The sequence below is a fragment of the Pseudomonas sp. G(2018) genome, from assembly GCF_005502415.1.
Classification (GTDB): Bacteria; Pseudomonadota; Gammaproteobacteria; order Pseudomonadales; family Pseudomonadaceae; genus Aquipseudomonas.
On sequence record NZ_SCOO01000007.1, the window covers coordinates 1 to 57,671 of the forward strand.

Consider the following 57,671-nt stretch of genomic DNA (forward strand, 5'->3'; position numbering starts at 1 on the left):
GATGAAGTGGAACGGGCCAAGGCCTGGGCGTTCTGGGGCGGTTGTATGGGCGTGGCCATGACGGCGGCGCCGACCCTGGGCGGATTAATCACTGAATTCGTCGGCTGGCGCTGGATTTTCTACCTCAACCTGCCGGTAGGCCTGTTCCTCATGTACATGGTCTGGCGCGCAGTGCCGGAATCCCGTGATGCCCAGGCCGCCCGCCTCGACCCTTGGGGCAGCCTCGCCTTCAGCGCCAGCCTGTTGTGCCTGATCTGGGGCCTGATCGAAGCCAACCGGATCGGCTGGAACAACCCCGTGACTTATGCACGCCTGGTGGGCGGTGCCCTGCTGCTGGGTTTGTTCGTGGTGATCGAGCGCCTGCAACAGCGGCCGATGATCGACTTGCAACTGTTCAGGCATCCGCGATTCATCGGTGCCCTGCTCGGCATGTTCTCCTACGCCGCCTGCGCCCAGGTGATGATGACCATGCTGCCGTTCTACTTGCAGAACGGCCTGGGCTTTACCGCCATTTCCGCCGGACTGGGCATGCTGCCGTTTGCCGTGACCATGCTGATCTTCCCGCGCATCGGCGCACGGCTGGCGGGACGCGTTCACCCGGCAAACATGATGGCGATCGGGCTGACACTGGTAGGTTGCGGCAACCTGCTCAGCGCCTGGGCGGTCAACAGCGGCGGCTACCTGCCCTTCGCCCTGGCGATCGCCGTGACCGGTGCCGGCGCCGGGCTGCTCAATGGCGACACGCAGAAAAACATCATGGCCTGCGTACCCCGGGAACGTACCGGCATGGCGTCGGGCATGAGCACCACCATGCGTTTCAGTGCGGTGATGCTGGCGATCGGGGTCTATGGCGCCTTGCTGTCGGGCCATAGCGAACAGTTGCTGCACGACAACCTGTCGGCACAAGGCGGGCAGTGGCTGGAACACACTCAAGGCGTCGCCTCACGGGTGGTGGCCGGTGACATGCCGGCGGCCATGAGTCTGTTGCCGCAGGCCGCACAGTCGGTGGTCGAGCCGCTGGCACGCCAGGCGTTTGTCGGCGGCTTCAGCCTGTTGCTGTGGGTCGCTGGACTGGCAGGATTACTGGCTGCGCTGGTGGTCGGCACGCTGATGCGCAATCCGATTCCAAAGCCCCGGACAGTGCTGGTGCTTGAATGACGCGTACCTGGCGATTTCATCTTTGAATGTGCAGCCCTCATCGCCAGCAGGCTGGCTCCCACAGGGGAAAACGGCGTTTATGAATTCTGTGTCTCACCCGAATCACTGTGGGAGCCAGCCTGCTGGCGATTAGGCCAGCACAGGCAACAAAGAACTCAGCCTGGTATCAGCTCATCGATATGCCGATATTCGGACTGCAATTGCGCCGCCAATACCCTGCTACGCCCGAGGCGAATCGGTCCACGTTCAATGTCGATCACCAGCCCCGGACAATTGAGCGCGGGCAATGCCGGCCATTCCTTCAACCGACCATCAGTCACCACCAGCAACCGCTGCTGCTCCGCCGGGAACCGCTTTTGCCGTGCAGCCAGCCAGCACCCCGCCTCCCCCAGCGCCGCCAGCAACGGCGTGCCGCCACCCGCGCCAAGCCCATCGAGCCAGTGGCACAAACCGCTGGAGGCTTTCAACCCTTGCACCTGCCACTTCGGCAACGCACCACTGGCCGTCAGCAAAGCCAGGCGCGCGCGTTGACGGTAGGCGTCGTCGAACAGTTGCGCCAACAAACCCTTGGCATCACTCAATGCCTGATGACGACGGGTCGAAGCCGACGCGTCGACGATCACAAGCCACAGTTCATGGGGCGAACGGGTGCGCAGTTGAAAAAGCAGATCCGTGCGCTGACGGGGCCGGCCGTTGAGCAAGGTGCCGGGCCAATTGACCGAACCGCTTCGAGCAGCGTGATGCTTACCCTGCTTGCCGTTGTCCAGGCGTCCGGCGCGGGGTCTGGCATTCGCCCCCGCATCAGATCGAGGGCGAATGCCTAGGGCTTTTTTGGCCAGCTCGGCACTTCACGTCGGGCGCCGGTCGGCAGTGCCTGGGCGGGCATCTCACCCCATTGACCCTGGCCTTCGCTCGGGTTGGCCCTTTGCCTTGATCGATCGTGGCTGGATGGAGACTGGTTGGGTTGTGATGCCGCAGGCGTGTGCTCGCGACGGCGATGGCGCAAGGCAAACTCGGCGACGGCGTCGATATCTTCCTCGGCAATGGCACTCGCCCCACGCCAGGCGGCGTGCGCGCGCGCCGCACGCAACCAGACCAGGTCGGCGCGCAGGCCATCGACACCGGCGGCAAAGCAGCGCTCGGTAATCTGCTCCAGCGCTGCATCGTCGAGGGGAATGTTGGTCAATGCACTACGCGCCTTCTGGCAGCGCTCGCGCAAGTCTTGCTGCTGGCTTTCCCACTCGGCGCAAAAACCTTGGGGGTCGCTGTCGAAATCCAGACGCCGACGGATGATCTGGCCGCGCTCAGTCGGTGCGGTGTGACCGCTGAGGGCGACGTTCAAACCAAAGCGGTCGAGCAGTTGCGGACGCAGCTCGCCCTCTTCCGCGTTCATGGTGCCGATCAGCACGAACTTCGCTGAATGCCGGTGGGAGATGCCGTCGCGCTCGACCAGGTTGGTACCGCTGGCGGCGACGTCGAGCAGCAGGTCGACCAGGTGATCGGGCAGCAGATTGACTTCATCGACGTAGAGTACGCCGCCATCAGCCTTGGCCAACACGCCGGGGGAAAATTGTGCGCGGCCTTCGCTCAGGGCAGCATCCAGGTCGAGGGTGCCGACCAGACGCTCTTCAGTGGCACCCAACGGCAAGGTGACGAACTGACCGCTGGCGAGCAGGTCCGCCAGGCCTCGGGCCAGGGTCGATTTGGCCATGCCGCGCGGGCCTTCGATCAGCACGCCGCCGATCTTCGGGTCAATGGCGGTCAGGTACAGCGCAAGTTTCAAGTCATCGGCGCCGACCACGGCGGAGAGGGGGAAATGCGGGGTGTCGGTCATCTTCAATACTCGTTCCTGGTCGGTAATTTCACAGCCACCTTGGTCTCCCACAGGGGATTGTGGTGTATCAGGTATCTTCTTCTATATCGAGCAACAAGTTTTCCAGCGCCTCGCGATACTCACCCGGCTCCTTCCACATCCCCCGCTGCTGTGCTTCGAGCATGCGTTCGGTCATGTCGCGCAAGGCATGGGGGTTGTGCTCGCGCACGAAATCCCGGGTGCCTGGATCGAGCAGATAGGCATCGGCCAGCAACGCATACTGATGATCGTCAATCAATCGGGTGGTGGCGTCGAAGGCGAACAGGTTGTCGACCGTCGCCGCCATTTCGAACGCACCTTTATAGCCGTGACGTTTGACGCCCTCCAGCCACTTCGGATTGGCCGCACGGGAGCGGATGACTCGGTTCAGTTCTTCCTTCAGCGTGCGGATCTTCGGCAGGTCCGGCTGGCTGTGATCACCGTGATAACTGGCCGCCACTTCTCCGCCGAGGCTTTCCACGGCGGCCAGCATGCCGCCCTGGAACTGGTAATAATCATTGGAGTCGAGCAAGTCGTGTTCACGATTGTCCTGGTTTTGCAGTACCGCTTGCACCTGGCTCAGACGCTGGGCGAACTGATCTCGGGCCGCGGTGCCTTCGTCTGAACCGCCGTAGGCATAACCGCCCCAGTTCAAATACACCTCGGCCAGGTCCTCGCGGCTCTGCCACAGACGACCATCGATGGCGCCCTGTACCCCTGCCCCATAGGCACCGGGTTTGGCACCGAAAATACGCCAGCCGGCCTGACGCCGCGCGGCGTCTTCATCGAGACCCGCTTGCAGCAGTGCTTCACGTTCGGCGCGTACCTTGGCCGCCAGTGGGTTGAGATCGTCCGGCTCATCCAGCGCGGCGACGGCCTGCACTGCGGCGTCGAACAGGCGGATGAGGTTGGCGAAGGCGTCGCGAAAGAAACCGGACACGCGCAAGGTCACGTCCACCCGTGGGCGGTCGAGCAGGCTCAGCGGCAGAATCTCGAAGTCATCGACTCGCTGACTGCCGGTGGCCCAGACCGGACGCACGCCCATCAGCGCCATGGCCTGGGCGATGTCATCGCCGCCGGTGCGCATGGTCGCGGTGCCCCACACCGACAGGCCGAGCTGGCGCAAATGATCGCCGTGGTCCTGCAGGTGGCGTTCCAGAATCAGGTTGGCCGACTGGAAACCGATGCGCCATGCGGTGGTGGTCGGCAGGTTGCGCACATCTACCGAGTAAAAATTGCGTCCGGTCGGTAGCACATCCAGGCGCCCGCGACTCGGTGCGCCGCTGGGGCCGGCGGGCACGAAACGACCGCTGAGGGCATCGAGCAGACCGCGCATTTCTGCCGGGCCGCAGGCGTCCAGGCGTGGTGCGACCACTTCGCGCAGGTTGTCGAGGATGGCTTGCACCTCAGACCAACCCGCTTCCTGTGGGTGCCAGCCTGCTGGCGATGGAGTGTCAGTCGACATCAATGTGGCTGACACTCCATCGCCAGCAGGCTGGCTCCCACAGGGGGCATTCACCACCTGCGAGATCAATTTTGTGGCGAACAGCTCGAGACGTTCGCGGGTATCGCCTGCCGTACGCCAGACTTCATTGTTGAGCGTCAGCAATTCCACTGGACGCGGTCCACTCCAAGGCTCGGCCAACGCACAGTCCAACGGATCGAACCCAAGTTCAAAGGCCTTGGCCAACGCCCGCAGCAGACTCGACTGCGCCCCGCGCCCATCGCCCCGGGGAATACGCAGCAGCGCAAGCAAGGTGTCAATGCGCAGACGCCCGGCCGGTGATTCGCCGAAAACGTGCAAACCATCGCGGATCTGCGACTCTTTCAAGTCGCACAGGTAAGTGTCCAGGCGCGGTAGCCAGATCGCTGCATCCGCGTCGCTGTCCAGCTGCTCTTCAAGCTGCAGTTCGCGGTCGATGTGGGTGTCGCGCACCAGTTGCAGGATGTCCCGTTGCAACTCACGGGCGCGGCGCGGATCGAGCAGTTGCGCTTCATAATACTCGTCGGCCAGCAGCTCCAGGTTGCGCAGCGGTCCGTAGGTTTCGGCGCGGGTCAGCGGCGGCATCAAGTGGTCGATGATCACCGCCTGGGTGCGGCGCTTGGCCTGGGCGCCCTCGCCCGGATCGTTGACGATGAATGGATAGATGTTCGGCAACGGCCCGAGCAGCGCATCCGGCCAGCAGCTTTGCGAAAGACCGACGCCTTTGCCCGGCAACCATTCGAGGTTGCCGTGCTTGCCGACGTGGATCACGCCATGGGCGCCGTAGGTGTTGCGCAACCAGAAATAGAACGCGAGATAGCCGTGAGGCGGCACCAGGTCCGGGTCGTGATACACCGCACTCGGATCGACCTGATAACCCCGCGCCGGTTGAATACCGACGAAGGTCAGGCCGAAACGCAACCCGGCGATCATCATTCGACCGCCCCGGCACATCGGATCGTTTTCCGGCGATCCCCAACGCTCTTGTACCGCCGCGCGATTGGCTTCGGGCAGTGCGTTGAACATCGTCAGGTAATCGTCCATGGCCAGGCTTTGCTGACACGGGCGTTGGTCGATGGTTTCCAGATCGTTGCTGACGCCGCCGAGCAATTGCTGGATCAGCGCAGTACCACTGTCCGGCAATTCGGCCGGCAGCGGATAACCTTCTTGATGAAGCGCTCGCAGGATGTTCAGCGCCGCAGCCGGAGTATCGAGACCCACACCATTGCCAATGCGACCATCACGGGTCGGGTAATTGGCGAGGATCAGCGCCACGCGTTTTTCCGCGTTGGGCAGGCGCGCCAGATCGATCCAGCGCCGCGCCAGTTCGGCGACAAAGTCCATGCGCTCGGGTTGTGGCCGATAGCAGACCACGTCGGACTGACTGCGCTCACTGCGCCAGGCCAGATCCTTGAAACTGATCGGTCGGCTGATGATGCGTCCGTCCAGTTCCGGCAGCGCGATGTGCATCGCCAGATCCCGGGGTCCGAGGCCCTGCTCGCTGGCGCGCCAGCCCGGCTCGTTGTCCTGGGCACAAATGGCCTGAATCACTGGGATGTTGCGGCGAAACGGACGCAGGTGCGGCGCTTCGGGGCTCGATTGCGCGAAACCGGTGGTGTTGAGAATCACCCCCGCCTCGACTTCATCCAGCCAGTCCTCGACCACTATCAGGCAACCGGGCTCTTTCAAACTGGCCAGCGCAATCGGCAACGGGTTCAGCCCCGCCGCTTGCAAACGCTGGCAGAAAATATCGATGAAAGCGGTGTTCGCCGCTTGCAGGTGCGAGCGATAGAACAGCACCGCCGCTACGGGCTGATCGGCCTGCCAGTCAGCTTGCCAATCCTGCAGCGTCGCGGGGCTTTTTTGCGGATGGTAAATCGCCGTGCGCGGTAGGGTTTTCGGCTCGGACCATGGGTAATCGCGACCCAGCCAGCGATTGCCCAGACAGCGAAACAAGTCCAGGGCATTGGCCATGCCACCCTGGCGCAGGAAGTGCCAGAGCCGGTCGCGGTCTTCAGGCGGCACGGTACTCAGGTCGCTGAGTTCCGGGTCCGGACGGTCATCGCCCGGGACCAGAATCAGTTGCACGCCACGTTGCGACAGCTCCACCAGGCGTTCAATGCCGTAACGCCAATAGGCGATTCCCCCGTGCAGCGAGATCAGAATGACCTTGGCATGGCGCAGCACTTCATCCACGTATAGATCAACCGAGGCGTGATTCTGCACCTGCATCGGATTGGCCAGGCGTACGCTCGGGTAATCGTCGGGCAACTGCTGCGCCGCTTCGGCGAGCAGCGCCAGGCTGGAGTCGCCGCTGCACAGGATCACCAGCTCGGCGGGGGTTTGTCCAAGGTCGGCAATGTTGTCATCCGACACAAATCCGCCGGGCTGGGTCCTGAGCAGGTGCATGGCTTACACGCTGAGCGCGGCGCGCAGTTGCGCTTCGAGCAAGGCGGCGTCCAGTTCCTGGCCGATCAGCACCAGCCGGGTGATACGCGTTTCTTCAGCGCCCCACTGACGGTCGAAGTGCTTGTCGAAACGGGTCCCCACGCCCTGGATCAGCAGGCGCATCGGTTTGTTCGGGATCGCGGCGAAGCCTTTGATCCGCAGTATGCCGTGCTGCACAACCAGTTGGGTCAGCGCATCCAGCAGCAGGCTTTCGTCAGCCTGTGGCAACTCGATGGAGATGGAATCGAAAGCATCGTGATCGTGATCGTCTTCTTCGCCTTCATGATGGTGGTCGTGATGGCTGTGGCGGCTGTCGATGTGTTCTTCGGAACCGGCACCGAGGCCGATCAACACGTCCAGCGGCAGACGACCGTTGCTCGCTTCGATGACTTTCACCGCCGGCGGCAGTTCCTCGGCAACTTCCAGGCGCACGCGGGCCAGGTCTTCCGGGTTGATCAGGTCGGCCTTGTTGAGGATCACCAGGTCGGCGCTGGACAACTGGTCGGCGAACAGTTCGTGCAGTGGCGATTCGTGGTCCAGGTTCGGGTCGAGTTTGCGCTGGGCGTCGACCTGATCGGGGAACGCAGCGAAGGTGCCGGCAGCGACGGCCGGGCTGTCGACCACGGTGATCACCGCGTCAACGGTGCAGGCGCTGCGGATTTCCGGCCACTGGAAAGCCTGGACCAGCGGTTTTGGCAGGGCCAGGCCCGAAGTTTCGATGAGGATGTGATCGAGATCGCCGCGACGGGCAACCAGTTCGCGCATGACCGGGAAGAATTCTTCCTGGACGGTGCAGCACAGGCAACCGTTGGCCAGTTCATAGACCCGGCCAACAGCTTCTTCTTCGGTGCAACCGATGGAGCATTGCTTGAGGATCTCGCCGTCGATGCCCAGCTCGCCGAACTCGTTGACGATCACCGCGATGCGGCGGCCCTGGGCATTGTCGAGCATGTGCCGCAGCAAAGTGGTTTTGCCCGAGCCGAGGAAGCCGGTAACGATGGTGACGGGGAGTTTGGCCAGTGTTTTCATCGGATGCCCTTTGGCAAGGTGGCGGGCATACGGGACGAGAACCGGCAACGCGCATGCGCACCGGAAGCGTTCGCCACCGGATCACCCCGCCCGGTTGTAGTGAGAATCTGTATCGAGGCAGGTCTCCTGGCTGACGGTGTGCCAGTTATTGGACTGGCATTCACTGCGCCTTCCCGCGGGCTCAGGATCTGAGCGTGCAGTGGCGTGGCAGCGAACATCACCGTTCACAGTTGCGGGGGCAGCCGCGGCATCGACCGCGTTCCCTTCTTAGCTTCGGCAAACGCCGAAGAACCTCGAAAGCGCAAGGCTACGCATGGTATGGGGGCGGGTCAATGTCTTGTGACACCCGCACAGGCCCCTTCGCGAGCAGGCTCGCTCCCACATTGGCATGCGGTCACCTGCTTGCGAGGAATTCACCTCGGTTTGAAGATGAGAACCCCTGCCAATTGACGCCCCACCCCCGCCCATGCTCTCCTACACGCCTTGTTACGGGTGCCCTTCACAGGGTGAAACGGGAAACCGGTGAATCATGTGCTTTACTCAAGGCCATGTCAGTCCGGTGCTGCCCCCGCAACGGTAAGCGAGCGAAGCGTCAGATCCACTGTGCCGATGTGGCATGGGAAGGTGATGCTTGCAGGTCAAGGCGAAAGCCTGCGCCCCTCGTGAGCCCGGAGACCGGCCCGCAACACAAAGTGACCAAAACATCACTGAAAGACAAACCCGCGGTGGGCGGGCGCTGTTCGAATCCCTGCGCGCCGGTTGTGCGCAGGGTCTTGCATGCGCTTTTGATTCCCCGCTGACAGAACAGAGGGAAACGCCATGTCGATCATCAGCAGCACCGGCCACAGCAGTACCGCCAGCAGCGCCACAACCCTGACCCAACGCCTGACCGCCGCCGTTTTCGCGTCGATCCTCGGCGCCAGCCTTGTGTACTTCGCCGGGTTCTCGCACATCGAAGCGGTCCACAATGCCGCCCACGATACCCGTCACAGCGCCGCGTTCCCGTGCCATTGAGACCTGCCGACATGATCAAGCGTATTGCGCAAACCGCAGGTTTCACCGGGTTGCTGGCCGCCCTGTTGCTGACGCTGCTGCAAAGCCTTTGGGTTTCTCCGCTGATTTTGCAGGCCGAGACCTACGAAAAATCCGAACCCGCAGCCGTTGAAGTGCATGAACACGCCGCCGGCGTCGCCGCCCACACCCATGATGGCGAAGCCTGGGAGCCGGAAGATGGCTGGCAGCGCGTGCTGTCGACCACAGGTGGCAATCTGGTGGTGGCGGTCGGTTTCGCCCTGATGCTCGCCGGTCTCTACACCCTGCGCGCGCCGACCAAAACGTCCCAGGGCCTGCTCTGGGGACTGGCGGGTTACGCCACCTTCGTGCTGGCGCCGACCCTCGGCCTGCCGCCTGAATTGCCGGGCACGGCTGCCGCCGATCTGGCACAACGGCAGCTATGGTGGATCCTCACCGCCGCCTCCACGGCTGTCGGCATCGCGCTGATCGCGTTCAGCCGCCACTGGCTGATGAAAGCCCTCGGCGTGGCGATCCTTGCCGTGCCCCATGTGATTGGCGCACCGCAACCGCAAGTGCACTCTATGCTCGCCCCGCAAGCACTGGAGACTCAGTTCAAAATCGCTTCGCAGCTGACCAACGTCGCGTTCTGGCTGGCCCTGGGCCTGATCAGCGCCTGGCTGTTCCGCCGCAAAAGCGATGGCCAATACCACGCATGATTGATACCGGCACTGCGCCGACCCTGGTGGTCGGCCTGGGCTGCCAGCGCGGCTGCCCCGTCAGTACGCTGCGGGCGCTGCTCGATCAGGCGCTGCAGGCCAACCAGATCGAACTTCATCAGATCAAGGCCCTGGCCAGCATCGACTTGAAGCGCGACGAACCGGCCCTGATCGAACTGGCCGAACAACTCGGCTTGCAGTTGATGTATTTCAGCAGCGAACAGTTGGCGGCTTATCAAACGCAGCTCAGCCACCATTCGGAGATCGCCTTCGAGCGCACCGGTTGCTACGGCGTGGCAGAAAGTGCCGCCCTGGCCATGGCCGAACAACTGGCCAATGCGCCGGCAAAACTGCTGATCCCGCGACAAAAATATGCCCAGGCGACACTGGCATTGGCCTACGCTGCTTAAAATCCCCGATAATCCGCGCCTTCGATCATGAGCAATCTTCATTTGAAGCCTTGCCCACCCCCTTTTTTCACAGGAACCGACGATGACCGTCTACTTTATTGGCGCAGGTCCCGGCGATCCGGAACTCATCACCGTCAAAGGCCAACGGCTGATTCGCAGCTGCCCGGTCATCATCTATGCGGGCTCGCTGGTACCCACAGCCGTCCTCGAAGGTCACCGAGCGGAACTGGTGGTCAACAGTGCCGAATTGCATCTGGAACAGATCATCGAATTGATCAGGGCTGCCCATGCCAATGGTCAGGACGTGGCCCGGGTACATTCCGGCGATCCGAGCCTGTATGGCGCCATCGGCGAACAGATTCGCCACCTGCGTGAACTCGACATTCCTTTTGAGATCATCCCCGGCGTCACCGCGACGGCGGCTTGCGCAGCGCTGCTGGGCGCAGAGCTGACGTTGCCGGACGTATCACAAAGCGTGATCCTGACCCGCTATGCCGACAAAACCGCCATGCCGGCGGGAGAGGAACTGGGCAACCTGGCGCAGCATGGGGCGACCATGGCGATCCATCTTGGGGTGAATCATCTGGAGAAAATCCTGGCCGAACTACTTCCGCACTACGGCGCGGATTGCCCGATCGCGGTGATTCACCGGGCGACCTGGCCGGATCAGGATTGGGTGGTGGGGACACTTGAGGATATTGCCAGGAAAGTGGCCGCCAAAGGGTTTCGGCGCACGGCGTTGATACTGGTGGGTCGGGTGTTGGGGAGTGATCACTTTAGTGAGTCGTCGCTGTACCGTGCAGGGCATGCACATTTGTATCGTCCATAGGCCCTCTTCGCGAGCAAGCCCGCTCCCACATTGGAATGCGATCAACTGTGGGAGCGGGCTTGTTCGCGAAGGCGTCAGTGAATTTCACCCATAAAAAAAACGGCGCTCACGGGGCGCCGTTTTTTAGTTCGCAGCGAACGCCTTAGTAGTAGGCGTTTTCTTTCTGCGTGTGGTCAGTGACGTCACGGACGCCCTTGAGCTCGGGGATGCGCTCGAGCAAGGTGCGCTCGATGCCTTCCTTCAAGGTTACGTCGGCCTGGCCGCAGCCCTGGCAACCGCCGCCGAACTGCAGAACGGCGATGCCGTCTTCGACCACATCGATCAGGCTGACCTGACCGCCGTGGCTGGCCAACCCCGGGTTGATCTCGGTTTGCAGGTAATAGTTGATACGCTCGTTGATCGGGCTGTCGGCGTTGACCATCGGTACTTTGGCGTTGGGCGCCTTGATGGTCAGCTGGCCGCCCATGCGGTCGGTGGCGTAGTCGACAACCGCGTCGTCCAGGAAGGCTTCGCTGAAGTGATCGATGTAAGCAGTGAAGCTTTTGAGCCCCAGTGCGGTGTCTTCAGGCTTTTCTTCGCCCGGCTTGCAGTAGGCAATGCAGGTTTCGGCGTACTGGGTGCCAGGCTGGGTGATGAAGACGCGGATGCCGATGCCCGGGGTGTTCTGCTTGGAGAGCAGATCAGCCAGGTAATCGTGGGCGGCGTCGGTGATGGTAATAGCGGTCATGGAAACTCCTCGCAGGCTTGGGCGCAGTTTACGCCAATCATCGCGCCGGACAAAGTCCTAGTATTTTTGTCGGGAAAGTTGGCGCTGATCCCTTGTCGGAGCGGGCTTGCTCGCTCCCACAGGGGGATCAGCGGTCTACTAGAGGTTTTCGTAGCGATTCATATCCAGCACGCCCTCTTCCACCGGCTCGGTCTCGTGGATGTAGCGGCTCAGGTCATGAAAGTACTGCCAGAACTGCGGATGGCTGCGGCGAATCCCCCAGCGCTCGACGATCTTCTCGAAACGATCGGCATCCTTGGCGTTTTCCATCGCATCCACAAACGCCGGGACTTCCCCGGCGGGAAGGTTGAACATGAAGTTCGGATAACTGCTTAGAACCCCCGGGAAGATGGTCAAGGTATCCAGCCCCGGCTGATAACGCAGCGACTCGCCGAGCAGAAACGCCACGTTACTGTGCGCGCGGTTGCGCAGCAGACTGTACACCACACGCTGGTCGTTCGCGGTTTCGACCCGCAGCATAGTCGCTTCCGGCAACTGATCGATGACCCTGAGCCCGGCCGCCGGGCGTGACGCCAGGCGACTCAAGGCCTGTTCGGCGCTCTGCAAGTCCGGGTCGATGTTCGGGCGCGAACAATAGGCGCCGTCGCAGCGGTTGATCGGATCCGGCTTGGCATCAAGTTCGCCATAGCGGGCCAGCAACTGCATGGCGAAGTCGCGTTTCGGGTCTTTTTCATCGAGCTTAAGCGCGGTCGGCTTGTCGTTGTCGATGGACTCGTAGTCCATCCACATCTTGAATTTGCCGCTGCTCTGATACCAGTCATCGAGGTAGCCATCGCGCGAATCGGCGGGCATCAGGCGCAGGAAATTCTGCTCGGCACCATTGCGGATCAGGTCGAAGTACAGGCGTGTCTGAGCTTGATGGGAGACGTTGCCGAACACATCGAAATTCACCGCCAACTGATAATAGGTGCGTTCCAGCAGTGGGAAGTCGAACAGCCACATCGTTTGCGGCACATCACCGATAAGGCCCTTGGTCACGGCGGCACTGTCGAAGTGCCGAAAGATACTCAGCAGCGCATTGTCGTTGCCGGCCCACAAGGTCGACCAACTGGGTGCCGGCAGGTCGGCGTAGCTGTCGCGACGCAAGGCCTCGTACTCATTGCGTTTGTCGCGGTAGTCGTGCCACAGGCTCAGGACACTGCCGACGTCGTCGTTCTGCCCCGGCATCGCCAGCAACGGCGTGGCCTGACCACGGTAATTCGGGTCGGTGATATAGAGGTCGTGTTCCGGCGCCTGGAACAGCGCCCAGAAGTTGTCGCGGATCACGTCCGTGGCGATTTGCCCCCGGCAAACCGGGCCGCGAATAAAGGTGCGCACGAAATACTCGGCGTTATCGAGCATGAATTGATAACGCGCCTGGGCCGGGATTGCCTCGAACGTGGCAAACGGATTGGCCCGACTTTCCGGCCCGTAGCCCGGCAAGGCGCTGACCTGCCAGTTGCCGTTGTAGAACAGGCTTTTGACCCGGGCCATTTTCGCCGCGCTCAGCGGATATGTGATGTGGGTCTTGTGCACGATCACGCCCTGCACCGGCCACAATCGGTAATAAAACTGCGTGCCCGGATCATCGTTCGGGCGACGGGTATTGATCAGGTCGATGGGCTGGCCGGTCGGCGTGCGTGAGCGCACCCACTGGAAAAAATGCCCCGGCTCGCCGTCCTTGAAGTAGAGGTGCGCGAGAAACCAGTGTTCGAACAACCAGCGCCCCACCAGACTTTGTCGGGCACCCGGTGCGTTGAGCAGGTTTTCCCATTGCACCACCTGCAACGCTTCCCGGGCGCTGGGCACCAGGCCCTGCTCATCGATCGGCGCGCCGGACGCGAGCCAGCGCTGCAAGGTCTGGTACTGCTGATCGGTCAGCCCGGTGACCGCCAGTGGCATGCCCTGATTCGGATGGGAACCGGCGTAAGCGTCGAACTCCGCCGGCATGGCACACATATTGTCGCGGTTGAGGCCGAGGGCAATGTCTTGTGGCAGTTTGGCATTGGGTTGCAGCGGCGTCCGGTGACCCAGCTCGAGCATGCGCGCCATCAGTGCCGCCTGACTGCCTTGAGCATCGAGTACCGAATAAAAGCCCTTTTGCTGCCAGGCACGCTTGCCGAAGGCGTCGTAGAACAACCGGGTCGGTGCTGCGGCCTGGCTGCGGTCGCCGTCGTAAACAGGGGTTTTGCTCGCGCCACGGGCCGCACCTTCGCCACTGCCCAGGTTGAGCTGACAGGCGGAGTCATAGCAGGCATGGCAGGCCACGCACTTTTCAGTAAAGATCGGTTGAATGTCGCGACTGTAGGAAATAGAAGGAGAAATAACCGGGTCTTGCGCCACGGCGCCCCAGCTTAAAAACAGCAACACACTGCTGATGACGACGCGATACGACATGTCCCTGATCCCGATCCTTGAAAAACGCCGCGATTCTACCGGTCTGACGCTCGCACCAACATGAGCGATATTCATGCAAAACCCGAGCATGCTCTAAAAGCGCACAGGTTTGCTATTATCCCGGCCCTTCGTCATGGTCTTTTCGAGTAGTCCCAATGTCCGATCGCAGTGTTCGCCTTCAAGCTCTCAAGCACGCCCTCAAAGAGCGCATTCTGATTCTCGATGGCGGCATGGGTACGATGATCCAGAGCTACAAGCTCGAGGAACAGGATTACCGTGGCAAACGCTTCGCCGATTGGCCGAGCGATGTCAAAGGCAATAACGACTTGTTGGTGCTGACGCGCCCGGACGTGATCGGTGGCATCGAAAAAGCCTACCTGGATGCCGGTGCTGACATCCTGGAAACCAACACCTTCAACGCCACCCGCATTTCCATGGCCGATTACGGCATGGAAGAACTGGCCTACGAACTGAACGTAGAAGGCGCTCGCCTGGCGCGCAAGGTCGCCGATGCCAAAACCCTCGAGAACCCGGACAAGCCACGCTTCGTCGCCGGCGTACTCGGCCCGACCAGCCGTACCTGCTCGCTGTCCCCGGACGTGAACAACCCGGGCTACCGCAACGTGACCTTCGATGAACTGGTGGAAAACTACACCGAGGCGACCAAAGGCCTGATCGAAGGCGGCGCCGACCTGATCCTGATCGAAACCATTTTCGACACCCTCAACGCCAAGGCTGCGATCTTTGCCGTGCAAGGTGTGTTCGAAGAACTGGGCATCGAGTTGCCGATCATGATCTCCGGCACTATCACCGACGCTTCCGGCCGCACCCTGTCCGGCCAGACCACCGAAGCCTTCTGGAACTCCGTGGCCCACGCCAAACCGATCTCGGTCGGTTTGAACTGCGCCTTGGGTGCCAGCGAATTGCGCCCGTACCTGGAAGAGTTGTCGAACAAAGCCAACACCCACGTTTCGGCGCACCCGAACGCGGGCCTGCCGAACGAATTCGGCGAGTACGACGAACTGCCATCGCAAACCGCCAAGGTCATCGAAGAATTCGCACAAAGCGGCTTCCTCAACATCGTCGGCGGTTGCTGCGGCACAACCCCGGGTCACATCGAAGCCATTGCCAAAGCCGTGGCCGGTTATGCACCGCGCCAGATTCCGGAAATCTCCAAGGCCTGCCGTCTCTCGGGCCTGGAGCCGTTCACCATTGATCGCAACTCGCTGTTCGTCAACGTCGGCGAGCGCACCAACATCACAGGTTCCGCCAAGTTTGCCCGCCTGATCCGTGAAGACAACTACACCGAAGCCCTGGAAGTCGCCCTGCAACAGGTCGAGGCCGGCGCCCAGGTGATCGACATCAACATGGACGAAGGGATGCTCGATTCGAAGAAGGCCATGGTGACCTTCCTCAATCTGATTGCCGGCGAACCGGACATCTCCCGTGTACCGATCATGATCGACTCCTCCAAATGGGAAGTGATCGAAGCCGGCCTCAAGTGCATCCAGGGCAAGGGCATCGTCAACTCGATCAGCATGAAGGAAGGCGTCGAGCAGTTCATCCATCACGCCAAGCTGTGCAAGCGCTACGGCGCCGCCGTGGTGGTGATGGCGTTCGACGAAGCCGGCCAGGCCGACACCGAAGCACGCAAGAAAGAGATCTGCAAACGCTCCTACGACATTCTGGTCAATGAAGTCGGCTTCCCGCCGGAAGACATCATCTTCGACCCGAACATCTTCGCCGTGGCCACCGGTATCGAAGAACACAACAACTATGCCGTGGACTTCATCAACGCCTGTGCCTACATCCGCGACGAGCTGCCGTATGCCCTGACCTCGGGTGGCGTGTCCAACGTGTCGTTCTCGTTCCGTGGCAACAACCCGGTGCGCGAGGCGATCCACTCGGTGTTCCTGCTGTACGCGATCCGCGCCGGCCTGACCATGGGTATCGTCAACGCCGGTCAACTGGAGATCTACGATCAGATCCCGGTGGAACTGCGCGACGCCGTGGAAGACGTGATCCTCAACCGCACCCCGGAAGGCACCGACGCCCTCCTCGCCATCGCCGACAAGTACAAGGGCGACGGCAGTGTCAAGGAAGCCGAGACCGAAGAGTGGCGCAACTGGGACGTCAACAAGCGCCTGGAGCACGCACTGGTCAAAGGCATCACCACCCACATTGTTGAAGATACCGAAGAATCCCGTCAGTCCTTCGCCCGTCCGATCGAAGTGATCGAAGGGCCGTTGATGTCCGGTATGAACATCGTCGGCGACCTGTTCGGCGCCGGTAAAATGTTCCTGCCGCAGGTGGTGAAATCCGCCCGTGTGATGAAACAGGCCGTGGCCCACCTGATCCCGTTCATCGAACTGGAAAAAGGCGACAAGCCGCAAGCCAAGGGCAAGATCCTGATGGCCACGGTCAAGGGCGACGTACACGACATCGGCAAGAACATCGTCGGCGTGGTGCTGGGCTGTAACGGCTACGACATCGTCGACCTTGGCGTGATGGTCCCGGCGGAGAAAATCCTCCAGGTCGCCAAGGAACAGAAGTGCGACATCATCGGCCTGTCCGGCCTGATCACCCCGTCGCTGGATGAAATGGTCCACGTCGCCCGCGAAATGCAGCGCCAGGATTTCCACCTGCCGTTGATGATCGGCGGCGCCACCACCTCCAAGGCGCACACGGCGGTGAAGATCGAACCCAAGTACAGCAACGATGCCGTGGTGTACGTCACCGACGCTTCCCGCGCGGTTGGCGTGGCCACGCAGCTGCTGTCCAAGGAGCTGAAGGCCGGTTTCGTCGAGAGAACCCGCGAGGAATACATCGAAGTCCGCGAGCGCACCGCCAACCGCAGCGCCCGCACCGAACGCCTGAGCTACGCCGCGTCGATTGCGAAAAAGCCGCAGTTCGACTGGAGCACCTACACCCCGGTCAAACCGACGTTCACCGGCACCAAGGTGCTGGACAACATCGACCTGAAGGTATTGGCCGAATACATCGACTGGACGCCGTTCTTTATCTCCTGGGACCTGGCCGGCAAGTTCCCGCGCATCCTCCAGGACGAAGTGGTCGGTGAAGCCGCCACCGCGCTGTACGCCGATGCCCAGGAAATGCTCGCCAAGCTGATCGACGAGAAACTGATCAGCGCCCGCGCGGTGTTCGGCTTCTGGCCGGCCAATCAGGTGCGCGACGATGATATCGAACTCTACGGCGATGACGGCAAGCCCTTGGCCAAACTGCATCACCTGCGCCAACAGACCATCAAGACCGACGGCAAGCCGAACTTCTCCCTGGCGGACTTTGTCGCACCGAAGGACAGCGAAGTCACCGACTACGTGGGTGGCTTCATCACCACCGCCGGCATCGGCGCCGAAGAAGTGGCCAAGGCTTATCAGGACGCTGGCGACGACTACAACTCGATCATGGTCAAAGCCCTGGCCGACCGCCTGGCCGAAGCCTGCGCCGAGTGGCTGCACCAGCAGGTGCGTAAGGAACACTGGGGTTACGCCAAGGACGAAACCCTCGACAACGAGGCGCTGATCAAAGAGCAATACACCGGTATCCGCCCTGCCCCGGGCTACCCGGCGTGCCCGGATCACACCGAGAAAGCCACCCTGTTCGCCCTCCTCGACCCCGAGGCGGCCGAAATGCGTGCCGGCCGCAGCGGTGTGTTCCTCACCGAGCACTACGCGATGTTCCCGGCGGCGGCAGTCAGCGGTTGGTACTTCGCTCACCCGCAGGCGCAATACTTTGCCGTGGGCAAGATCGACAAGGACCAGGTGCAGAGCTACACGTCGCGTAAAGGCCAGGAACTAAGCGTCACCGAGCGCTGGCTGGCGCCTAACCTCGGTTACGACGATTGATCAGCGACTGAAGGCAGATCATGCATGCCGCCGGGTTTCCAGCGGCATGCATTCAAGCTTTAAGACATAAAACTTGCGTAGTACATTATTGTTTCCAATCGGCCACCCCAACGATTGTTCGCTGTGTTGACCGCTTCGTAGGTCCTTCCCTGAGGTGGTTCGGGAGAGGCATTTCTGGTCCAATAAGAGACCGTATCATTGGTTTGTGGCCAGCCATACCGGCTCAGATCTCCCCATTCCGAACACAAACTCCCGACCCGCCGGTCCCCTGCGCCGCCTCGCGTACTCATAATATGCACATCCGGCAACGGCCCTTGCGCTGCTGCCTGCGTGTGAGTGTAAGTAACGTTTGAAGGCGTACTAAACCAATGCAAAGGATTGATCAAGTAATTAACCTTCACTCCTTGACTGTCTTCGATCACGACAATTACGCTGCCTTTTTTATGTAAAGTCACAACGTTCCCGTTCAGCGTTGCCACGGCACTGTCGCTGACAGTCAAATTATAAGGACGCTCTCCCCCTACGATATCAAACTCCAATTGCGCCCCCGGAAAACCGGTCCGTGGAAAAGTATCGGCAGCATCAAACGCAAATGCATCATGCCGAGGAGAAGCTATTACGCGGCGAACTGACAGCTCATCCAGGGTGCGATGAACAATCGATACAGGTGCCGAAAAATTACCTCTTTGGTCATAGGACGAAATGGCAAACTTATATTCAGTTCCAGAGGCCAGTCCCTCTACCGAAATTGTTGCCTGGTCGGTAGTTTCATAGAGGACGCCATCTACGTCGATCTCATACATCAGCCCGGGGCCACCGCTGGCCTGGTCCCACGCCAAGTCCACGCTGGTAGTGGTTTGTCTGGTCGTTGTCAGATTATCAGGCGTTGAAGGTAAATCCTCCAACGTGGTGAAACTTCCATAGACCCGAAGCGAACGCTGTCTCAACTCGTTTTCAAGTTGCAATGCAACACAATACGTTGTTCCAGGCTCCAGGTTCTCTACAAAAAACTGCGTGCCTTCCACCTCTGTTTCGGAGTTGCTTCCGCTCACCCAAATGTAACTTTTATAAATATTTTCATCGATTGGTTTTACCCAACTCAACTCCAAAGAATTATGAGCCGGAATTGCTTGAAAATTGGTTGGCATAGCGGGCCGAATGGCTCGCCTGTCGAAATTAATGATTTGCAATGGTAGTTTCCTTACAAGTAATGCAATTCTATTGCGATGCAAATCCAGTTAAATCGATTTCACTCAACCGATCTACTATCAGAAATAACAGGTAGACAGCGTTATTTGACTTCTGTGATCACGCCACTAAAGTTAATCGCAGGGTTGCACCAAAGAGGTGTTTATGGACGAGTCAAATAATAAACCACCGACCTTCTGGCAGATGCTGCACAGCGTCATGGCGGCGGCGTTCGGGGTGCAGAGCGGGAAGAATCGCGCACGGGATTTCACCCACGGCAAACCCAGTCATTTCGTGATTTTGGGGATCTTGTTCACCGCCGTGTTCGCACTGATGCTCTACGGCATCGTGCAACTGGTGGTGCATCTGGCAAAGATTTAGTGCATCAGGGTTTGCAGGCTGAACGGGTAGCGCCAGGACGTCGGGCGCCCCTTGGCCGAAAGCTTGTGAAAATCCACGCCGAAATCCTGCGAGGCGCCCATTGCCAGCAGACGCTTGGCTTGTGCCCGGTCAATCAACTGTAACAACGGAATCTGCCGGTCACGACCGCCGTACTGGCTGATGTCGATGCCCTCGTCGTAGTCATGCAACTGCACCAGCGCCCAGCCACCCAGACTGAAATGCCCGCCCAGCAACACGCTCAAGCGATTGTCGAGCAACGCGTGCAAGGCCGCGGGCGAGTTATTGATCGTACCGAACAGCGCGTCCTTGCCAGGCTTGCCGCCCGATTCTTCAAAGGCACGCATCACACCAAAAACCATTTCGTCATTCGCTGACCAGATCAGCGACGTCTGCGGGTAGCGCCTGAATAACACCTTGGCCTGTTCATAGGCTCGTTCCCGGGTCCAGCCACCGTACACCAGCTGGCGCAGACGCACCTCAGGGTGTTCGGCCAATGCCCGGCGCATGCCCTTTTCCCGCAATTGCGCCGAGGGTGTGATTTTCAGTCCGGAGAAGGCCAGCAGGTCCAAGTACTGACCGGGAGCAACCGGAGGATGCAAACGGATCAGTTCCTTGAGCATCAGGTAGCCACCCTCCTCGTCGTTGGGCACCAGGCTGCCCACCCAGTCGGGGTATTTGTCGGGCCGGGCGCCGAGCAGGCGCATCTGGTCCGGGGTCAGGGCGTTGTTGACGATAAACAGTTTTACCCCGCTGCCATGGGCCAGGCGCAGGATTTCGGGAGCGATATATTGCTCGTTGACGAACACCAGATAGTCGGGACGGTTTAGCCCTTGCAAGGCTTTACGCGCTTGAGCGAGGGTGATCTCGGCGTTGCGGTCGGAGTACTCGATGCGCAGATCCATGGCCAGATCCTTGGCGGCGGCCTGCATGAATTGCGAGTAACTGACCCAGAAAGCTTCCCTGGTCGTTCCCGGATTGAGGAACAGCACCGACGCCGCCTGAGCGCTCGGTCCCGCGACCATGGCCAGCGCCAGCAATGCGCCACACAGCAACTTCAACATTGGTCGTCCGAGCCCCCGGAAATTCGCCGCGCATTATAGCCAGCGAACGCCCGCAAAACGGCGTTTATTCCGGTTTTTGTCCGACAATCGTCGGAACGAGGCCCGGACGGGGTCGTTTATTGATGACTGACCCAAAATACAGCAGTGCCGACGACCAGAATGATCAGGAACAGAATCGCCCAGGCATCGACCGTGCTATCGCTTTTCCTTGCTTTGGTTGGGTTGCTCATTGCATCGCCTCTTGTCGGTTTTATCGGTGATTGCATAAAGACTCGACCACAGTTAAGACGATGATTGCCCGCACGACAAATGTGGGTTAAGTGGCAACCGTTCTCGTTAGGCGATTTGGTTCTTTACATATACTCAAACATCACTTTTGCGCATAACCGCAAACTGGTATCTTGCCCCAGCTCCGTAGGGAGTGCGCGGCCGTGCGCGCAGAATTGCAGAGGCTCTATCGGGTTCCGGCAAGCACAAAAACGCAGCTGTATCCGAGCGACCCAAGCCTGAGAACAGGACTTATATGTACGTATACGACGAGTACGATCAGCGGATCATCGAGGACCGCGTCAAGCAGTTCCGTGATCAGACCCGACGCTATCTGGCAGGCGAGCTGAGCGAAGAAGAATTCCGCCCCCTGCGCCTGCAGAACGGGCTTTATATCCAGCGCTTCGCACCCATGCTGCGTGTGGCGGTGCCTTACGGCCAATTGACTTCGCGCCAGATGCGAATGATGGCCAAAATCGCCCGCGACTACGACAAGGGCTATGCCCACATCAGCACCCGGCAGAACGTGCAGTTCAACTGGCCGGCGGTGGAAGACATCCCGGACATCCTGGCTGAACTGGCCACCGTGCAGATGCACGCGATCCAGACCAGCGGCAACTGCCTGCGCAACGTCACTACCGACCAGTTCGCCGGCGTCGCGGCCGATGAGCTGATCGATCCGCGCCCATGGTGCGAGATTGTTCGTCAATGGACGACTTTCCACCCGGAATTCGCTTACCTGCCGCGCAAGTTCAAGATCGCCGTCAATGGTTCGACCTCCGACCGTGCCGCCATCGAAGTCCATGACATTGGCCTGGAGCCAGTGCATAACGCCGCGGGCGAACTGGGTTTCCGCGTGCTGGTTGGCGGTGGCCTGGGCCGCACCCCGGTGGTGGGCGCATTCATCAATGAGTTCCTGCCGTGGCAAGACCTGTTGAGCTACCTCGACGCCATCCTGCGGGTGTACAACCGCTATGGTCGTCGTGACAACAAATACAAGGCACGGATCAAGATTCTGGTAAAAGCGCTGACCCCTGAAGTCTTCGCCCAGAAAGTCGATGCGGAAATGGAACACTTGCGCGGTGGCCAGACCACGTTGACCGACGCCGAAGTGCATCGCGTCGCCAAACACTTCGTCGACCCTGACTACAAGGCACTGGACAACCAGAGCGCCGCACTGGCTGAACTCGACAAGGAACACCCGGGCTTCGCCCGCTGGCGCGCCCGCAATACCCTGGCCCACAAGAAGCCGGGTTATGTGGCCGTGACTCTGTCCCTGAAGCCGACCGGCGTTGCGCCGGGTGACATCACCGACAAGCAGCTCGACGCCGTGGCCGATCTGGCCGACCGCTACAGCTTTGGTGAATTGCGCACCTCCCACGAGCAGAACATCATCCTGGCCGACGTCGAGCAGGACAAGCTGTTCACCCTGTGGGGCGAGTTGCGCGAGAACGGTTTCGCCACGCCGAATATCGGCCTGCTGACCGACATCATCTGCTGCCCGGGTGGCGATTTCTGTTCCCTGGCCAACGCCAAGTCGATCCCGATCGCCGAATCGATCCAGCGCCGTTTCGACGACCTGGACTACCTGTTCGACATCGGCGAGCTGGACCTGAACATTTCCGGTTGCATGAACGCCTGCGGTCACCACCACGTCGGCCACATCGGCATCCTCGGGGTGGACAAGAAAGGCGAAGAGTTCTACCAGGTGTCCCTCGGCGGCAGCGCCAGCCGTGACGCCAGCCTGGGCAAGATACTCGGCCCATCCTTCGCACAGGACGATATGCCTGACGTCATCGAGAAGCTGATCGACGTGTACATCGAACAACGTACCGAAGACGAGCGCTTCATCGACACCTATCAGCGTATTGGCATCGACCTCTTCAAGGAACGCGTCTATGCAGCGAATCATTAAGAACAACGAAGTCGTCGACGAAACCTGGCACCTGCTGCCCAAAGACTTCAACATCGACGAAATCACCAACTGCGACGATTACATCGTCCCGCTGCAACTGTGGCGCGAACACAGCCGTATGCTCCTGGCCCGCGATGGTGGCCTGGGTGTGTGGCTGGACGCCGATGAAGAAGCCGAGGAAATCGGTGAAGACGTGGCCAGCTTCCAGGTCATCGCCTTGAACTTCCCGGCCTTCACCGATGGCCGCAACTACTCCAACGCCCGCCTGCTGCGTGACCGTTATGGTTTCAAAGGCGAACTGCGGGCGATTGGCGATGTACTGCGCGACCAGCTGTTCTATATGCACCGCTGTGGCTTCGATGCCTTTGCCATTCGCGCCGATAAAGACCCGTACGAAGCCCTTGAAGGTCTCAAGGACTTCTCGGTGACCTATCAGGCCGCCACCGACGAACCGCTGCCGCTGTTCCGTCGTCGTTGAATCGTGATGCCTTGAGCCCCTTGCGGGCTCAAGGCTCGCGAGTTGTCACCTGGGTTCCCCTACAGGCGGAAATGGCCGCCCCAACGCCACCCAGTGGGCGTAAAGCCGAGCCCGGTCCTCCAATGTTGCGAATGCCGCTAACGGGTTGTCGAAAGCCCCCCCTGGCAACCGCACATCCTGGATCAATCGCCCCCACAATTCCTGCGACGCATCGGCTTCAGCCAACAATCGCCACACCCGCGCTTGAAGATCCAGATAGTTGACCTGGAAATCCGGGGTGAGCGTCAGTGTATTGATGGTCCCTAAAAACCGTCCGCCGCGATGCCTGAGCGCCAGTCGTTGCCATAACTGTAACCGGGCATCCCCTAGCGCTGGTTCAATGCCGTTCAACCAGACCGCCGGGTCCCCATAGTTATTGCCCGCCGTGTTCAACCACAAGTTGATGCCCGTCTGCTCCCGATGCGAAACCAATCGTTGCAGGGTGTCCTCGTCGTTGATCGGGTTGCGCCACAGCAGGACTCGATCCCTAGCGATAGCCTGATTCAGCACCGACTGTGGAACTCGTTGGATCTGGTTATCCTGTAAGTCCAGGGTTGTGAGATAGGGCTGATCCATAATCCCGACGGGGCAAGTCTTGATGTCCGTATTACTCAGTTTCAATGACCGCAATTGACTCATCCCCATGACAACAGGGGGAAAAACCAACGGGTTATCGCTCAGATCCAATGATTGCAAATTGACCAATGGACTTAACTGTCCCGCAGTGTTTTCCGGGAGAGCCAATACTTGCTCGTCGTCCAGCAAAACTGGCTGCGCCACCGTGTTCTTCTGGAAGGTCAGCCAGGTGGAACGTAGATTCAACGACGTGAGATGCTGCAACTGGGGGATTGTCGGCGGCAACACACTTTCCAATTCCCCTACAGCGTTGGGTAACCGCAAGTCCGTGCCTTCCAGGTTCAAGGTTCGCAAATGTGGGAAGCGTTCGAGAAAGCCATTCAGAGTCTCCCGTTCGAACAAGTGGAAGTTACTCATATTCAACTCCACCACGTCATTGAACCGGACATTCAGGAGCGGCAGCCGATGATAATCCTCATTACTCATGTCCATCCTGAAGCCATCAACGTGATTTCCCGTGTAGTGGCTATTGCCCTGGGGAGGCTTTTTTTGCCAGATCGCAATGAGCTCATCCGCCAGCTCACCGCGAGTTTCGCCCTCATACTGCATCACTTCCTGGATCCGTCCGACGTTGTACTCGTCGATTTGCTCGGCCGTCAGCCCTTCTGTCCCGGGATCCCCCATTTGCAGCAAGTCGACGTCCATATCGTCGATGTCGACCGCGACTTGATCAATCCAGGTCTCCAGATCCGAATACAGTTGCTGCAACTGCTGTTTTGTACCGTCGATAAAAGCCTGAGCCCCGCTCCCCAATGGCTGCAAGATCGCATCAGCTTCGCCATTGGATAAGTCGGGATAGATCTCCTTGAGTTGCAACCTCATCGCTTGCTGGGTCAGTGCCGCCTCTTGAGGTGTATTCGGATAAACACCCCCTCTCAATCCCTCGGCCTCGAACGGCAACCGTGATTCCATCCTGCCCAGGCCAAGCATCAGTTCTGAGCGGGACAATGGCTGGTCGCTGATTTTCAGCCTCAGCTCAGTGCCGGGGTCGCTCGATACCAACCCCAGCGCCGATCGCTCCTCATTGGACAGAACAGCCACGACAGCTTCGGAAAAATTGGTGACGCCAGCGGCGTGGGTTGACGCATGCTGGGGTAAATAGTGCTTACCCGACTTGATCAGGATCCGGCAATCAGGCGTATCGAGCGGACCACTGCGATCCAGAATCCGGCCTCCGATCGAACTGTCGCGTACTTCGATTAGCAGCCCTTTGGGCCATCCAGGCAGGCCCCTGAGGGAGTGCAACATCAGTGTGTCCGATTCGGTATTGGTTATGGATCGAAGATAGAGACCTTCGTAGGCTCGATTAAGGCGTACATGTTGCTGGTATTGGCGCGCCTTGCCGTCCAGTTGCTTGAACAGCTCCCTGGCCCGGACCGGTTCGGGTGACGCCGTGAAATCGACACCATAGCGATCCAGCACTTGCTCCACGGCGGCCTTGGGCAGGTCGGGGTATGTACGTTGAAACAGCTGCACCCATGGGTGCTCCGACTGCTGGAGCGCCTGATATCGACGGTTGAACTCAGCCTGCGCGTTCCCTGGATCGCCCAGCGCCGTCACCTCCTGATCGATCCTGAAACGATCGACAGTATCAGCCAGCAGGGGCGTCGGCGCGCGTCCTGACTGCATCAGCCGCAGCATGTCATCATCGACTTCGCTGACCTTGCCGATCTGTGCCAGTACTTCATCAGTAAAGGTGCCGGCCGGCGCCCCTACTCCTCGCAAAAGCTCCGTACGGGTCGGCAAAGGCAATTGCGGTTGCCGGGGCGTCTGTGCAACGGCTGGCCCCTCGATCGACCCGCTTGCCCCTCCACTTTCGCGCTCCACATTGGTCACCACAGCCAACTCCGCCCCATCCCTGCCCAGCGAAGCAACGCCCATTGCCAACGGCAGCGCGTTGAGCAAACCGAACACGGTTCGCGTCACACCCTGGGAGCGCTGGCTGGCGGTCTGGCCGTTAACGGCCTGATCCAACCCGTATCCGGCGTCGATCAGTCCGGCGAGGACCATCAATCCCTCTCCTCCAGGCACAAATAAAGCCAGCGGACCGAACCGGGTGATCCATTGGGCTATCGGTTCGACGACCGCACTCAAGTTGTCGCGGTTGACCTGAGCATCATCGCGAATCGTTTCGACGCTGGCCTGGGCAGCCCGTTTCATGTTCAAGACCAGCTGCGCAAACGGATCAGCGTGCGGGGAAGGCAGTTCGAAATCGATGTAGTCGGCAGGGTCCCAGTATCCCTCGTCGTTGAAGAAGCCCGAGTCTTTGGACAGCATGTGCTTTCGCGGGAACATCGCCATGCCATCGAGCGCCGTGAGTACTCCGGCATGGAACGTACCGTCGTCACGGTCCTCTTCGGCGAAGTGACAAGCCAGCGCCTGCTTCGTTTCGCCAGCCTTGCCCTGTTGGACTATCCATTGGCGCAACTGGCCCCTGTCGGCGAACTCATGCAGCGGTGAAGAGTTGCCAGGGATAAACATTAGCACTCGACCGCTGGATCGATCGCGGTAGCACCAGATGTCCCTTGCCGTGTATCGGTATAGCTTCAAGCGGCTCGCCTGGACGCTTACGGGAATGCGCGTGCACGCACGCAGTTGTTCGATCGTCAGAGTTTCCCAGGTTTGCCCGGCTGGCAGCCCCGCCGCCTGCATGGCCAATTCCAGACCTTTTTCAGACAGGCAATCTTCCTGACGCTGCAGCCACGCCGTCATGACAAAAGCGGCTTTGGTCGATGTCCTCAGGGCGTAGGGTTCGCGCGCCGCGATCACCTTGTCGGACGGCCAGGCCTGATCGACATAGGCCTGATACAACTCTTTGAACTGCAGCTCCCAAACCCATTTTTTGAAACTCGCAGGGGTCAGGCTGATCTGCGTCTGCGGCCCATAGGATTGCGGCTCCGAGCGGCGATAAATACCTTCATAGGTGCGATGATCGTCAGTCGGCTCGGCCTGTTCCATGATGCGTATGGACGGTCCGATATCCGGCGGGACGTAGAAGCCGAAACCTGTCTCATAAAAGTGACCGTCGCCAATGGTCTGATAATCGGATAGCAGCGCCTGAACCAAGGACTGCGACCTCGCCACTCGCCCCAGATGGCTGCCGTCCAGCTCGGGACGTAGCCAATAATCGTAATGCAGCGTGACCAGTTGCGCGGTCTGCGGATCGATGCCCGGCCCCCACTTTTCGCGGATAAGGTGCTCGCCATACTGGTCAGGGGTCTGGGGAAGCGCGCCGTCTATCGTCGCTCTCAATTCGTCGCGCATTCGTAGAGAGGGTGCCGGGTGCGGGGAAGAATCCTGTTCGTGAAGAAACGTGTTCATGGTGCATTCCTTTGCAGTCACGTCAAAAACATTACCCTACCCAATCTGCCCTCGTTTCAATGTCGGAGTGATCGACAGCAACCGATGGAAAGTGCACTGCTGCCGGACAGAAATCGAACCGTACTGAAGACCAAAAAAAACCGTGGAATCGCTCCACGGTTTTTGATGGGTCATGAGGATGTGGCTTCGAACGTCACCAGAAACGTTGCTGGGTCAACCGGCTCCACCAGTTCAGCAATACACGATCGACCGATCCGCTGGCGGCCATGCCGATGCGTTCCTGCAGGCTTTTGCGTTCGGCGTAGTGCAGGTGATAAAGCTCGGACTGCTTGGCGCGTTCGGCCAGGTATTCGTCGCTGGTCTTGAGTTCATCCACCAGTTGCTTGTCCAGCGCCGCGACACCCAGCCAGATTTCCCCGGTGGCCACTTCGTCGATGGCCAGTTGCGGGCGGTAGCGGGAGACGAAGTTCTTGAACAGTTGATGGGTGATGTCCAGGTCTTGCTGGAACTTCTCCCGGCCCTTCTCGGTATTTTCGCCGAACACCGTCAAGGTACGCTTGTACTCGCCGGCGGTCAGCACTTCGAAGTCGATATCGTGTTTCTTCAGCAGGCGGTTGACGTTGGGTAGCTGTGCAACCACCCCGATCGAACCGAGGATCGCGAACGGGGCGCTGATGATTTTCTCGCCGATGCACGCCATCATGTAACCGCCGCTGGCCGCGACCTTGTCGATGCACACGGTCAACGGTATGCCGGCCTGACGGATACGCGCCAGTTGCGAGGATGCCAGACCGTAGCTGTGCACCATGCCGCCACCGCTTTCCAGGCGCAGCACCACTTCATCCTTGGGTGTGGCCAGGGTCAGCAGCGCGGTGATTTCGTGACGCAGGCTTTCAGTGGCCGAAGCCTTGATGTCGCCGTCGAAATCCAGCACGAACACCCGGGGTTTGGCTTCGGGCTTTTTCTTCTGTTTCTTCTCGGTTTTAGCCTGGGACTTGCGCAAGGCCTTGAGCTGGTCCTTGTCGAGCAAGGTTTGCTCAAGGCGTTCGCGCAGCCCTTTGTAGAAATCATTGAGCTTGCTGACCTGCAGCTGGCCGGCCGACTTGCGTCGACCTTTGCTGCGCAAGGCCGCGAAACTGGCCAGGACCACCAGGATGGCGATCACCAGGGTCACGGTCTTGGCCAGAAAAACGGCGTACTCGGACAAAAACTCCACAGGGACTCCTTAGACGATGCGCGGCATGGAAGCGCGCGGGATACCTTCAGCATACCCATGCGCCGGCCTTGCGGCCAGCCATGAAACCTCTGGCAACAGGCCTGCAACAGACATTTCAAACAAGCGTATGTTTTTTCATTGACAGCTCACCGTCATCCTCATAACCTCGCCAAACCTTCAACGTACCGGGACGACGCGGACGTGGGCAGCATCTATTTGATTCGACATGGCCAGGCCTCCTTTGGTGCAGACGACTACGACGTCCTGTCGCCCATCGGTGTTCGCCAAGCGCAAATCCTCGGCCAGCACCTGGCCGAACTCGGTATCAGCTTCGATCGCTGCCTGGCGGGCGACTTGCGCCGCCAGCAACATACGGCCAACAGCGCGCTGGAACAATTCGCCGCGGTGGGCCTGCCGGTACCGATCCTGGAAACCGATTCAGCGTTCAACGAGTTCGACGCCGACGCGGTGATCCGCGCGCTACTGCCGGCGATGCTGCCGGACGAACCCGAAGCCCTGAACATCCTGCGCAACGCCGCGCAAAACCGCGCCGAATTCCAGCGCATCTTCGCCTTGATCATCGAGCGCTGGCTCACCGGCACCTACGACACGCCGGAGCTGGAAAGCTGGGTGGGTTTTGTCGAGCGGGTTCGGGCCGGTCTGCACAGAATCCTTGAAAGTGCCGACAACACCCAGAAAATCGCGGTGTTCACTTCCGGCGGCACCATCACCGCCATGCTCCACCTCATTACACAAATGCCTGCCAGGCAGGCCTTTGAATTGAACTGGCAAATCGTCAACACCTCGCTCAACCACCTGAAGTTCCGTGGTCGCGAGGTGGCCCTGGCTTCCTTCAACAGTCATGCGCACCTGCAACTGCTGAAGGCCCCGGAACTCATCACGTTTCGCTGAGTCCGGACTATTGTGACCCTGGCTGTAATCACCCAGCTCTTATTACCCTGCTCTAATTACCAAAAAAAGGATCAAACCATGACCTCCGTAGCAGATGCCGTACAAGCAATGAAAGCCAAGTTCAACCCAGCCGCTGCTGCCGGTCTGGACCTGGTCTTCGGTTTCCGCATCGACGACACCAAGAACTTCTCGCTGATCGTCAAGGACAGCACCTGCGAGCTGCAAGAAGGCGAGAACCCGGACGCCCAGGTGACCCTGGTGATGGACGGCGAAACCCTGGAAGGCATCGTCAGCGGCGAAACCGACGGCATGCAAGCGTTCATGGGCGGCAAGCTGCGCGCTGAAGGCGACATGATGCTGGCCATGAAACTGTCCGAGCTGTTCCCGACCTAAGACCGCGGCTCCCTGCTTCGGGAGTCTCGCTGGCTGCACACGAATCCCGCCCCTTGTGGCGGGATTCGTCGTTTTTGGCTCCGGAAAACGGCCCGACCTGGATTTGCCGTCTATATTCCTTCTGGCCGCCTGGGTCAGCCAGCGGCTGTTTGTCCTCGACTCAAGTTGCGGAGAGCACCGGTATGAGCCCATCTGACGACCCTAACGGTTTGAACCGCCGCCACGTACTGCAAGGCTTGTCCGCGGGCGCCATCGGTGCCTGGATCAGTCCGCTGTTCGCAGGCAGTAAAACGATGCCGGAAACGCCCGCCGACCTCATCCTGTACAACGGACGCCTGCACACCGTCGACCGCAAGAAACCCCAGGCCAGTGCCGTCGCGATCAAGGACGGGCGTTTCGTGGTGGTGGGCAGCGATGCCCAGGCCATGGCCCTGCAAGGACCTGCTACGCAAGTCATCGACCTGCACGGACGCACGGTGATTCCCGGCCTCAACGACTCGCACTTGCACCTGATCCGTGGTGGCCTCAATTACAACCTCGAATTGCGTTGGGAAGGCGTGCCGTCGCTGGCCGATGCACTGCGCATGCTCAAGGAGCAGGCCGACCGTACCCCGACGCCGCAATGGGTGCGGGTGGTCGGTGGCTGGAACGAGTTCCAGTTCGCCGAGAAACGCCTGCCCACCCTTGACGAACTGAACAAGGCCGCCCCCGACACACCGGTGTTTATCCTGCACCTCTACGACCGCGCCCTGCTCAACCGCGCAGCCTTGAAGGTGGTGGGCTATACCCGCGACACGCCGAACCCGCCCGGCGGCGAAATCCAGCGCGACGCCAATGGCGACCCCACCGGCCTGCTGATCGCCCGCCCCAATGCGATGATTCTCTACTCGACCCTGGCCAAGGGGCCGAAGCTGCCGCTGGAGTACCAGGTCAATTCGACGCGTCAGTTCATGCGCGAACTCAATCGCCTGGGGGTCACCAGTGCGATCGATGCCGGCGGGGGCTATCAGAACTACCCCGACGACTATCAAGTCATCCAGCAACTGGCCCAGGACCAACAGCTCACAGTGCGCATCGCCTACAACCTGTTCACCCAGAAACCCAAGGAAGAGCTGGCGGATTTCCGCAACTGGACCGGCAGCGTCAAGTTGCATCAGGGCGATGACTTCCTGCGGCACAACGGTGCCGGGGAAATGCTGGTGTTCTCCGCCGCCGACTTCGAAGACTTCCTTGAACCGCGCCCGGACCTGCCGTCCGCCATGGAGCAGGACCTGGAACCGGTGGTCCGCCATTTGGTGGAGCAACGCTGGCCGTTCCGCTTGCACGCGACCTACAACGAATCCATCAGCCGCATGCTCGACGTGTTCGAGAAGGTCAATCGCGACATCCCCTTTGATGGATTGCCCTGGTTCTTCGACCACGCCGAAACCATCTCCCCTCGCAACATCGAGCGGGTCAAAGCCCTGGGCGGTGGCATCGCGATTCAGGATCGCATGGCCTTCCAGGGCGAATATTTCGTCGAGCGCTATGGCGCCAAGGCCGCCGAACACACGCCGCCGATTGCCCGCATGCTAGCCGAAGGTGTGCCGGTGGGCGCCGGCACTGACGCCACACGGGTGTCGAGTTACAACCCCTGGACTTCACTGTACTGGCTGGTCAGCGGGCGCACCGTCGGCGGTCTGGAGCTGTACCCGCAAGGCTTGAGCCGCGATACCGCACTGGAAATCTTCACCCACGGCAGCGCCTGGTTCTCCTCCGAGCAAGGCAAGAAAGGCCAGATCAAGGTCGGGCAATTGGCGGATCTCATTGCACTGTCGGCGGACTACTTCCACATCGAGGACAACGGGATCAAGGACATCGAAGCGGTACTGACCATCGTCGATGGCAAGATTGTCTACGGCAGCGCCGAGTTCGAAAAACTCGGGCCGCCACCGATCCCGGTGGTGCCGGAGTGGTCGCCGGTGGCCAAGGTGCCGGGGCACTGGAGAGCAGCACCGCTGACAGCACAGGTTCATCAGTGCGTCGGGGCCTGTGCGGTGCATGCGCACAGTCATGAGCGGGCGCGATTGTCGAATGCACCGGTCAGTGATTTTCGAGAGTTCTGGGGAGCGTTTGGCTGTTCGTGCTTTGCGTTTTGAATTCCAAAACAACTCCTGTAAGAACAAGCGTCTCACTCGCCACAGATGGTGAGTGCTCTTACAATGCGGGCACTCTCCTCACCGGCCACCCCATGGACATCGATCTCGCCCGCACCTTTCTGGAAATCGTCCGCCACGGCAGCCTTGCCGCGGCCGCCGAGAAGCTTCATGTCACTCAGACCGCGATCACCGCGCGGGTTCAGAAACTCGAAAGCCAGCTGGGCAGCACCCTGTTTGTGCGCAATCGTGCCGGGGCGCGCCTGACACCCAACGGCGAAGCCTTCGTGGTGTACGCCAATCAACTGGTGGAAACCTGGGAAGCCGCGCGCCGGGATTTGCCGCTGCCCGAGGGATACCACGACGTGCTGCACATCGGTGGCGAGGTCAGCCTGTGCAATCCGTTGATGCTCAGTTGGGCCGGCGAACTGCGGGAAAAAATCCCCAGCCATGCGCTGCGCATGGAGATCCGCGACGGTGAAAATCTGCTGCGCCAACTGGAACTCGGGGTGCTGGATGCGGCACTGGTCTATCAGCCCGAATACTGGCCGCGCCTGCAAGTCGAGCAGATTCTGGAAGAAAAACTCATCCTCGTACGCCAACCCGGGCGCGCCGATCCTTATGTGTACATCGATTGGGGCCAGGATTTCCGTCGCCAGCACGATGCCGCCCTGCCGGAAAAAGCCAAGGCGGCCCTGAGCTTCAACCTTGGCCCGCTGGCCTTGCAGTACATCCTCGAAAATGGCGGCAGCGGCTACTTCCGCACCCGCGTCGTGCAGAGTTATCTGGAAAGCGGCGTGCTGGAGCAAGTGCCCAAGGCCCCGGAGTTCAGTTACCCGACGTACCTGGTCTACTCCCGCGACCGCGATTCGGAAACCCTGCAACGGGCCTTCGATTTGCTGCGCGAAGTCATCAAGATCGATGACGACTGGTCGCAACGCTGGAACCCGCTGACCTGAGTCCGGTTTGCACCGGATCATGGCCGTTGTGTCCTCAAGGTTCATCCAAACAAAACGTCGGGATCGACTAATCTGCTGGAGATAACAATAACGACAGGTGATTGCAGTGAGGCAGACCACCGAAGCATTCCGCAGCCGTTACCGCGCCAACATTCACCCGCTCTACAACCCGTGGCTGCATGGCGCCTTCGTGCTGCTGTTCGGCATTTTGGCCATTGCCGCATTCTGGAGTACGGTGCACCAGGTGCAACCGCTGGCGTGGCTGGCGGTGCCGCTGACCTTGTTGTTCTTCAACCTGGGTGTGTATCTGGTGCATCGACACCTGGGCCATCACAAAAAAGCCTTTGCGCGAATGTTCTACTCTCGCCATGCCGGCGACCATCACAGTTTTTTCGCACCCGGGTACATGACCTACAACAGCGCCCGCGACTGGCGGGTGATTCTGTTTCCGGCCTGGTTGATCGTCTTGCACACCCTGGTCATCACCTTGCCGATCTGGTGGCTGCTCAAGCAGTTCGATGCCAACGTCGCCGGGCTGGTCGCGGGCTGTCTGGTCCTCGGCTACCTGGCCTATGAGGTGTTTCACGCCTGCGAACACCTGCCACCGCACAATCCGTTGACGCGCCTGCCGTGGATCCGCCAGATGCGGCGCCTGCACGAATTGCACCACCGCCGCGAAATGATGCAGGAGCGCAATTTCAACATCGTTTTCCCGCTGATGGATTATCTGTTCGGCACCCTCTACTGGGAGCCGGAGCAGGCCACCCCGTACCCGACGAGAACGCCCATGACCCGCATGAAGCATCAGATCGAGATTGCTGGAAACCCCATCGACGTACTCGCCTACGCCAGCACCGTGACCCGTTGGCCGGAATGGCATCCGTCATCGCTCAAGATCAACGGACAGCGAGGTCCCCTGCATGCCGGTGCGCGGTTCGAAGAGGACATCCGTGCCGGCGGGCGTGACGGGCATCTGAGCTGGGTGGTGGACGAGTACCTGCCGGGGCGGCGCTGGATTGCCCAGGCTCAGGGCGATCACGGTCTGTCGTTGATACTGATGTATGAGTGTGAGTCCAAGGGCGACGGCACGCGGTTTATCCGCACGCTTGAGTATCAGTTCAGCGGCCTGGGGATGCGCATCGCCAACAAACTGCTGCTCAGGCGCCGGATCGATCGCGAGTCGGCGGCGTCGATGCTGGCATTGCGCGAAATGGCGCAAAAACACCTGGCGCAGTCCGGAGTCAATGCGTGAGTCGACGGATCAGATTTCACCACTGCCTGTTGCTGGTGATCATTGCCATTGGCGCGTTCCTGCTGCTGATGCCGACCAAAGTGCAACCGGTGGCCTGGACGCCGCAGCCCGCGCCGTCTCTCACCAGCGGCGTCTATGCCGATAATCAACGTCTCAAGGGCATGGAACGGGTCGGTGCCGCGAACATTGACGGCCCGGAGGCGCTGCTGCTGGAAGGCGATACGTTGATCACCGGTTTGCATGACGGTCGGCTGATCCGCACCAGTCTCGACGGTAAGGTCACCAAAGTCCTGGCCGATACCGGTGGCCGGCCCCTGGGACTGGCTCGGCACCCCAATGGTTTGCTGGTGATCGCCGACGCGGTCAAGGGCTTGCTGTCGCTGGATGCCCAGGGTCGCCTGGTGGCAATGACCACGACAGCCGCCGGCGTACCCTTCGGTTTCACCGATGACGTGGCCATCGATAAGTCCGGGCACTACGCCTATTTCAGCGACGCCTCCAGCCGCTTCGGCTACGGCGAGGACGGCGAGGCCATCATCGAGCACGGTGGCGACGGACGCTTGTTGCGTTATGACTTCCAGACCGGCAAGACCACGGTATTGCTGGACAAGCTGGAGTTTGCCAATGGCGTCACCCTGGGGCCGGACGATGCCTTTGTGCTGGTCAACGAAACCGGCGCCTATCGTATCAGCCGTTACTGGCTCAGCGGCCCCAAGGCCGGCACTCACGATCTGTTCATCGACAACCTGCCGGGGCTGCCGGATAACCTGGCATTCAATGGCCGCGACCGTTTCTGGGTGGCGTTGTACGCGCCGCGCAACGCACTGCTCGATGCCACGGCGGCGCATCCGTTCGTGCGCAAGATGATCGTGCGGGCCATGACGATCCTTCCCAAACCGGTAGAGAAACGCGCGTTTGCCCTGGGCCTGGACATCGAGGGCAAGGTGATCGCCAACCTGCAGGATGGCAGCAGCGGCAATTACTCGCCGGTTACCACGGTGCGTGAGTATGGGGAGTGGTTGTATTTCGGCTCGCTGAAGGCGAAGAACATGGTGCGGTTGCCATTGAGTACCGCCTTGGAGAAATAACCCGGATAACAATGTGGGAGCGAGCCTGCTCGCTCCCACGGGGATTGTTGGTGTTTTTTCGCGGGGATATTCTGTTGCATGTGGCACCTCGCATGGAGCCCGTTATTCGGACTCTGAACACTCGAAGTGCCGGTTTTAATCGCCGTTCCAACGGTTCAATCACCGGTCGTCGGTGACTCATTACGCTGAATCAGGACGACGACTGGAGTTGTTTGACGATCTTGTCCTTGACCTCCAAGCGCTTCGCCTTGAGCTTGGTCACCGCGTCATCGCTGGATTTGGCTTCCTCTGCCTCCACCACAGCTTTATCCGCCTGGGAATACTTGTTGATCAGTGAATCCAGTAACGGATCCTCGGCGCGTTTCTTCTGGATTTCTTCCTTTGTGCGTTTCAGATCCTGAAAAAGGTCGTGGGGCACCGGCATGGAACACCTCCGTTTGTTAATCGGTAGCAAACGCGACTGATTGCGTTCGCCAACTATCAGAATGGCCTTGGTTGGCCGGTTCTGTCGACCATCTGTCTGACCAGCGGTGTCCGTTCGTCGCCCTGTATCAAAAACGATAAAACCTTTGCCCGGCGCTCATTCAAGCCGAGCCTAAAGTCCTGGCAAGGAATGGCGCCGTCCGGCTCTTTTTGCTCCTGGCCACTTTATGCGGCGTATCCGCTACGACAATCCTCCCACCCTGATCCCCAGCCCCTGGACCGATATCGATCACCCAGTCACTCTGCGCCACCACGCGCATTTCATGTTCGACAACGATCACCGTGTGCCCCGCCTCCACCAGGTTGTTCAACTGTTCAAGCAAGCGATCGACGTCCCGCGGGTGCAGCCCGGTGGTGGGTTCATCGAGCACGTACAGCGTCGCCCCGCGTTGATTGCGTTGCAGCTCGGTGGCCAGCTTGATGCGCTGGGCCTCGCCGCCGGACAGCTCCGTCGCCGGTTGGCCGAGACGCAGGTAACCCAGACCGATATCGCGCAGTACCTCCAACGAACGACGCACGGCTGCTTGCTCGGCGAATACCTCGACCGCCTGGTCCACGGTCAGTTGCAGCACCTGGGCGATGTTGCGCCCCTGCCAGGTGATTGCCAGGGTTTCGGGGTTGTAACGGGCACCGTGGCAGGTCGGGCATGGTGCATAAACACTGGGCATGAACAACAACTCGACACTGACAAAACCCTCGCCTTCGCAGGTCGGGCAGCGGCCCTTGGCGACATTGAAGGAAAACTGTCCGGCGTCATAACCCGCCGCCAGGGCCTCGGGCGTGGCGGCGTAGAGCTTACGCACGTTGTCGAACAGCCCGGTGTAGGTCGCCAGGTTGGAACGCGGGGTGCGGCCGATGGGTTTCTGGTCGACTTGCACCAGACGCTTGATCGACGCCAGTCCCGCCGTGACCTGGCCACCGCTGACTTGCGGCGCGTCGTCTTCCAGGCTCGGCTCTTGCGAGTCGCTGTCAGAGGTAGGGCGACCGAGGTGCGCGCCGACCAGCTCCAGCAAGGCTTGGCTGACCAGGCTGGATTTGCCCGAACCCGAAACCCCGGTCACCGCGGTAAAACAGCCCAGCGGAAACTCCACGTCGAGGTTGTTCAGGTTATTGCGGGTGATGCCTTCCAGACGCAGCCAATCGCTTGGCTTGCGCAAGGTTCGGGATTTGGCGATGTGCTCGGCGAATAGATAAGCGCGGGTTTGTGAATCAGTAACATCGGCCAGCCCCATGGGCGTGCCGCTGTACAGCACCCGACCGCCATGCTCGCCCGCCGCCGGGCCGACATCGATCAACCAGTCGGCGCGGCGCATGGTTTCCAGGTCGTGTTCGACCACGAACAAGGTGTTGCCGGCGGCTTTCAAGCGTTGCAGGGCCTCGAACAACGCCTCGCCATCGGCCGGGTGCAAGCCGGCAGATGGTTCGTCCAGCACGTAGATCACACCGAACAGCTGCGAACCCAGCTGCGTTGCCAGGCGCAGGCGCTGCAATTCGCCGGACGACAGTGTCGGGGTGCTGCGCTCCAGTGCCAGGTAACCAAGGCCCAGATCGGTCAGGGTGCTGACCCGCTCCAGCAGGTCCTGGGCGATCCGTTGCGCGGCCAGGCGTTTTTCCACCGACAGGTTCGGCGTGTGCCGTACATCCGGCGCATTGGCGTGACCACTGGCGCCGTGGGCGACGCGCTGTTCTCGGGCCTCGCGGGTCTGGCTGTGGGTCAGCACCTCACCCGCCTCCTCGCCCTCCTGCAGATAATGCTCGGCTGCCACCGGCCTGAGTACATCGGCCACTTGCAGCAATGGCATCTGCGACAACTCGCCGATGTCGTAGCCGGCGAAGGTCACCGACAAGGCCTCGCGCTTGAGGCGTTTGCCGTCGCACAACGGGCAAGGGCTGCCGAGCATGAATTGCGAGACGCGCTTCTTCATCAGCGCACTTTGCGAATGGGTGAAGGTGTGCAGGATGTAGCGCCGCGCGCCGGTGAAGGTGCCTTGGTAACTCGGTTCCATCTTGCGCTTGAGGGCGACCCGGGTTTCTTCCGGGGTGAGCCCGGCATACACCGGCACCGTCGGGGTTTCTTCGGTGAAGAGAATCCAGTCGCGCTGTTTTTTCGGCAGTTCACGCCAGGGGATATCGACGTCGTAGCCCATGGTCACGAGGATGTCCCGCAGGTTCTGGCCCTGCCAGGCCAATGGCCAGGAAGCGACCGCACGCTGGCGAATGGTCAGGCTCGGGTCCGGCACCATCAGCGCTTCGGTGACTTCATACACCCGACCCAGACCGTGGCATTCGGTACAGGCGCCCTGGGGTGTGTTCGGCGAAAAGTCTTCGGCGTACAGCATCGGCTGCCCCGCCGGATAACTGCCGGCGCGCGAATACAGCATGCGGATCAGGCTCGACAGGGTCGTGACGCTGCCCACCGAAGAGCGCGTACTCGGCGTACCCCGTTGTTGCTGCAAGGCCACTGCCGGTGGCAAGCCTTCGATGGAATCGACATCCGGCACCCCGACCTGATCGATCAGGCGCCGCGCATAAGGCGCCACGGACTCGAAATAACGCCGTTGCGCCTCGGCGTACAGGGTCGAAAACGCCAGGGAAGACTTCCCCGAACCCGACACCCCGGTGAACACCACCAGGGCATCGCGGGGGATATCAACATCGATGTTCTTGAGGTTGTGTTCCCGGGCGCCGCGCACCCTGACCATGCCTGAGGGGGGGGTGGTGGTGCGCGTTGAAGTCATCGGGTCGCCTTACATAAATTACTGAAAAAAACACCATCCCCCTATGGGAGCGGGCAAGCCCGCTCCCACAGGTTTTTTAAGCATTGAGGACGGTTCGGATCATCTGGGTCAGTGCTTGCGGGCTGTAGGGTTTGCTCAGCAAATGGGTGTCGGGGCTGAGTTGGTGGTTGCGCGAGATAATGTCACGGGTGTGACCGGAGGTGAACAGCACGGCCAAAGGTGGGTTCTGCACTTTCGCCCACGCCGCCAGGTCAGAACTCTTGATCAGGCCGGGCATGACCACGTCGGTGAAGATCAGGTCCACCACCACGCCCTCCAGCAACATCTGCATGGCGACATCGGCATTGGCCGCAGTCAGGACCTGATAACCCTCTTCGCGCAGCAACTCCACAGTCGAGGTGCGCACGGCTTCATTGTCCTCGACCACCAGAATCCATTCGTGCCCGCCCCGTTGCTGCACGTCCAGGACCGTTGTCTCACTGGCCGCTGTACGCAGGCTGCGCGGGAAATACAACTGCACCCGGGTACCCTCCCCGACGGTGCTGGACATCTCGACATGCCCTCCGCTTTGCTTGACGAAACCGAACACCATGCTCAGGCCCAGCCCCGTGCCCTGGCCGTCGGGCTTGGTGGTGAAAAACGGTTCGAAGGCCTGTGCCAGCACTTGCGGCGGCATGCCGGAGCCGGTATCGGCCACCGTCACGCGCACATAGTCGCCGGCGACGATCCCCTTGCCCGCGCAAAACGCGCGGTCGAGGGTGATGTTGTCGGCGCTCAACTGAATGATCCCCTCACCCAACATTGCGTCCCGGGCATTGATCGCCAGGTTGAGGATCGTGTTTTCCAGTTGATTGCGATCGACAAACACTGCCCAGGGATCTTCGGCAGCGCTCATCTGGATCTGGATGGTTTCCCCCAGTGCACGCTGCAACAGCTCGCCCAGGCCGTCGAAAATCTGCTGCGGCGTACAAATAGCCGGGGTCAGCGGCTGGCGCCGTGCGAAGGCGAGTAACTGCGAAGAGAGTTTGGCGCCGCGCTCCACGGCAGCAATCGATGCCGCCACACGGCGTTGCACGTTGGCATTGTCCGGCTCATGACGCGCCAGCAAGTGCAGGTTGCCGGCGACCACTTGCAACAGATTGTTGAAGTCGTGGGCTACGCCACCGGTCAGGCCGCCGATGGCTTCGAGCTTCTGTGACTGACGCAGTTGCTCTTCCGCCGCCAGCCGCGCTTCGACTTCGTCGGCTACGCGCTGCTCCAGATTACGGGTGAACCTGAGCAGGGACTCTTCGGCAGTCTTGCGTTCATGGATGTCAATCAATACCCCGGGGAACCGAAACGGTTCGCCCTGCTCATCAAACTCGCAACAACCGCTGGCGAGCACCCACAGGTAACTGCCATCGGGGCGCAGCACCCGGTATTCGGCGTGAAAGGGGGCGGCGGTTTCCATGGACTGTTTGACTTGCTCCTGAACCCAGCTGCGATCATCGGGATGGATGCGCGCTTCGGCGATGTCCTGGGGCAGGTTGTCCAGGGGTTGCCCGGCAGGATAGGAAAAGGTGCGGGCAAAGCGTTCATCGCCGCTCAGCACGTCAGCCTTGATGTCCCAGACAAACGAGCCGAGCAAAGCCCCGGCATTGAGTGCCAGGCGCACCCGTTCGTTGTCGGCGCGATAAGCATTTTCGGCGGCCTGGCGCAGGCGTTCGGAAATCACGAACTCAGTGGTTTCGACCACCATTGCCATGACGCCGGCGGGACAGCCGTCATCGTTGGCAACCGGGCTGTAATACAGATCCAGCCAGACGTCTTCGGGCACCCCGTCGCGCAGCAGCACCAGCACTTTGTTGCGGTAGGACAAGGTGCCGCCGGCGAGGCAGGTATCGACCACATGCCGGTTGAAATCGGCCACTTCCGGCCAACCCAGCTCCACCGGCGAACCCAACAGGTAGGGATGGCGCCCGCCGGCGAATTTCGAATAGGCGTCGTTATAGATCATGTAGCCGGGCCGGCCCCAAAGCATCACCATCGGCAGCGGCGAGGCGAGCATCAGCTGTACCGTGCTGTTCAAGCTCCTGGGCCAGGTATCGATGGCGCCAAGCTCGGTGTGGCTCCAATCGAACGCACGAATGCGCCCGGCCATTTCGCCGCTCCAGCCGGCACACCCGTGGCTATCGTCTAGAAACTGCATTGGCTGACTCTGTATCCGGTAACTGCACCCGTTTGTTTCGAGCATCGCGGATGCCAATGGTTTCATAGAGGTATAGCTGATTATCGCGGGATCCATGGCAAGCGCAGATCCCTGTGGGAGCGAGCCTGCTCGCGAAGAGGCCGGCACATTCAACAGCTATGGCAACTGACACTCCGCATTCGCGAGCTGGCTCGCTCCCACAGATTGCAAGCCCGGAATCGAGTGGTGCGACTAAACCTCAATCAGGTGTTTGAGCGGGTTGTAGCTGGTTTTCAGCGTGGCGGCCACGTCGAGAATCGCTTTCTCGATGCCATTCAAGTGCATGCAGGTCAGTTCGATCGCCGCGCTCTGGTTGCCCGCTTCGATGTATTCGATCAAGCGCAAATGTTCGTCGTCGCGACAGGCTTCGTGACTGTCGTCATCCAGGGCGGCGGCGTACAGCGAAGCCCGGGAAATCAGTTTCTGGAACCAGTCCAGCAACACCGGATTGTTCAAGCTGCGGGCGAGTTTGATGTGGAACTCGCCGAGCAGATGGATCAACCGCTCATGGTCGCCGCTTTGGTGCGCTTCGTCCTCCAGCAACAGGTGATCGCGCAAGTCCTGGGTCACGGCGGTATCTCGCCGACGGCACAACTCGCTGACGATGCCGATCTCGACCAGGCGCCGGGTTTCGAACAGTGAACGGATCTCTTCGTCGCTGGGCAACGAGACCGACGCACCTTTATTGGGTTCGGTGGTGACCAGGCCATCGGCTTCCAATTGCTTGAGCGCGGCACGAACCGACGTGCGGCTGACATTGAAAAGTTCAGCCAGCGAGGCCTCGCCGAGCTTCATGCCGGGCCGCAGGGTGCGCTTGCTGATCGCCTCGTAAACCCCTTGGTAGACGCGGTCGACCGTGGTTTCCAGTTTCTTTTCCGCCATTCGATGACTCCTTGAGCGCTATGCAACCGGCCCCAGGCGAATGAACAGCCTTGAAAAAGGGGGTTGCACGAGCAGGTTAATCCGGGTATTTCTAAATTGCATCCAGATTTTGCATACAATAATTAGAGGAATGCACCATTATGGGTCATCCGGTTGCAATTGAAGTGCGTAACGTCTCCAAGCGATATTCCGACGATCCCGGCTTGGCACCGGCCCTCGATAATGTATCGGTCGATATTGCCGACAACGAGTTCTTCACCCTGCTTGGCCCCTCCGGCTGTGGCAAAACCACCCTGCTGCGCACCATCGCCGGCTTCGAGCACGTCAGTGACGGTGAAATCCGCCTCGCTGGCGAACCGGTCAACGACTTGCCGCCGTTCAAGCGGCGGGTCAACACAGTGTTCCAGAGTTACGCGCTGTTTCCGCACATGAGTGTTGCGCAGAATATCGCCTTCGGCCTCGAGATGCAGGGTCTTGATCGCAAGCTGATCCCGCAGCGGGTCGATGAAATGCTGGCGCTGGTGCAAATGCAGCACCTGGCCCGACGCAAACCGGCAGAACTGTCCGGTGGCCAGCAGCAACGGGTGGCTCTGGCCCGGGCCTTGGCGCCGAAACCCAAAGTGCTGCTGCTCGACGAACCACTGTCGGCGCTGGACCTCAAGCTGCGCAAGGAAATGCAGGTCGAGCTCAAGCGTGTGCAAAAGGAAGCGGGCATCACCTTCATTTTTGTCACCCACGATCAGGAAGAAGCCCTGACCCTGTCCGATCGCATTGCCGTGATGTCCGCCGGCAAGATCCTGCAGATCGGTACGCCCAACGACATCTACGAAAGGCCGCAGCATCAATTCGTCGCCCAGTTCATTGGTGACATCAACTTCCTGCCCGGGCACCTCAAACGCGGGCAAAACAACGAACACCTCTTCGTGCCCAGCGGCATGCCGGTGGAAATCCCCTGCCCGGCCCAAGGCATCGACGGCAAGGTGCAGCTGGCCTTCCGCCCGGAGCGTTCGCAACTGGTGGACCCGGCGCAACCACATCACCTGCGCGGGGTGATCGAGGCCGTGCTGTACGTCGGCACCGCAACCCTCTACCAGTGCCGCTTGAACAACGACATCAAGGTCATGCTGCGTGAAAACAACGAAGGCCTGAACCACAGCCGTGGCGTCGGCGATCGCGTGGCGGTCAACCTGCCGCCTCACGCCTGTCTGTTGATGGAGGCCTGAGATGAGCGTCAGCAGCACTTCTCCCGCCCTCAACCGCGCACTGTTGCTCAGCCCGGTGGTACTGACCCTGCTGGCCCTGATCGCCATTCCGCTGGGCATCATGGGCTACATCAGCCTGCTGCCGCGCAACGTCTATGGTGGCGTCGACTGGCAGGCCGACTGGCAATTGCAAAGCTACGTGCAGCTGTTTTTCCAGGAAGGATTCGACGGTGAGCTTGAGCTCAATTGGGTCTACGCCCAAGCGCTGTTGCGCTCGGTGTTCCAGGCCGGTGGCACCACGGTGCTGTGTTTCCTGTTCGGCTTTCCGGTGGCGCTGTGGATGTCGAGCCTGACACCCCGTCGACGCAACCTGATGGTACTGCTGATCACCATCCCCTTCTGGACCAACCTGCTGATCCGCAATTACGCCTGGCTGATCATCCTGCGCGAACAGGGCTGGGTCGCCCAGAGCCTCAACGCGCTGTTCCCCAGTGCCGGCGGCATCACCCTGCTCTACAACGACTTCGCGGTCAGCGTCGGGCTGGTCTACAGCTTCCTGCCGTTCATGATTCTGCCGATCTACTCGACCCTGGAAAAACTCGACTGGCGTCTGGTGGAAGCGGCCTATGACCTGGGCGCCAACCGCTGGCATGCGCTGCGGCGGATCATCCTGCCGCTGTCGATGCCGGGAGTGATTGCCGGTTCCCTGCTGGTATTCGTGCCCAGCCTCGGCGCCTTCATCACGCCGGCAATTCTCGGCGGCGGCAAGACCCTGATGATCGGCAATCTGATCCAGCAACAGTTCGGTACCGCGCGCAACTGGCCGCTGGGCAGTTCTCTGTCGTTCCTGCTGCTGGGGATTCTGCTGCTGTCCCTGGTGCTGTACGCCCTCTACAGCCGCAGCGCCGCCAACACTCTTCGTCGGGGAGCCACCGCATGATCGCCCTGCACCTGAAAAAACTGCCGATGACCCGGGAAGTCAGCCTGCTGATCCTGGCCTACCTGTACCTGCCGATCTTCGTGCTGATTGCCTACAGCTTCAACGCCAACCGCTCGGCAACGGTATGGACCGAGTTTTCGTTCGACTGGTATGGACGCATCCTGTCCAACCCGTCGATCCAGACCGCCGCGCTGAACTCGATCATCGTCGCCGGCATCGCCACAGTGTGCGCAACGGCGATTGCCTTGCTCGCGGCACTGGCGACTTACCGGCCGTTCTACGGGCAGAAGATGGTCGAAGGCGGGATCAACCTGCCGCTGATCCTGCCGGAAATCGTCACTGCCGTCGCCACCCTGCTGCTGTTCATGGCGCTGGGGATCAAGCTCGGTTTGCTGACGGTGATCGTCGCCCACATCGGCTTCTGCATTCCCTTCGCCTACCTGCCGATCCGCGCGCGGCTCAATGACCTGGACAAGAGTCTGCTGGAAGCGGCGAACGATCTGTACGCCAATCCGTGGCAGGTGTTCCGGCGGGTGACGCTGCCGCTGTTGTGGCCGGCGGTGCTGTCCGGTTCGGTGCTGGCGTTCGTGGTCAGCCTCGACGATTTCATCATGACCTTCTTCGTCGCCGGCCCCGGTTCCACGACCCTGCCGGTGTACATCTTCTCGGCGATCAAGGCCGGCGTAACGCCGGAGATCAACGCGATCTCGACCCTGATGCTGGTGATTTCCATCGTGCTGGTGGTGCTGGCCTTCTGGCTGGGACAGCGCGGTAAAAACCAATAATCCTGGAGCGTTTCACTCATGAAAAAGAACATCAAAAACATGTGTTTCGCCGTCACCGGTCTGGCCCTGAGTTGCTTCACCGCCATCAGCGCCCAGGCCGCCGAGCCCAAGCAACTGTTCTTCTACAACTGGACCGATTATTACCCGGTGGACCTGCTGGCCAAGTTCGAAAAGGAGACCGGCATCAAAGTCACCATGGACGGCTACGACAGTAACGAAACCCTGCTGGCCAAGTTGCAGGCCGGAGGCGCCGCCTATGACGTGATCGTGCCGTCGCAGTCGATCATGCGCACCTTGATCAACCAGAACCTGCTGCTGGAAATCGACGCGCCGACCCTGCCCAACTTCCAGTACGTGAAGCCGGCGTTCCGCGACCCGAGCTTTGACCCCGGCCGCAAGTTCTCGGCACCGTATCTGTGGGGCACCACCGGGTTCTCCTATGACAGCGCGCGAGTGCCGGGTGGCAAGCTCGATGACTCGTGGAAAGAGTTCTTCGAGCCGCGCAAGGAACTGCAAGGCCAACTCGCCGCCCTCGACACATCCAGCAGCGTGATCAACGCCGCCAGCCATTACCTGAACGTCGACGAATGCACGGAAAACCCGCAAGACGCCAAGCGCATTCTGGAACTGCTGCAAAAGCAGAAGCCGTTCCTGAAGATGTACAGCTCGGACAACACCGTCGACCGCATGGCCTCCGGTGAGGTGATCATGATGCAGAACTGGAACGGTTCTACAGCGCGGGCCACCTTGCAGAAGAGCACCATCAAGTACGTGTATCCGAAAGAAGGCCTGGCGATGTTCCAGGACAACTTCGCCGTACCGAAAAGCGCACCGCACCCCGGCAACGCCAGGATTTTCATCGACTGGATGATGAAGCCGGAAAACGCTGCGGCCGTGTCCAACGCCATCGCCTACGCCAACGGCATCCAGAGCGACAAGCTGATCGATGCCAAGTGGCGGGTCATGGACGCCATCAACATGCCCGACGAATTCGCCTCGCGCCTGCGTCCTGAAAAGGAATGCAGCAACAAGGCGCGGGAACTGCAGGACCGGATCTGGGCGAAGCTCAAGGGCTGATCTGAAACCGAGTCGCGGCCTTCGCGAGCAAACTCGCTCCCACATTGAAATGCATTCCCCTGTGGGAGCGAGCCTGCTCGCGAAGAGGCCCTCCCACACAACACAAATTTTGAGGTACGCAATGACTCCCCCCCGCTGGCTACGCAACGTGCGCCCCTACGGCGCCCCCGCCGAAGACCTGCTGATCGAAAACGGCCGCTTCACCCAACGTCGCCCGGCCTCGACCAGCGAACTGCTCGCCACCGACATCGACGGCCAGAACCAATTGCTCACCGCAGCCCTGGTGGAAAGCCACGTGCACCTGGACAAAACCCTCTGGGGCCAACCCTGGCGCCCGAACAGTGCCGGGCCGACCCTCAAGGATTACATTGCCAACGAGCGTCGTGTACTGCGCGAAGTCGAAGCCCCCATTGCACAACGGGCCGGCGCCCTGCTGGAGAACTGCATCGCCCGTGGCTCGCTGACCCTGCGTTGCCACGTCGACATTGACCCGGAATTCGGCCTGCGCCATGTCGAGGCCATGCAGCAACTGCGTGAAAAATACCGCGACTTGATCGACCTGCAACTGGTGATCTTCCCGCAAACGGGCCTGATCAGTCGCCCCGGCACGGCCGAGCTGATGCGCGAAGCCATGACCCTTGGCGTGGAAAACGTCGGCGGCCTCGACCCCTGCGGCATCGACAACGACCCCATCGCGCAACTGGACTTCGTGTTCAAACTGGCCAGCGAATTCGACCGTGGCGTCGACATTCACCTGCACGACAAGGGCGAGTTGGGCCTGTGGCAGATCAAACTGATCGCCGACTACACCGAGCGCTTCGGGCTTCAGGACCGGGTGATGATCAGCCATGCCTACTGCCTCGGCATGTTGCCTTGGAGCCAGGTCAAACCGGTGGCCGAACGTCTGGCGGCACTGGGGATTTCGTTGATGAGTTCGGCGCCGGCCGATTGTGCTGTACCCCCATTCCTCGCCCTGCGCGAAGCCGGGGTGAATGTGTGCCTGGGCTCGGACGGTATTCGCGACGCCTGGTCGCCCATGGGCAACGGCGACATGCTGGAGCGGGCGATGTTGCTGGCGTTTCGTTTCGATTTGAACAAAGACGAGGAATTGGCAGCGGCGTTCGACGCGGCGACCGTGAATGGCGCCCGGGCCCTGGGTTGCGAAGGTTATGGCGTAGCGATCGGTCGGCCTGCGGACTTTCTGTTGATGCCGGTACAGACCCTGGGTGAATCCGTGGTGTCGCGGCCAGTGCGGCAGGTCTATCGCGGCGGGCAGTTGATTGCTTCGGGTGGCCGTTTGCTGGACAGCCGTTTGTGAAGCGCATCGGTTTGAAGTCCAGTTGTGTGGTCGGCTTCGACGGCACCAAACACGTGCTCTGGCGCAACGGCGAGGTGGTGTTCGAAGGCTCGTACATTGTGTTTGTGGGGCGTGATTACCCGGGTCCGGTGGATCAGTGGATCGACTACGGCAACGCGTTGATCGGCCCCGGTTTCATTGACCTTGATGCTTTGGGCGATCTCGATTCCACGGTGTTGACCCTGGACAACGGCGACGAGCGCGACATGGGCCGGATGTGGTCGGCGCAGTATCTGGCGCGAGGACCACGGGAAAGCTACAGCCCGGACGAAGAAGCCTTCAAGTACCGCTACGCCTTCACGCAGCTGATCCGCAACGGCATCACAACGGCCATGCCGATTACCTCGATGTACTACCGCGAGTGGGCGGAAACCTACGACGAATTTGCGGCGGTGGCCGGCGTGGTCACCGAGCTTGGGCTGCGCACTTATCTCGGCCCCTGCTACATGAGCGGCATGAGTTACTGGCAGGCCGACGGCACACTGGCCCACCACTGGGATGAAGCCCGGGGCATGGCTGGACTCGACGCGGCGCAACGGTTTTTCAGGGATTTCGACGGCACGAATGACGGCCTGATCCGCGGTGCGCTGCTGCCGGACCGGATCCAGACCTGCACACCGGCGCTGTTGCAGCGCACCGCTGCGCTGAGCCGGGAACTCAATGCGCCGATGCGTCTGCATTGCTGCCAGGGCCTTGGCGAAGTGGCGATGGTCGAGCAATTGCGCGGCGCGTCACCGTTGGGCTGGTTGCAGCAACTTGACCTGCTGACCCCGCGCAGCCTGTTGCCCCACGGCATTTACACCCGTGGTGATGATGACCTGCAAAGGGTGGTGGACGGCGGCGCCAGCCTGGTGCATTGCCCGGTGGTGTTCGCCCGGGACGGCGAGGCATTGGACTCGTTCGGTCGCTATCGGGCCAAGGGCATCAACTTCGCCCTGGGCACCGACACCTGGCCGGCGGATTTGCTGGACAACATGCGCCAGGGCTTGAACATCGCGCGACTGATGGAGGGCGGCAACACGCTGACCAGCACCCTCGATCTGTACAACGCCGCCACCCTCGGCGGTGCCAGGGCCCTGGGCCGCGATGACCTTGGGCGACTGGCGCCGGGAGCAAAGGCAGACATCACCGTGTTCAACCTGCGTGGCCTGCACCTGGGGCCGCTGTTCGATCCATTGAAAAACCTGATGTTGGCCGGGCGCGGTGACGACTGCATCGCCAGTTGGATCGACGGCCGCAGTGTGATGCAGGACGGTCAGGTCAACGGAGTCGACTACCCCGCCCTGCAGCGCCAGGCCCAACGACAATTCGAAAAACTGATGCGCAGTCACAGCGACCGGGCCTTCGGCCAACCGGACTGGAAAACCCTGTTCCAACCGGCCATTCCCTTCGCCGATGACTACAGCGCACAGGCGCCGCTGAGCGCCATTGATCCACTTTCTTAGAGAATGCTGCCCATGCAAAGCTTCGATTTCAGCACCCTGAGTGCGCGGGACAAATACAAGATTCTGATCGGCAGCGTGGTGCCACGACCTATTGCCCTGGTCACCACTGTCGACGGCGAAGGCCGCGTCAATGCCGCGCCGTTCAGCTTTTTCAATGCGCTCTCGGCCGATCCGCCGATCCTCGCGTTGGGCGTGGAGAACTACGGTGATCAGAGCCCCAAGGACACCACGCGCAACATCCAGCTCAACCAGGAATTCACCGTCAACATCGTCAGCGATGCCCTGGTGGAAGCCATGAACGTCTGCGCTGTGCCCTTCGCCCCCGGTTTCGACGAGCTGACCGCCGCCGGCCTCACCGCCATCCCCGGCACCACAGTCAAATGCCCGCGCATCGGCGAAGCCCCGGTGGCACTGGAATGCCGGCGAATGATGGCGCTGTCCATTGGCCAGTCGCGGGAGATCATCTTTGGCGAAGTGCTGATGGCCCATGTGCGGGACGAACTGATCGACCCGAAAACCCTGTACATCGATCAACTGGGCCTCGATGCGATTGGGCGCATGGGTGGCCATGGCTATGCACGTACCCGGGATTATTTCGACTTGCCGACCCGGTCGTTGCAGGCGTGGACGGATGCACCGGGGGGTGGGGAGCGGTTTTGGCCGGAGGGTAAATAATCAGCCTTCCCACAGGTTTTGCGGAATTAGTGAAAGTCCCGGCTGCGCACGGTGATGCCGTCCAGCAGTGGGCTCAAGTCGCTCAAACGCCCGGCGATCAAGTGCCGCACCTCGCCCTCCCTTTCCCAACGCCCATCAACCTTGAGCAACTGCGAGCCGACCAGCACCTTGCGTTGCCGCTCGGCCAGGTCGCGCCAGACCACCACGTTGACGTTGCCGAACTCGTCTTCCAGAGTGACGAAGGTCACGCCACTGGCGGTGGCTGGCCGTTGCCGACCGGTGACCAGCCCGGCGATGCTCACCGGCCGCCCATGTTCGACGTCCAGCAGTTCCTTCGAGCTGCGGCAACGCCTGGCTTTCAATTCACCGCGCAGCAAGGCCAGCGGGTGCGGCCCGAGGGTGGTGCCTAGACTGTTGTAATCGGCCTGCAAGTCCTCGCCGACCGTGGGTTTGGGCAGCGCCACCGTCCCCTCCTCATGGCTGGGCAAACCTGCGAACAGACCGAGCTGTTTCTGCACCCCCGCCACTTCCCAGCGCGCCCGATGGCGATCACCGGCCAGACCGCGCAACGCACCGGCATCGGCCAGTTGCTCCTGGGCTCGGGCATCGAGTCGCGCCCGCTCGCCAAGGTCGGCGATGTCGGCAAAGGCGCCCCTGGACCGCGCCGCTTCGATACGCCGGGCATCGTCCTCGCGAAACCCCTTGATCATCCGCAAGCCCATGCGAATTGCCGGTTGTGCGCCGGCAATCGGTTCCAGGCTGCAATCCCAGTCGCTGGCCCGCACGTCCACCGGGCGGATCTGCAAATGATGGCGCCGTGCGTCCTGCAGGATCTGGTCCGGGCTGTAGAAGCCCATGGGCCAACTGTTGATCAGCGCACAGGCGAAGGCGGCCGGTTCGTGGCATTTCAACCAGCAACTGGCGTAGGTCAGCAAGGCAAAACTGGCGGCGTGGGATTCGGGAAAACCGTAACTGCCGAACCCCTTGATCTGTTCGAAGATCTGCGCGGCGAATTCGGCGGTGTAGCCGTTTTTCTTCATACCGGCGGCCAGCCGATCCTTGTGCGGCTCGAGCCCGCCATGACGTTTCCAGGCCGCCATGGAACGGCGCAACTGATCGGCCTCGCCGGGGCTGTAGTCAGCGGCGACGATGGCGATCTGCATCACCTGCTCCTGGAACAGGGGGACGCCCAGGGTGCGTTCCAGCACCACTTTGAGTTCCGGCGACGGATAAACCTCGGGTTCTTCCTTGTTTCGCCGGCGCAGGTACGGATGGACCATGCCCCCCTGAATCGGCCCCGGCCGCACGATCGCGACCTCGATCACCAGGTCGTAGAAATTGACCGGTTTAAGCCTGGGCAGCATCGACATCTGCGCGCGGGATTCGATCTGGAACACGCCGATGGTGTCGGCACGGCCGATCATTTCGTAAGTGGCCGCGTCTTCGGACGGGATCGTCGCCAGGCTCAGGTCCAGGTGACGATGCCTGCGCAACAGGTCGAGGCAGCGACGGATGGCGCTGAGCATGCCCAAGGCGAGGATATCGACCTTGAGCAGGCCGACCGCATCGAGATCGTCCTTGTCCCACTGAATGATGGTGCGCTCGGCCATGGCCGCGTTTTCCACTGGCACCAGGCTGTCCAGGGGTTGCTCGGAAATCACGAAGCCACCGGGGTGCTGAGACAGGTGCCGGGGGAAACCGATCAATTGCCCCGTGAGGCTGAGCACCCGGCGCAACACCGGGCTTTCAGGGTCGAATCCGCCCTCGAGCAAACGCTCCACGGGCGGGGTTTCGTCGCTCCAGTGACCGCAACAATCGGCCAACGCATTGATCTGGTCCGGCGGCAAGCCCAGCGCCTTGGCCACGTCGCGCACCGCGCCGGCCGCATGATAGGTGCTGACCACGGCGGTCAGCGCAGCCCGGGCCCGGCCATAACGCTGAAACACGTACTGCAAGACTTCCTCGCGCCGTTCGTGTTCGAAATCGACGTCGATGTCCGGCGGCTCGTTGCGCTCTTTGGAGAGAAAGCGCTCGAACAGCAGCGTGGTGCGATCCGGATCGATTTCAGTGATGCCCAGGGCAAAACACACCGCCGAGTTGGCCGCAGAGCCGCGTCCCTGGCAAAGAATCTGTTGTTCACGGGCGAAGCGGACGATGTCGTGGACCGTCAGGAAGTAGCTTTCGTAGCCCAGCTCGGCGATCAGCTCCAGTTCCTTGTCGATCTGCTTGAGTACCTTGGCTTGCGGACCTTTCGGCCAGCGCCAGGCAATGCCCTGTTCGGTCAAATGACGCAGCCAGGAGGTGGCCGAGTACCCGTCAGGCACCAGCTCCCGGGGATACTGATAACGCAACTGGCCGAGGTCGAACGTGCAGCGCCGGGCAATGACCTGCGTTTCTTCGAGCAAGGCCGGCGGATAGAGTTCGCGCAGGATGTCGAGACTGCGCAGATGCCGTTCGCCGTTGGGGTGCAGGCGCAACCCGGCATCGGCTACCGGCAGGTGATGACGGATCGCAGTCATGGTGTCCTGCAAGGCACGGCGCCCTCGGGCGTGCATGTGCACATCGCCGCTCGCCACGGCGGGAATCCGCAGTTCCCTGGCCAGGGTCAGCAGATCGCTCAAGCGTCGGGTGTCGTCCTGACCGCGATGCAACTGCACCGCCAACCACAGGCCCTCGGCAAAAACCTGTTTCAGCCAGCGGCCCTGCTCGAAGTCATCCACCGCGTCCGGCACCCACAACGCCAGCAGCCCCGGCAGTGGCTCGCTGAAGTCATCCCGCAGGATTTGGTACTGGCCTTTCTGCGTACGGCGGCGGGCGCGGGTGATCAGTCGACACAGGGTCTGGTAACCCTTGAGGTTCTCCACCAGCAGCACCAGTTTCGGACCGTTGTCGATGCGGAACTCACTGCCGATGATCAACGGCAGTTCAACGGACTTCGCCGCTTGCCAGGCGCGGACGATACCGGCCAAGGTGCATTCATCGGTGATCGCCAGCGCCTGGTAGCCCTGCTTTTTTGCCCGTTGAAACAGTTCAAGGGCACTGGAGGCACCGCGCTGGAAACTGAAGTTCGACAGGCAGTGCAGTTCGGCATACCCGGCGCTCATGCGAACCACCCTTGCAGCCACAGCGGCCCGTCCTCACCGACCGCTCGATACGCCCAGCCTTGCTGGCCGGCACGGGTTTCGATCAGGTAATAATCGCGACGCACGTCGTCGCCGTCCCACCAACCGGACTCGATGCGCTCCGGTCCCATGAGGATGCGCGTGGAGCCTTCGTGCACCGCCAGCGGTTCAGTGAGCAGCCAACCGGGTCGTTTCACGGTCGGAAATCGCGCGCAGGGCTGACTGTCAGCACTGGCCTGCCACGCGCACTCGGGTCGGTGATCGGCCTGAAAGCGCAGGCCATGCACGGCATCATCCCCCAGCCGTGCACGCAGGCGTTCGCGCAGTTGCTCCCAGGGCAAGGACTGCTGCGGGCGGTTGTCGAACAGTTCCTGAAACTGCGGCACGAAGGTCGGCAGGTCTTCGGCGCACAGGCGAAACCCACGCACCGACGCCTCGACCTGAACCTGCTCCAGCCGCCCCCGGGCCAGTTCGAAGAGCATCGCCGGGTCGCGCTCGGCACTGAGCAGGCCGACCTTGATCAGGGTGTCCGGCAGCCCCGCATGTTCCAGGTGCAGGTCGAAACGCTGCACACCGCTATCCCGTCCACACAGGAACGCCGACAGATCGCCGGTCAGGCGGCGTAACGGAAACAGCAGGGCCTGATGGGATTGCACATCGAAATTGAGCTCGATGCGCACATCGAAGCGATCCGGCGGCAGATAGAACGCCAGCGCCAACCGCCGCAACCCGAGCAAGGTGTCCAGATGCTTGAGTACCTGGGCCTCGAAACGCCGGGCCAGACTCTGCCGGGGTAGCGCCTGAAGCTGACTCAAGGTGCGCAAGCCCATGCGCGACAACGCCGTGGCCACGCTGGTCTCCAGGCCGATGCGGTCGACGGACAATTGCCCCAGGTGATGCTGCAAGGCTTGCTCGTTGGGTACCACCAGGCCGTCATAAGCGTTGGCCAGCATCCGCGCCGCCACCGGGTTGGGCGCGGCGACAATGCGGTGACGAAAGCCCAGCTCGCCGAGTTCCCTGCGCAAGCGCGCCTCGAATTGTGGCCAGGCACCGAACAGGCCCAGGCTGGATTCGATTTCAAACACCAGCGCCCGCGGGTAATGCACGCTGACTTGCGAACTGAACCGATAGGCCCAGGCAGCCAGAAACTGCTGCCAGTGCTCGATGTCGGCGACATCGTACTCGGCCGTGGCGAAGCTCTTGCTCAAGGCCTGGGCGGCGCTCATGGTCTGGCCGGGACGCAGGCCCAGGGCTCGCGCGGGGCCGTTGACCGCTTGCAGCACCCGACGCTGGGCCGGGCCGATCAGCAGCGCCAGCGGCTCATTGGGATCGGCGCGCTGACGCAGTATCGCGTCCAGCGCCAGTTGCGGGAACAGAATGCAGACCCAGCGCATGGCAACCTCAATGTCCCACGGGGAAAGCAATCGGCGCCGAACGGGCCAGACCGCCCCGGCACTTGAGCACGCGCAATTGCGCAGGCCTGGCATCGATGGCGATGCGCAGGGCCGCTGGCGAGGGGTTGACCGCTTCGCTGAGCGAGCGATAGGCGAAGGCCAGGGTCTGGCCGGTTTCCGCCGCCACCTGCAAACGGCGCAAGGCGCGATCGTCGGCCTTGTGCGGCCAGCACAGCACCGCGCCGCAACTGCCCGAACGCAGGCATTGTTCCGCCGCCCACAACGCGTCGCGCTCGCTGGCCTGGATGATCGACAATTGGCGCAGATCGACCCCGGCGTTCTGCCAGGCCTGGGGGTACGGCACGTAAGGCGGTGCCACCAGCACAATGCGCTCGCCCGCCGCCGACAGCCGCGCCAGCGCCGGCCACACCAGTTGCAACTCGCCCACGCCCTGCCCGGCCAGAAGGATCTCGGTCAATGCCGCTTCCGGCCAGCCACCCGTGGGCAGTGCCGCATCCAGCGCGGCATGGCCGGTGGGTTGCGGGCTGGCGGCCGGCGGCGCAGGCCGGCCCTTCCAGACCTGGCCGCCATTGAACAGCGTATCCAGCGCAACGACGGCACCCATCAGCCTTGCCTCACCAGACCACAGAACACACCTTCGATGGCCAGGTCCCGGTCGGCCTCGACGATGATCGGCTCATAGGCCGGGTTGCGCGGCAACAGGCGAACCCGGTCGCCGACCCGTTCAAAGCGCTTGATGGTGACTTCGCCGTCGAGCCGCGCCACGACGATCTGGCCGTTGAGCGCCTCGGGGTTGCGGTGCACACCCACCAGGTCACTGTCGAGAATGCCGTCCTCGATCATCGAGTCGCCGCTAACCCGCAGCATGTAGTCCGGCGTGCGGGAGAACATCGCCGGGTCGAGCAGCAATCGGCTATGGACTTCGGCATCGGCCCCGATCGGCGCACCCGCCGCCACCCGACCGAGTACCGGGATGTCCAGCAGCTCGGGGCGCGGGGGTTGCCCGAGCAATCGAATGCCCCGGGCCTGGTGCGGGTTGACTTCGATAAACCCGGCTTCGGTGAGCGCCAGCACATGCTTGCGCGCCACGCTGCGGGAGGCAAAACCGAACGCCTCGCTGATCTCGGCGAGGCTCGGGGACTGACCGTACTCGGCGATACGCTCGCGGATAAAGGTCAGGATGGCGGTACGGCGGGGAGTTAATATCGTCATGGAGTACATTTGTACTCTTCCGCTGTTTTTCTGACAAGTACCGTTGATGCACTGTAGGAGCTAGCTTGCTCGCGATGGACGTCAACGATAACGCGTAAAACCAGATACCCCGCGGCGTCCTCGGGTTTTTCGCGAGCAAGCTCGCTCCTACAGTGGCAGGGAATCGGCCAGATAAGCGGTGATGTAATCGATAAACGCCAACACCTTGGCCGTGGCCCGTCGATGGCTGGGGTACACCGCCAGGATGTACGGACCAAAGGTGTCCGGGTCGATGTCATAGTCAGCCATCACCCGCACCAGTCGCCCGTCGGCCAGATACGGCGCGGCACTCCACAATGGCGTGTGCAGCAACCCGCGCCCGGCCAAGGCATTGGCCAGCAGCAAATCGTAATTGTCGCTGCGCAAGCGTGGCGACCGGGGCTGCGGCAAACTCAGGCGCTGACCACTGCGCTCGGCCCACCAGAACTCGCGGCTGAGCAACGGGTGGCGATACAGCAACCACTCGTGCTCATCGAGGGTTTGCGGGGTGACCGGCAGCCCCTTGCGCGCCAGGTACTCGGGACTACCGCACAGCGCCAGGCGATTGCTGCCGACAACACGGGCGATCAGTCCCGGCAAGTCGTCATGGCCTTCGCGCAAGGCCAGGTCGTAGCCGCTTTCCAGCAGATTGACGAAGTCATCGCACAGGTCCACTTGCAGGTTGATCTGCGGGTATTGCTCAAGAAAACCGCCGCACACCTGATCGAGAAAAGCCTGCCCATACGCCAGCGGCGCGGTGATTTTCAGGCTGCCGCGCAGGCCGTGTTGCAACTGCTCGATTTCCTCGCCGGCCTCGTCCAGTCGCTGCAACACCTGACGCGCCGTTTCCAGATAGAGCCGCCCCGATTCCGTCAGCGAAATCCGCCGGGTACTGCGCTCGAACAAACGCGTACCCAGTTCCGCCTCCAGGTGATTGACCGCTTTGGTCAGGGCCGACGGCGTCTTGCCCAATTGCTCGGCAGCGCGACTGAAGCTGCCTAATTGCGCCGTGACCACGAACATTTTCAGCGCACCCAACTTGTCCATTCTTTTTCCATTCAGGCAAAAATGTTTTTCGTGAGCGAGGCGTTCTGCCGGGCTCGGCAAGCCACTAATCTGGCCATCAGACGCAATAACAAGGAAACATTCAATGAAAAGATTCATCCCGAATCTATTGATGGCCGCCGTGAGTTTTGCCTCGCTGGAAGCCATGGCAGCGGCTGATCTGGTGGTTTTCAATGGCAAGATCTTCACCGCAGACCGCAGCCAGCCCCAGGTTCAGGCCTTGGCGGTGCAGGACGGCAAAGTGCTGCAAGTCGGCAGCGATGCACAGATCAAGGCGTTGATCGAATCGGGAACCCGGGTCATCGACCTGGGCGGCAAGACGCTGATGCCCGGCTTGATCGACAGCCACTCCCACGCCATTTTCGGTGGCCTGGAAAGGGTCTCGGCGAACATGGAAGACGAGGTGGTCGACCTCGATGAGCTGGAAAAACGCTTGCGTGCCTGGCGTGACGACGGCAAGGCGAAGCACGGCGATGTACTCAGCGTGGCCGGCATGAGTTCGGCCTACTGGGCGCAGTCCGAAGCCTTGGGCAAGAAATTCAACAGCGGTGAATGGGCCAGCGTGCCCGTCGTCTTCACCGGCAGCGACCACCACACGGCTTGGGCCAACGACTTGATGCTCAAGCGCGCCGGTGTCGATGCCGCGCTGATCAAGTCTTTGCCGGCGGCTGAAGACGGCACCATTGGCAAGCTGAAGGACGGCAATCCCAACGGGTTTCTGGTGGACGCCGGCTGGGACCGGGTTGCCTCGAAAATGCCGGCACCTAGCGCCGCCGACATGCTCAAGGCAGCGCAAACCGCGGTGAGCTACAACAACAGCCTCGGCATCACCGCGTGGATGGACCCCGCCGCCAACGCCGCGCCGGGCGAGCCGGTGTTCGCCCTCAAGCCCACGGAGAAAACCGTCGGCGTGCTGCCGGTGTACAAGGCACTTTCGCAAAGCGGCGGCATGACCGCACACGTCGCCGCGCTGCTGGTGGCCAATCCGAAAAGCGTACCGGCCGATCTCGACACCCTGGACAAGGTTCGCCAGCAATTTCAGGACGTCCCCAACCTGACCTTGCCGGGCATCAAGATCTTCGCCGACGGCGTGATCGAATACCCGGCGCAGAGTGCAGCGATGATCGATCCCTACAGCAACTCGCACAAACAGGGCGAACTGTTGATCGATCCGAAGCGTTTCGGCGAATTGGTCAGCGCCATCGATCAACGGGGCTGGCGGGTGCACATTCATGCCATCGGCGACCGAGCGGTGCGCGAGTCATTGAACGGTATCGAACAGGCGCGCAAGGACCGCCAGAGCGGCGTCACCCACTCCATCACCCACCTGCAGATGGTCAACCCGAAAGAATTCGCCCGCTTCAAGCCGCTTGATGTCATCGCCTCGATGCAACTGCTCTGGGCCAGCGCCGACGACTACACCACGGACATGATCAAGCCTTACGTCAGCGCCCTGGCCTTCCGTTACCAGTACCCGGCGCACTCGCTGCTCAAGCAGGGCGCAACCATCGCCGGGGCCAGCGACTGGCCGGTGTCCTCGCCCAACCCGTGGAATGCCATGGCCCAGGCCATCACCCGTGACGGTCCGTTGGGGGTACTCAATGCCGATGAGCGTCTTGACCGCGAAACCATGTTCTACGCCTACACCCTCAATGCCGCCCGGACCATTGGCCTGGACCAACAGATCGGCTCGTTGAGTGCCGGCAAGCAAGCGGATTTCATCGTGCTCGACCGTGACGTGTTCAGCGTCGACAACAAGGCCCTGCACGATACCCAAGTGCTGCAGACCTGGTTCGCC

At 61.1% G+C, this 57,671-nt stretch carries 42 protein-coding genes and 2 riboswitches (1 of these 44 running past the window's edge); of the genes, 23 read left to right on the plus strand and 19 right to left on the minus strand.

Annotation, left to right across the window (positions count from 1 at the left end):
• Positions 1 to 1,158 (plus strand): MFS transporter (locus FFS64_RS09070; RefSeq protein WP_137805082.1); only part of this gene is annotated, 1,158 nt, incomplete at its 5' end.
• A 155-nt stretch (positions 1,159 to 1,313) separates the two neighbouring features.
• On the opposite strand, the gene FFS64_RS09075 is transcribed toward FFS64_RS09070, so the two are convergent.
• The 4 genes from FFS64_RS09075 to cobW form a co-directional block, all read right to left on the minus strand.
• Positions 1,314 to 1,859: a VWA domain-containing protein gene (locus FFS64_RS09075; protein WP_171017071.1), complete on the minus strand. Its 546-nt coding sequence runs from the start codon at positions 1,857 to 1,859 to the stop codon at positions 1,314 to 1,316.
• A gap of 119 nt (positions 1,860 to 1,978) precedes the next feature.
• Complete coding sequence (locus FFS64_RS09080; protein ID WP_137805084.1) at positions 1,979 to 2,992, minus strand: ATP-binding protein; 1,014 nt, start codon at positions 2,990 to 2,992, stop codon at positions 1,979 to 1,981.
• Between the two features lie 67 nt (positions 2,993 to 3,059).
• Positions 3,060 to 6,902 (minus strand): cobaltochelatase subunit CobN, encoded by a 3,843-nt coding sequence (cobN, locus tag FFS64_RS09085; protein ID WP_137805085.1) that lies wholly within the window; start codon positions 6,900 to 6,902, stop codon positions 3,060 to 3,062.
• Positions 6,903 to 6,905: 3 nt separating this feature from the next.
• On the minus strand, positions 6,906 to 7,970 hold the full coding sequence (cobW, locus tag FFS64_RS09090) for a cobalamin biosynthesis protein CobW (RefSeq protein ID WP_137805086.1): 1,065 nt from the start codon (positions 7,968 to 7,970) through the stop codon (positions 6,906 to 6,908).
• A 98-nt stretch (positions 7,971 to 8,068) separates the two neighbouring features.
• Positions 8,069 to 8,281, minus strand: a riboswitch (cobalamin riboswitch).
• Between the two features lie 162 nt (positions 8,282 to 8,443).
• Positions 8,444 to 8,669, plus strand: a riboswitch (cobalamin riboswitch).
• A gap of 120 nt (positions 8,670 to 8,789) precedes the next feature.
• On the opposite strand from cobW, the gene FFS64_RS09095 reads away from it, so the two are divergent.
• The 4 genes from FFS64_RS09095 to cobM all read left to right on the plus strand — a co-directional run bounded on the left by FFS64_RS09095 (position 8,790) and on the right by cobM (position 10,939).
• A complete protein-coding gene (locus FFS64_RS09095; protein ID WP_137805087.1) occupies positions 8,790 to 8,984 on the plus strand; it encodes a CbtB domain-containing protein in 195 nt (64 codons plus the stop codon).
• An 11-nt stretch (positions 8,985 to 8,995) separates the two neighbouring features.
• Entirely contained in the window at positions 8,996 to 9,700 is a 705-nt protein-coding gene (locus FFS64_RS09100; RefSeq protein WP_137805088.1) for a CbtA family protein, read from the plus strand.
• Positions 9,697 to 10,110 carry a cobalamin biosynthesis protein gene (locus tag FFS64_RS09105; protein ID WP_137805089.1) on the plus strand — a complete coding sequence of 138 codons (414 nt, stop codon included), beginning with the start codon at positions 9,697 to 9,699 and terminating at the stop codon, positions 10,108 to 10,110. The genes FFS64_RS09100 and FFS64_RS09105 overlap by 4 nt, the downstream gene beginning before the upstream one ends.
• Positions 10,111 to 10,192: 82 nt before the next feature.
• Positions 10,193 to 10,939: a precorrin-4 C(11)-methyltransferase gene (gene cobM, locus FFS64_RS09110; protein WP_137805090.1), complete on the plus strand. Its 747-nt coding sequence runs from the start codon at positions 10,193 to 10,195 to the stop codon at positions 10,937 to 10,939.
• Between the two features lie 142 nt (positions 10,940 to 11,081).
• Here cobM and nfuA read toward each other — a convergent pair whose 3' ends face one another.
• Both nfuA and FFS64_RS09120 read right to left on the minus strand, forming a co-directional pair.
• A complete protein-coding gene (nfuA, locus tag FFS64_RS09115; RefSeq protein WP_008059275.1) occupies positions 11,082 to 11,666 on the minus strand; it encodes a Fe-S biogenesis protein NfuA in 585 nt (194 codons plus the stop codon).
• A gap of 138 nt (positions 11,667 to 11,804) precedes the next feature.
• Positions 11,805 to 14,102, minus strand: coding sequence for a fatty acid cis/trans isomerase (locus tag FFS64_RS09120; RefSeq protein ID WP_137805091.1), 2,298 nt, complete (start codon positions 14,100 to 14,102; stop codon positions 11,805 to 11,807).
• Positions 14,103 to 14,257: 155 nt separating this feature from the next.
• Between FFS64_RS09120 and metH the strand changes: the two genes are divergently transcribed.
• Positions 14,258 to 17,968: a methionine synthase gene (gene metH / locus FFS64_RS09125; RefSeq protein WP_137805092.1), complete on the plus strand. Its 3,711-nt coding sequence runs from the start codon at positions 14,258 to 14,260 to the stop codon at positions 17,966 to 17,968.
• A gap of 59 nt (positions 17,969 to 18,027) precedes the next feature.
• On the opposite strand, the gene FFS64_RS09130 is transcribed toward metH, so the two are convergent.
• Positions 18,028 to 19,158: a fibronectin type III domain-containing protein gene (locus FFS64_RS09130; RefSeq protein ID WP_137805093.1), complete on the minus strand. Its 1,131-nt coding sequence runs from the start codon at positions 19,156 to 19,158 to the stop codon at positions 18,028 to 18,030.
• 163 nt (positions 19,159 to 19,321) lie between these two features.
• On the opposite strand from FFS64_RS09130, the gene FFS64_RS09135 reads away from it, so the two are divergent.
• Positions 19,322 to 19,537 carry a DUF2970 domain-containing protein gene (locus FFS64_RS09135; protein ID WP_137805094.1) on the plus strand — a complete coding sequence of 72 codons (216 nt, stop codon included), beginning with the start codon at positions 19,322 to 19,324 and terminating at the stop codon, positions 19,535 to 19,537.
• Here FFS64_RS09135 and FFS64_RS09140 read toward each other — a convergent pair.
• Positions 19,534 to 20,619, minus strand: a complete 1,086-nt coding sequence (locus tag FFS64_RS09140) for an ABC transporter substrate-binding protein (protein WP_137805095.1) — start codon at positions 20,617 to 20,619, stop codon at positions 19,534 to 19,536. The genes FFS64_RS09135 and FFS64_RS09140 overlap by 4 nt on opposite strands.
• Before the next feature lie 523 nt (positions 20,620 to 21,142).
• Here FFS64_RS09140 and FFS64_RS09145 point away from each other — a divergent pair.
• A complete protein-coding gene (locus FFS64_RS09145; protein ID WP_137805096.1) occupies positions 21,143 to 22,801 on the plus strand; it encodes a nitrite/sulfite reductase in 1,659 nt (552 codons plus the stop codon).
• Positions 22,785 to 23,279 (plus strand): DUF934 domain-containing protein, encoded by a 495-nt coding sequence (locus FFS64_RS09150; protein ID WP_096511978.1) that lies wholly within the window; start codon positions 22,785 to 22,787, stop codon positions 23,277 to 23,279. Before FFS64_RS09145 ends, FFS64_RS09150 begins: the two co-directional genes overlap by 17 nt.
• Positions 23,280 to 23,324: 45 nt before the next feature.
• Here the strand turns inward: FFS64_RS09150 and FFS64_RS09155 are convergent, their stop codons facing one another.
• Together FFS64_RS09155 and sohB are read right to left on the minus strand one after the other, a co-directional pair.
• The gene (locus tag FFS64_RS09155; RefSeq protein ID WP_137805097.1) at positions 23,325 to 27,275 is read right to left on the minus strand and encodes a leucine-rich repeat domain-containing protein; all 3,951 of its coding nucleotides are present in this window, start codon (positions 27,273 to 27,275) and stop codon (positions 23,325 to 23,327) included.
• A gap of 193 nt (positions 27,276 to 27,468) precedes the next feature.
• Positions 27,469 to 28,491: a protease SohB gene (gene sohB, locus FFS64_RS09160; protein WP_137805098.1), complete on the minus strand. Its 1,023-nt coding sequence runs from the start codon at positions 28,489 to 28,491 to the stop codon at positions 27,469 to 27,471.
• A 201-nt stretch (positions 28,492 to 28,692) separates the two neighbouring features.
• Between sohB and FFS64_RS09165 the strand changes: the two genes are divergently transcribed.
• The 6 genes from FFS64_RS09165 to FFS64_RS09190 all read left to right on the plus strand — a co-directional run bounded on the left by FFS64_RS09165 (position 28,693) and on the right by FFS64_RS09190 (position 35,230).
• Positions 28,693 to 29,403 carry a histidine phosphatase family protein gene (locus tag FFS64_RS09165; protein ID WP_137805099.1) on the plus strand — a complete coding sequence of 237 codons (711 nt, stop codon included), beginning with the start codon at positions 28,693 to 28,695 and terminating at the stop codon, positions 29,401 to 29,403.
• A 78-nt stretch (positions 29,404 to 29,481) separates the two neighbouring features.
• A complete protein-coding gene (locus FFS64_RS09170; protein ID WP_137805100.1) occupies positions 29,482 to 29,796 on the plus strand; it encodes an SCP2 sterol-binding domain-containing protein in 315 nt (104 codons plus the stop codon).
• 293 nt (positions 29,797 to 30,089) lie between these two features.
• Positions 30,090 to 31,934, plus strand: a complete 1,845-nt coding sequence (locus FFS64_RS09175) for an amidohydrolase (RefSeq protein WP_137805289.1) — start codon at positions 30,090 to 30,092, stop codon at positions 31,932 to 31,934.
• A 92-nt stretch (positions 31,935 to 32,026) separates the two neighbouring features.
• Complete coding sequence (locus FFS64_RS09180) at positions 32,027 to 32,890, plus strand: LysR family transcriptional regulator (RefSeq protein ID WP_095194668.1); 864 nt, start codon at positions 32,027 to 32,029, stop codon at positions 32,888 to 32,890.
• Between the two features lie 106 nt (positions 32,891 to 32,996).
• Positions 32,997 to 34,142 (plus strand): sterol desaturase family protein, encoded by a 1,146-nt coding sequence (locus tag FFS64_RS09185; RefSeq protein ID WP_137805101.1) that lies wholly within the window; start codon positions 32,997 to 32,999, stop codon positions 34,140 to 34,142.
• The gene (locus FFS64_RS09190; RefSeq protein ID WP_137805102.1) at positions 34,139 to 35,230 is read left to right on the plus strand and encodes an SMP-30/gluconolactonase/LRE family protein; all 1,092 of its coding nucleotides are present in this window, start codon (positions 34,139 to 34,141) and stop codon (positions 35,228 to 35,230) included. The genes FFS64_RS09185 and FFS64_RS09190 overlap by 4 nt, the downstream gene beginning before the upstream one ends.
• A 190-nt stretch (positions 35,231 to 35,420) precedes the next feature.
• Here the strand turns inward: FFS64_RS09190 and FFS64_RS09195 are convergent, their stop codons facing one another.
• The 4 genes from FFS64_RS09195 to FFS64_RS09215 all read right to left on the minus strand — a co-directional run bounded on the left by FFS64_RS09195 (position 35,421) and on the right by FFS64_RS09215 (position 41,560).
• The gene (locus FFS64_RS09195; protein ID WP_008059225.1) at positions 35,421 to 35,654 is read right to left on the minus strand and encodes a DUF465 domain-containing protein; all 234 of its coding nucleotides are present in this window, start codon (positions 35,652 to 35,654) and stop codon (positions 35,421 to 35,423) included.
• Between the two features lie 160 nt (positions 35,655 to 35,814).
• A complete protein-coding gene (locus FFS64_RS09200; RefSeq protein ID WP_137805103.1) occupies positions 35,815 to 38,451 on the minus strand; it encodes an excinuclease ABC subunit UvrA in 2,637 nt (878 codons plus the stop codon).
• Positions 38,452 to 38,527: 76 nt separating this feature from the next.
• Positions 38,528 to 40,591 carry a PAS domain-containing sensor histidine kinase gene (locus FFS64_RS09205; protein WP_137805290.1) on the minus strand — a complete coding sequence of 688 codons (2,064 nt, stop codon included), beginning with the start codon at positions 40,589 to 40,591 and terminating at the stop codon, positions 38,528 to 38,530.
• A gap of 279 nt (positions 40,592 to 40,870) precedes the next feature.
• Positions 40,871 to 41,560: a GntR family transcriptional regulator gene (locus FFS64_RS09215; protein ID WP_095194661.1), complete on the minus strand. Its 690-nt coding sequence runs from the start codon at positions 41,558 to 41,560 to the stop codon at positions 40,871 to 40,873.
• Between the two features lie 140 nt (positions 41,561 to 41,700).
• On the opposite strand from FFS64_RS09215, the gene FFS64_RS09220 reads away from it, so the two are divergent.
• From FFS64_RS09220 to FFS64_RS09250, 7 genes are all read left to right on the plus strand, one after another.
• On the plus strand, positions 41,701 to 42,783 hold the full coding sequence (locus tag FFS64_RS09220; RefSeq protein ID WP_137805104.1) for an ABC transporter ATP-binding protein: 1,083 nt from the start codon (positions 41,701 to 41,703) through the stop codon (positions 42,781 to 42,783).
• 1 nt (position 42,784) lies between these two features.
• Positions 42,785 to 43,702: an ABC transporter permease gene (locus FFS64_RS09225; RefSeq protein WP_095194659.1), complete on the plus strand. Its 918-nt coding sequence runs from the start codon at positions 42,785 to 42,787 to the stop codon at positions 43,700 to 43,702.
• Positions 43,699 to 44,487 carry an ABC transporter permease gene (locus tag FFS64_RS09230; RefSeq protein ID WP_137805105.1) on the plus strand — a complete coding sequence of 263 codons (789 nt, stop codon included), beginning with the start codon at positions 43,699 to 43,701 and terminating at the stop codon, positions 44,485 to 44,487. Before FFS64_RS09225 ends, FFS64_RS09230 begins: the two co-directional genes overlap by 4 nt.
• 18 nt (positions 44,488 to 44,505) lie before the next feature.
• Positions 44,506 to 45,564, plus strand: a complete 1,059-nt coding sequence (locus FFS64_RS09235; RefSeq protein ID WP_137805106.1) for an extracellular solute-binding protein — start codon at positions 44,506 to 44,508, stop codon at positions 45,562 to 45,564.
• Positions 45,565 to 45,685: 121 nt separating this feature from the next.
• Complete coding sequence (locus FFS64_RS09240; protein ID WP_137805107.1) at positions 45,686 to 46,882, plus strand: amidohydrolase family protein; 1,197 nt, start codon at positions 45,686 to 45,688, stop codon at positions 46,880 to 46,882.
• A complete protein-coding gene (locus FFS64_RS09245; protein WP_137805108.1) occupies positions 46,879 to 48,366 on the plus strand; it encodes an amidohydrolase family protein in 1,488 nt (495 codons plus the stop codon). The genes FFS64_RS09240 and FFS64_RS09245 overlap by 4 nt, the downstream gene beginning before the upstream one ends.
• Positions 48,367 to 48,378: 12 nt before the next feature.
• Positions 48,379 to 49,041, plus strand: coding sequence for a flavin reductase family protein (locus FFS64_RS09250; protein ID WP_137805109.1), 663 nt, complete (start codon positions 48,379 to 48,381; stop codon positions 49,039 to 49,041).
• 26 nt (positions 49,042 to 49,067) lie between these two features.
• On the opposite strand, the gene FFS64_RS09255 is transcribed toward FFS64_RS09250, so the two are convergent.
• The 5 genes from FFS64_RS09255 to FFS64_RS09280 all read right to left on the minus strand — a co-directional run bounded on the left by FFS64_RS09255 (position 49,068) and on the right by FFS64_RS09280 (position 55,855).
• Entirely contained in the window at positions 49,068 to 52,166 is a 3,099-nt protein-coding gene (locus FFS64_RS09255) for an error-prone DNA polymerase (RefSeq protein WP_372242170.1), read from the minus strand.
• Positions 52,142 to 53,557: a DNA polymerase Y family protein gene (locus tag FFS64_RS09260; RefSeq protein WP_137805111.1), complete on the minus strand. Its 1,416-nt coding sequence runs from the start codon at positions 53,555 to 53,557 to the stop codon at positions 52,142 to 52,144. The genes FFS64_RS09255 and FFS64_RS09260 overlap by 25 nt, the downstream gene beginning before the upstream one ends.
• A gap of 7 nt (positions 53,558 to 53,564) precedes the next feature.
• A complete protein-coding gene (gene imuA, locus FFS64_RS09265; RefSeq protein ID WP_137805112.1) occupies positions 53,565 to 54,182 on the minus strand; it encodes a translesion DNA synthesis-associated protein ImuA in 618 nt (205 codons plus the stop codon).
• Positions 54,182 to 54,799, minus strand: a complete 618-nt coding sequence (gene lexA, locus FFS64_RS09270; RefSeq protein WP_137805113.1) for a transcriptional repressor LexA — start codon at positions 54,797 to 54,799, stop codon at positions 54,182 to 54,184. Before lexA ends, imuA begins: the two co-directional genes overlap by 1 nt.
• Positions 54,800 to 54,937: 138 nt before the next feature.
• Positions 54,938 to 55,855, minus strand: a complete 918-nt coding sequence (locus tag FFS64_RS09280; RefSeq protein ID WP_137805114.1) for a LysR family transcriptional regulator — start codon at positions 55,853 to 55,855, stop codon at positions 54,938 to 54,940.
• Between the two features lie 103 nt (positions 55,856 to 55,958).
• On the opposite strand from FFS64_RS09280, the gene FFS64_RS09285 reads away from it, so the two are divergent.
• Positions 55,959 to 57,671, plus strand: partial view of an amidohydrolase gene (locus tag FFS64_RS09285; protein ID WP_137805115.1) — the 5' portion only. 30 nt of this gene lie beyond the right edge of the window; 1,713 of the gene's 1,743 nt are visible here — the first part of the coding sequence; the start codon lies at positions 55,959 to 55,961; its stop codon lies off the right edge, out of view.

Coding starts and splice junctions, on each gene's coding strand:
- FFS64_RS09080 (WP_137805084.1), bottom strand. CDS start 2,992: ATGACCGACACCCCGCATTTCCCCCTCTCCGCCGTGGTCGGCGCCGAT.
- cobN (WP_137805085.1), bottom strand. CDS start 6,902: ATGCACCTGCTCAGGACCCAGCCCGGCGGATTTGTGTCGGATGACAAC.
- cobW (WP_137805086.1), bottom strand. CDS start 7,970: ATGAAAACACTGGCCAAACTCCCCGTCACCATCGTTACCGGCTTCCTC.
- FFS64_RS09095 (WP_137805087.1), top strand. CDS start 8,790: ATGTCGATCATCAGCAGCACCGGCCACAGCAGTACCGCCAGCAGCGCC.
- FFS64_RS09100 (WP_137805088.1), top strand. CDS start 8,996: ATGATCAAGCGTATTGCGCAAACCGCAGGTTTCACCGGGTTGCTGGCC.
- FFS64_RS09105 (WP_137805089.1), top strand. CDS start 9,697: ATGATTGATACCGGCACTGCGCCGACCCTGGTGGTCGGCCTGGGCTGC.
- cobM (WP_137805090.1), top strand. CDS start 10,193: ATGACCGTCTACTTTATTGGCGCAGGTCCCGGCGATCCGGAACTCATC.
- nfuA (WP_008059275.1), bottom strand. CDS start 11,666: ATGACCGCTATTACCATCACCGACGCCGCCCACGATTACCTGGCTGAT.
- FFS64_RS09120 (WP_137805091.1), bottom strand. CDS start 14,102: ATGTCGTATCGCGTCGTCATCAGCAGTGTGTTGCTGTTTTTAAGCTGG.
- metH (WP_137805092.1), top strand. CDS start 14,258: ATGTCCGATCGCAGTGTTCGCCTTCAAGCTCTCAAGCACGCCCTCAAA.
- FFS64_RS09135 (WP_137805094.1), top strand. CDS start 19,322: ATGGACGAGTCAAATAATAAACCACCGACCTTCTGGCAGATGCTGCAC.
- FFS64_RS09140 (WP_137805095.1), bottom strand. CDS start 20,619: ATGTTGAAGTTGCTGTGTGGCGCATTGCTGGCGCTGGCCATGGTCGCG.
- FFS64_RS09145 (WP_137805096.1), top strand. CDS start 21,143: ATGTACGTATACGACGAGTACGATCAGCGGATCATCGAGGACCGCGTC.
- FFS64_RS09150 (WP_096511978.1), top strand. CDS start 22,785: ATGCAGCGAATCATTAAGAACAACGAAGTCGTCGACGAAACCTGGCAC.
- FFS64_RS09155 (WP_137805097.1), bottom strand. CDS start 27,275: ATGAACACGTTTCTTCACGAACAGGATTCTTCCCCGCACCCGGCACCC.
- FFS64_RS09170 (WP_137805100.1), top strand. CDS start 29,482: ATGACCTCCGTAGCAGATGCCGTACAAGCAATGAAAGCCAAGTTCAAC.
- FFS64_RS09175 (WP_137805289.1), top strand. CDS start 30,090: ATGCCGGAAACGCCCGCCGACCTCATCCTGTACAACGGACGCCTGCAC.
- FFS64_RS09180 (WP_095194668.1), top strand. CDS start 32,027: ATGGACATCGATCTCGCCCGCACCTTTCTGGAAATCGTCCGCCACGGC.
- FFS64_RS09195 (WP_008059225.1), bottom strand. CDS start 35,654: ATGCCGGTGCCCCACGACCTTTTTCAGGATCTGAAACGCACAAAGGAA.
- FFS64_RS09200 (WP_137805103.1), bottom strand. CDS start 38,451: ATGACTTCAACGCGCACCACCACCCCCCCCTCAGGCATGGTCAGGGTG.
- FFS64_RS09205 (WP_137805290.1), bottom strand. CDS start 40,591: ATGGCCGGGCGCATTCGTGCGTTCGATTGGAGCCACACCGAGCTTGGC.
- FFS64_RS09215 (WP_095194661.1), bottom strand. CDS start 41,560: ATGGCGGAAAAGAAACTGGAAACCACGGTCGACCGCGTCTACCAAGGG.
- FFS64_RS09220 (WP_137805104.1), top strand. CDS start 41,701: ATGGGTCATCCGGTTGCAATTGAAGTGCGTAACGTCTCCAAGCGATAT.
- FFS64_RS09225 (WP_095194659.1), top strand. CDS start 42,785: ATGAGCGTCAGCAGCACTTCTCCCGCCCTCAACCGCGCACTGTTGCTC.
- FFS64_RS09230 (WP_137805105.1), top strand. CDS start 43,699: ATGATCGCCCTGCACCTGAAAAAACTGCCGATGACCCGGGAAGTCAGC.
- FFS64_RS09235 (WP_137805106.1), top strand. CDS start 44,506: ATGAAAAAGAACATCAAAAACATGTGTTTCGCCGTCACCGGTCTGGCC.
- FFS64_RS09240 (WP_137805107.1), top strand. CDS start 45,686: ATGACTCCCCCCCGCTGGCTACGCAACGTGCGCCCCTACGGCGCCCCC.
- FFS64_RS09250 (WP_137805109.1), top strand. CDS start 48,379: ATGCAAAGCTTCGATTTCAGCACCCTGAGTGCGCGGGACAAATACAAG.
- FFS64_RS09260 (WP_137805111.1), bottom strand. CDS start 53,557: ATGCGCTGGGTCTGCATTCTGTTCCCGCAACTGGCGCTGGACGCGATA.
- imuA (WP_137805112.1), bottom strand. CDS start 54,182: ATGGGTGCCGTCGTTGCGCTGGATACGCTGTTCAATGGCGGCCAGGTC.
- lexA (WP_137805113.1), bottom strand. CDS start 54,799: ATGTACTCCATGACGATATTAACTCCCCGCCGTACCGCCATCCTGACC.
- FFS64_RS09280 (WP_137805114.1), bottom strand. CDS start 55,855: ATGGACAAGTTGGGTGCGCTGAAAATGTTCGTGGTCACGGCGCAATTA.